We start from the raw sequence: 57671 nt of genomic DNA, 5'->3' as shown, positions 1-57671 counted from the left end.
CTTCTGACGTCCAGCCCGCGTGCCGAATCGCTCTCGACGCCGATCGCCGCCGATCTCGCCGAAAAGCTGAAGGGCCAGAATCCGGGCAGCGTCGTCGTCCGCCGCGACCTCGCCGCCAACCCGCTGCCGCATATCGATGACCTGTTCACCGGCGCGATCCGCAAACCGGCTGAAGCCCGTACTGCCGAAGAAATCGCAGCCATCAAGACCTCCGACGAACTCGTCGCCGAACTGTTTGCCGCCGATACGATCGTCATCAGCACCGGCCTGATCAACTTCAGCATCTATTCGTCGCTGAAGACCTGGATCGACAACGTCGCCCGCGCCGGCGTGACCTTCAAGTACACGGAAACCGGCCCGGTCGGCCTCGTCACCGGCAAGAAGGTCTACGTCGTGCTCACCTCCGGCGGCGTCTACTCGCAGGGACCGGCAGCTCCGCTGAACCATGCCGTACCGTACCTGAAGTCGGTTCTCGGCTTCCTCGGCATCACCGATATCGAGACCATCTATGTCGAAGGCCTCGCCTTCGGTCCGGAAGCTGCCGAAAAGGCGATCGACGCCGCCAAGTCGCGCGTCCAGGAAATCGCACTGGCCGCCTGATCGGTTCGCCAATACAGCGTGGAACGGCCGGCCTTCGCCGGCCGTTTTTCATTTGTCGATATCGCCAACAAAATCCCGCACGCTCGCCAGGATTTCGGCCGAGAGTTCCTCATCGGAGGAAATCCTGGCAAGGCCGACGCCACCCGCCATCATCGCAAAGGCCATGATCGCCTTGCGCCGCCGTTCTCCATCGTCCGCTCCCGCAGCCTTGCTTGCCAGAGCTTCGAAATTGCGCCGCAGCCCGTCCGTGGCGATCGCCCGCGCTTTCTCGCCGCTGCGGGACAGATCGGAGGTCAGCGCGGCAAAAGGGCAGCCCTCGCCGGGATTGTCGCGATGATAGGCGCTGACATAACGATCGGCGACATCGGCAGCCGACATCTCCGCCGGGTTCACCCCTTCGGCTTCCAGCCTGCGTCCCCATGAATCGAAAGCGGCCTGGACCGCCTCGGCGACGAGATCGTCGCGGGAGGCGAAGTGCTTGTAGAAGCCACCGACGGTCAGTCCGGCTTCCTTCATCAGGTCGGCGACGCCGATCCCTTCGAGCCCCTCCTCGCGCAGCCGCTTCGATGCGGTCTCGACGATCTTCTCATGCGTCTTTTGTTTTTCCAGCTGCGAACGCCCCATCGGAAGCTCCCCGAATTGCCTCTTGACTTAAATGGATTACAGTCATAATCCTTATAGATAACGATCATAATCCAGATCGTGGTCATTTCCAAGAGGAGCATGTATCATGCGTCTAAGAAACAAGGTCGCCCTGATCACCGGCGGCAACAGCGGTATCGGTCTTGCGACCGCCAGGGTGTTCATCGACGAGGGCGCCAAGGTGGTGATCACCGGCCGCAACCCGGAAACGCTTACCGCCGCCGAAAAGGCGCTTGGGGCCGGCGTGCTGGCGCTGAAGCTCGACGTCACCGATGCCGCCGGCACCGAGAAGGCGTTTGCGGAAGCTGCCGCAAAGGTCGGCAAGTTCGACATCGTCTTCGCCAATGCCGGCATCGGCGGCGCGACACCGCTCGGTGACACATCGCCGGAGCAGTTCAACCAGATCATCAGCACCAATCTGACGGCAGTGTTCTTCACCGTGCAATCGGCTCTGCCGCATCTCAACGACGGTGCTTCGGTGATCCTCAACGGCTCGGTGCATGCCGTGCTCGGCGCTCCCGGCTGGTCGGCCTATGCGGCGACGAAGGCGGCGGTGCGCGCGATGACGCGCAATATGGCCTCTGAACTCGCGCCGCGCGGCATCCGTGTTAACCAGGTCACTCCCGGCGGCACGAAGACACCGATCTGGTCGCCGATGGCACCCACAGAAGACGCGATGTCGGCACTCGAGGCTCGCATGGGCGGCCTGAGCCCGCTCGGCCGCATGAGCGAAGCCGACGAAATCGCCAAGGCGGCGCTCTACCTGGCATCGAACGATTCCGCCAATGTCACCGGCATCGAGATCACCGTCGACGGCGGCATGACGAGCGCGCCGTCCGGCGCCAAAATCTTCCGCGCCGCTTGAGCAAACCGGGCCCGGGCAATTCAAACGCCCGGGTCCCCGCCTCCCGACTTCAGTCGGTTCCGAAGCTTGCTATTTCTCCACAAAGGACGCTTTGCCGATTGTCGCGCGGTGAACAATACGAAACAGGACGATCGCTGAGTTCAGGGCGGCAAGCAGGAGCAAGACATACAGCATGGTCTGAATGCCGGAGGAAACGATCAGACGGCCGGCGATCAGCGGAAAGCCGAAGACGCCGATGAAATAGGACAGCGAGAACAAGAGAAGCGATTGCGGCATCAGCCCCTTGGGCGCCTCGTTCGCCGCCAGCCCATTGATGACGGAATAGGTCAGCCCGTAGCCCAGCCCCAGCATCGCCGCAGCGCCGAGATAGGCCAGCTGACTTGATGTCATCACCAGGAACAGCAGGATGGATGTCAGCGTCAGGCTCGTCAGCACCAGAAGCGAAGTGAATGGATCCTTCTTGACCACATATCCCGCCACGAACAGCCGGCTCAGGATGGCGGCGGACATGAAACCGATGAAGAATAGCGAATAATCGAAGCCGTGCGCCTTGGCGTAGCTTGTCTGAAAGCTGGAAAGCCCGCCGAAAATCGCGCCGCCGATGCCGACCATGGCGATGGAATAGATCGCCGGCGAAGCAATCACCTCAAGCGCCGCGGCAAATGAGATCTTGTTGACATGAGGCAAAATCTTGCCGGCATTGCTCAGCCGGAGATGCAGCCAGAAGTAAAGCGCGCCGCCGGCGAGGCTGGACAGGAAGGCAAAGGCGAAGGCCGTCTCGATCGGCATCGACCAGCCGGTGGCAATGCGGCCAATAATCGGTCCGGCGCCGATGCCCGACATCATCGATCCCGACAGCAGCGCAAAGAACCGGATCCGATGCGCGGGTTCGGTGATCGCCGCGACCAGGATCGGCCCGAGCGCGTAAAAGGTGCCCCAGCCGATGCCAAGGACGAAACCGACGGTCATCAGGCTCAGCCCGGCTGCCGGAACCATGGCGAAACCCAGCCCGGATGCCGCCAGAAACAGCCCGGAAAGCGCCACCGCCCGCGCCGAGCCGATGGCATCGGCAATGTGGCCGGACAGGATGACGAGAATGACGGTGCTGACCGTCGCCGCCGAGATGATCAGCCCGGCGAGCGCCTCGTTGCCGCCCCGCTGTCCCACCAGCATCGGGATCAGAAAGGTCACGCCATAGGCGATCGAAAGAAGAAATCCTCCGATGCACAAAACGGCAAATTCGCCGCCATCGACCTTCGTTCGCACTGCTGTATCACTCATGTCTCCACGCCCTCAGAGAAAGCTCATCCGTCGAGGCAATGGAGATCACGTTTGCATTTGCCGAACAAGCCGTTTTTATTACTCCTATAAACCATTGAAAATACATACATACGTTCAGATATGTTGTTTTTTATGCAACATCGTCAACGCCCGCCTCGCTCTGCCCCGACCGATGGTCCTGCAAGCCGCTCCGTCACGTCAGGAACGCGCGCGACCTGACGAACCATCGTCGACCACGGAATTCTGGGGCCAACGACACGCGCAAAGAGGGAAAATTTTTAGGCTGCCCGGCCAGAGAGGCTTCGTGACCGGCCAATGGCCGCCAGCCCCTGGTCTGCGAGGGCAGCAACCTGTCGAGGCTTAGCATCGGATGTAGAACATCCTGTGAAGAATCGAGCTGCCCGCGCCTGACGACTTGTATCTTGCTATAGTTTATGCAATCTGTGGATGAATATTGCCGAGTTGAATCGGGTATCGGGTGGACAAAAAGTTGGTGAGTGTACCCTGGATCTGGAAATTGGGAGCCTTCGCCGCTGCTTGCGTCGCAATCCCGCTTCTGGGACGAATTGACTGGGAAGCCTTTGTGCTAGAGCACCAAACTCTCGTTACCGGTGTCCTTACCGTCATAGCCGCGCTTGGCATGATCGTGCAAATACGTGTCAGCGATCACAGGAATGACAAGCGGCCCGAGGGTTTCCTGCTCAGGGCTCCGACCGCTCAAACCCGCCGAGACGACGAAGAAGATTATTGAGCCGCGCTAAAGCGCGTCGCGATCTTTCAGATTCGCTCTTCTCGCTTTAGCTCTTTGCTTTAAGCGTGTCGTTGCCGCAAAGCCGCTGCACATTTTTGCCCGACATGCGTTAGCTAAATTTCGCTTCGCGGGGACGGCCGACAACGCAGTTGCGGCCGCTCTTCTTTGCCGCGTAGAGCCTGCCGTCGGCTGCCGCCAGCACGGCGGTGAAATCGGCGCCGTCCTCGTCGGCGGTAGCGACGCCGATGCTGACGGTGACCGGCTTGCCATCCGGCGTCCCGACGCTGGTCTCGATCGTCCAGCGCAAGCGCTCGGCAAGCAGCAAACCTTCCTCGTGGCCGGTGCCCGGACAAACGGCAACGAATTCCTCGCCGCCGAAGCGGAAGACGCGGTCGCTCGAGCGCAATGTCGTGCCCAAACGAGCGGCGATCGCCTTCAGCACCTCGTCGCCCTGGAGATGACCGTAGCCGTCATTGACATCCTTGAAGTGATCGGCGTCGAGAATGAGGATGGTGGTGAACAGTCCCTGCCTCAGGGCCTCGCTCAGCATCAGCGGCGCTTCGAGTTCCATGCGCGTGCGATCGTAGACGCCGGTGAGCATATCGCGGCCGGTGCGCTCCAGAAGATCGTTGTAGCGCTCCCGGAATGTCAGGTCGCCGAAGACGTCGCTGATCGAGCGTGCCGATATGGCCGCTCCGCCCCGGCGGATACGATATTCATAGATTGCGAACATCGCCGCATAGAGGCAGACGGCCAGCATTTTCGCCTTCCATCCGGCCCAGAATGCTGCGATCGGCACATCCAGGAAATAGTTCAGTGCGGCGAAGAAGCCGATCTGGTCGAAAGTCAGCAGCACGAATCCCGAAATCAGGAAACGCAGAACGACGCGGCGGCGGAAGAAATCGCCGAGCTTTTCGTAAAGCAGGATGATGCCGAGCGAATCGACATAGAGCAGCGCCGTGCCCCAGACCATCAGCCAGCCCATCTCCTTGAGAAAATCGACGTCGGGCGTGCGGTCGGGCGACATCTGCAGCGGCAGGTGCAGTTGCAGCACCCAGGCGATGCCGACGGTGAGCAGGTTGCCGAGGAACAGGCCATAGATCGGCTGGCGCACCGTCGCGGCATCCTCCTGCAGGTAAAGCATCAGGATCATCATCAGTTTGCCGGAGAAGAAGACGGATGAGCCCGGCGACACATCCCCGAACGGCAGCGAGACATAGAAGACCGCCGCCAGATAGGTCTCCATGAAATGCATGACGCCGAGCGCGGTCAGGAAAACCCCAAGACCAAGCCGATGACGGAAATGCAGAAGCGTCACCATCAGCGCGAAATAAGCGACGGCTTCGATGGCGAAGAGAACGAGGTTGAGTGTCTCCATCACGATAGCTCAGCGACGGACGTCCGCCCTCGGTATTTTGCCGCCGCGGCGATTGCGACAGCGAATCCTTTGGTCGATCGTCCGAAAAAGTAAAACACGATGGCGTCCCGCAAATCCTGCAGGCGATACATTCACCCCAATCCTTTAAGATTGCGTGAGCGAGATCCCGGTCACCGGCGGTGCAGCCGGGTCACAGGATTGAAAAACAAGAATAATTGCGGCCGGTATTACGTGCTGATCGGGCGGATGCCGATTTCAGACCTGACGAAGCTTCTCGCCGTCACCAAAGAGCGACGAACCATGCTGATCGATGATCTGCTGCGCCTTGCGCACCGTGCATTCGAGCGCATCGTCGGACGAGGAAAACAGATCGGCGCGAATGAAATTACGCACCAGAACCTCGTCGCCGACCTTCTTTTCGATACGGCCGGCCAGGCGATATTGGCTGCCTTCCTTACGCGGCTCCGCATAGATCGTGCAATCACCGTAAAGCTGCGGCTCGCCGGAAGGACCTGCCGCTTCCCCAGCGGGTTTGCCGCCGCCGGAGAACATCGAAAAGATATTTGAGATGAACGAAGCCATGTTCCGCCTTTAGCACGATGGTGCTGTCATCGCCAAGTCAAATGATCAGGTTGGCGAGGATCTCGTTTTCGGTAATATCCTCGTAACCCATGCCGGCGGCTTCGAAATTTTCGATCAACCGGGCGAAATTCTCGGGCGCCTTGGTTTCGATGCCGATGAGGATCGAGCCGAAGTTGCGCGCCGATTTCTTCAGATATTCGAAGCGGGAGATATCGTCATCAGGGCCGAGCAGATTGAGGAAATCCCGGAGCGCGCCGGGACGCTGGGCAAGCCGCAGGATGAAGTATTTCTTCAGCCCTGCGTAACGCATGGCTCTTTCCTTAACGTCAGGCAGGCGCTCGAAATCGAAATTGCCGCCGGAAACGACGGCGACGATGGTCTTGCCGCGGATCGCCTGGCGGTCCATCGCGGCAATTGCCGTCAGCGACAGGGCGCCGGCCGGCTCCAGCACGACGCCCTCGACATTCAGCATTTCCTGGATGGTGACGCAGATGGCGTTCTCCGGCATCAGCTGCACCTGGCTTGCCGGAAAATCGCGAAGGGCGGCGAAATTCAGGTCGCCGATACGGGCGACGGCCGCGCCGTCGACGAAATTGTCAACCTTGGCCAGCGTCGTCACGCTGCCCGCCTCGATGCTGCGCCTGAGGCTCGGCGCCCCGGCCGGCTCGGTGAAGACGAAGGCCGACTTCGGCACGGTGCCGTCGAGATAGCCGGTAATGCCGGCGGCAAGCCCGCCGCCGCCGACCGGCAGGACGACCATGTCGGGCACCGTTCCCTCCGGCAGCTGCTGCATGATTTCAGCGGCGACCGTCGCCTGGCCCTCGATGATGTCGGCATGGTCGAAGGGCGGCACCATGACGCCGCCGACCGCTTCCACATGGTCGCGGGCGGCCTGGTAGCACTGATCGAAGAAGTCGCCGAACAGCCGGATGGTGATGAATTCGGCGCCGAACATGCGGGTCTTGTCGATCTTCTGCTGCGGCGTCGTCACCGGCATGAAGACGACGCCCGGCACGCCGAAATGGCGGCAGACATAGGCAAAGCCCTGGGCGTGATTGCCGGCCGAGGCGCAGACGAAGGTCTTGCCGGCGGCCCCCTGGCCGATCGCCTTGCGGAAGAAATTGAAAGCGCCGCGGATCTTATAGGAGCGCACCGGCGACAGATCCTCGCGCTTCAGCCAGATATCGGCGCCGTAGCGGGCCGAGAGATGATCGTTGAGCTGCAGCGGCGTTGCCGGAAAGAGGCTGCGCATCGCCTCTTCGGCGCTTTCGACATCAAGTCTCGTCACGGGCGTGATCCATTCTCATGTTGACAGCGCCGCTATCGCACAGGCCGACCGGCAAAAGAAAGCCCGCTTCGGCCATTTCCGGTTCGCCGCCGGCCCGGTTTGCGAAAGGCTTTCTTAAGTCAACCGCAAAATTGGCGGCACATGAACTGATTTTAACTGTCAATGAAATGGCCGGCTACTATATGAAGCCATGATGATCCTCAAATTCGCAAGACCGCTCGCCTGGCTGCTGCTCGCCTTCATCCTCTTCGTCACGGTTTCGCCGATCGGGCTGCGGCCGGAAACGGTCACGACGGTCGATACCGACCGCGCGGGCGCCTATGTTCTTCTCGGCCTCGCCTTTGCGCTCGCCTATCCGAAACAGTGGAAACTGGTGGCCGTGCTGCTGATCGCCGGCTCGGTCGCCATCGAATATTTGCAGTATTTTGCGCCGACACGCCATCCGCGCCTGCATGATGCAGGTATTAAGGCCGTGGGCGCCACCCTCGGGCTGCTGGCCGGCTGGGTGGTCAACAGGTGGCGCGAGAGCAAGGCGCCAAGCACCGTTCCTTTCGCAGAACGCTGATTATTCCTTCAGGTCAGAAACCACGCAACTGCACGGCCCAGAAGAACAGAGGTATCGCGGCCAGCGCTGTTCCAAGAACAAGCGCGACACTGGTCTTGAAGATCCGGATGCGCCGAACCTTCGCCCCACTCCAATCGTAAACCATCGTCTTACTCCCACAAGACAACACTTACTCAACCGCCGCGGCGCAATCCTTGCACCAAAAATGTCATTGTCAATCAATAACGCGCTTTTACACACAATATACAGCATATTCAAACAGGAATATGAACGGTGGAGCGGGCGAGCGGTATCGAACCCCGTTCCACCAAGCCGATAGATTATCGCCGAGAGCCCAGTACCTTTGAGCGGCACCGAGAACGACTGTGATCATATCAATGCAGCGCCCGCTTGATGCGCGACGGCGAGCAGGTCGCTTCCCCCGCTCGCCGTCGTCTCGCTATCACACCGCAATCATCCACGATTAGCCGTCATAATGACCCGAGAATGCCGCCTCTGCCGACTGAACGGTGACAGCCACGTTTACGCCCTTTGTCACCGTCGCGCCGGTGGCGCGAAGATCGGTCACCACTTTCAAGGGGCCCGCCTTGGGGGCCGGCAGCGGCACTACGGTGCCGGCGTCCAGATCAGCGACCCAGAGCCCGTCTTGACCTTCAACACTAATAACAACAACTGTAGCCATGTTTTGCCCTTTCTAACGATTGATGTTTAAAATCCAGCTTTCTTCAGGCCTTCACGATAAAGATCTTTATGCCATTGCTCTTTACTTGGAACGGCGGACAACCACTTGTCCACATCGAAGTCCGGATTGCCTTCACGAAACCTTCTTACGAAGATACGCGCCTTGTCCTGATGGCCCAACATGGCCCAATTTGCGGCAGACAGTCTATCCGCCAGATTGGGATCGGCCATCTGCCCGATATAGTCCAGCGAAGCTTCGAATTCGCCCAGCGCATAGTTTGCTCCCGCAGCGGTCCAGAAATAAGTATCGGGACCGAGCGGGTTCAGCTCGATTGCCCGCTCGATCTTCCGCAAGGCCATGGCGGGGAGCGAACAATGAACCAAGGTGTCGGCATAATCGGCGATCACGTCGGCATAATGTGGCGCAAGGCTTTCGGCCACTTCCATTGCTTCGGCGCTTTGATCAAATGCGCCCTGCAGCAGTTTGGCGACACCGAGCTCGCGATAGCCGTCGGCGAAATCCGAGCGCATGTCGGTGGCCTGCTTGGCGAAAGTCTCCGCCACTTGCAAAAGATCGATATCGCCCCGGGCCGTCAACAACCATTCCTTGGAGTAGGTCCGCGCCATCGAACTCAGCGCCGGAGCGAAATCGGGGCTTTCGCCGAGCGCGGCTTTCATTTCCTTGCGGGCGCGCCGCAGGTTCGGAAGCGTGAGGCGCGCCAGATGCCGCCGGCCGACGAGATACCGGTGGTAAGCGGCCGGGTTCAGGTCTTCGCGCAACGCCTCATGGCGCTCGATTTCGCCGGACACGGAGAGGGCGATCTGCCGGGCAACCACTCTTCTGTCTCTGGCGAGATCCATACGATCGAGGCTGAACCTTTCGGCCCAGACAATTTGATTCTGATCGAAAAAGATCAGTTGGGCGAACAGGGTCACTTCATCGCCCGAATTACTGATCCGGGTGTCGAGGATATAGTTGACGCGATGCCGTTCGAAGAAGGCCTTCTGCGTCTCCGCGTGGTGGCCAATTTGAACCGCCGAATACGGGGCTATGACCTCCAGGCTGTTGAAGACGCAAAATCCGATCGTGATATCTTCCACCAAGGAAGCAGCAAGAAAACCGGCTTGGGGACGAACGGATTGATTCCTCGGGGGAAGCAGCACCAGGCGGGGAATTGCAATCCGGATATCTTCGGGCTCAAAGGGAAGAGCCGCGTCGCGTTTCGCCTTTGACGACACGGAGGCCGGACGGTGGGGTTTTGCGTCACCGGCATCGGATCCGGCGCGCGCGGCGATGCCCCGCAAACTCGAATTGCGCCGCTGTTCAAAATAGGTCCGAACAGATTCGACTTCCTCTTCCGCCTTGAATATCCGGATCAGCAATTGCAGCGTTTCCGGATCCTTCGGCTCGGTCCGAAACAGGATAACCGCAGCCTTCCTCAGAAGGTCGGCTTCCTTTTGCGACTGGGCCAATCGCGACGCTGTTCTCAAAGTATTGGCGAGAAGCTCGACATGGTAATTTTCGCGCTCGGCGAGCCAGCGATGAAATTGGCGGCTATGGTTGTGAACCGGCCCCAGAAAGGGCTGGTTCATCAGCTTCACCAACTGTTTCAGCCGGGAGAACGGCTCCTCCTCTTCCTCTTTGTCGGACACCAGAATGTCGGAAGACAGAGAACCCCGCTCAAGAGTGAGCATGTTGCCCTTCGATGAAAGGATGTCGACCCCGAGATCGATCTGACGGGCCTTAATTCTCGAAATGACCTTGCGCAAAGTCGACAGTGCAACGTCCCTGTCGGCTTCTCCCCATAGAAAGCGAGCCAACGTCGTTCGATCCGCCGATCCTTGCTCGGTCGTGAACAAATAGGCAAGCAGCAAGAGGCCTTTCTCGGGAAACGCTACAACCCTCCCGTCCTCGTCGACGAGCTGCAATCGACCGAAGGTCTTCAGAACAAAAACCATTTGCCCTTTAAGCCACCATACGTCCCGGCGTTTTCATGAGAAGTGAAGTGCAGGTATTGTAATAGTAGAAGCGCAAACACTACGCCTGCCGGCACTTTCCCCAACGCCACCCAAATTCAGCAAGCTTGCGTGCCCCAGGAGTTTGCTATGATTTCCACACCAACTTGCATGAAATATTTATCGCAATCAAACTATCCTGACCTTGCGTGGCAACAATGTCAATTTGCAACTGCGTGATACGCATTCGCCATTCCAAACCGTGGCCAGGCGCGACAGGACCTTCCAGACTTTGAAGCGGATTCGCGTCACAACCCCTGAATATCGGTTGAGAATAGCCTCTCCGTTTGTTAGCAGGAAGAACCACGCGGACGTGGTGGAATCGGTAGACACAAGGGACTTAAAGCAAATTGAGTGCACCGGCGGAAACGCCGGATGTAGAACTGCTCAAAGTCGGGGAAACCTGTCAGATGGCAATCCCGAGCCAAGCCCTGCAAGGGGAAGGTGTAGAGACTAGACGGGCAGCACCTAAGGCAAAGCTAGGGTGAAGGTATAGTCCAGACCACAAACGCCGGAAGGCGGCGGCGAAAGCCGTAGCTGGTAAGAAAATCCCTCGGCCTCGGCTTTGCGGGTTCGACCCCCGCCGTCCGCACCAGCCTACGCTCTGTGAGCTTCGGCTCGGCGAGCCCAAGCTCACAGAGCGTAGGCTGTCGCGCCGTAGTTCCGTCAGGAACGAAGGCGGACTGGTTCGATAATGTTCCGGTTAGCTTGCACCATTTGTCGAAGGCACTAATGGAAAAGGCGCGGCAAGCCTTACGCCCGCCGCACCTCATCGTTCCGGCATCAAAGGATCAAGCGAGCTTGGCGGCAAGCTTGGCGACATGGGCGCCCTGGTATTTCGCGCCTTCCAGCTCGATCTCGGAAGGCTGGCGCGAGCCGTCGCCGTTGGTGATGGTGGAAGCGCCGTAGGGCGAGCCGCCCTTGACTTCCTCGGTGCCCATCTGGCCCTGGAAGGCATAGGGAAGGCCGGCAACGACCATGCCCTGATGGAGGAAGGTGGGGATGAAGCCGAGGATGGTCGATTCCTGGCCGCCGTGCTGGGTGGCCGAAGAGGTGAAGACCGAACCGATCTTGCCGACGAGCTTGCCGGCGAACCAGAGGCCGCCCGTCTGATCCCAGAAATTGCGCATCTGCGAGGCCACCGTGCCGAAGCGGGTGCCGGCGCCGACGATGATCGCGTCATAATCCGCCAGTTCGTCGACGGTGGCGATCGGAGCCGCCTGGTCGATCTTGTAGTAGGAAGCCTTGGCGACGTCTTCCGGCACCAGTTCCGGAACGCGCTTGACGGCAACCTCGGCGCCGGCCGACTTCGCGCCTTCGGCAACGGCATAGGCCATGGTTTCGATATGGCCGTAAGCCGAATAATAAAGGACGAGAACCTTCGCCATCTTCTTGTCTCCTGAGTGCACTGGTTGAATTTCGTGACCGGGACGAAGTTGTATCAGCGCCCAGGGTCGAACAAAGCCCTGCCCCCGAGAACTCAGTGTTCAACGCTCATAGACGTAAATTCACTTGCGTCTTTCATTTCAGAGGCGGCGACATCGGCCGGCTGTTTGCAAAGCCGCCGAAGGGCGCTACCTATTCACCAGCCTCACATCACGGAACATCCCATGAGCCATGCCACCGTCGTTACCGCCGCCATGCTCGCCATCGGCGACGAACTTCTTTCCGGCCGCACCAAGGATAAGAATATCGGCCACCTCGCCGATCTGCTCACCCTGTCCGGCATCGACCTCAAGGAGGTGCGCATCGTCGCCGACGAGGAGGAGGCGATCGTCGAGGCGCTGAACGCGCTTCGCAGCAAATATGATTACGTCTTCACCTCCGGCGGCATCGGACCGACGCATGACGACATCACCGCCGATGCCATTTCCAAGGCGTTCGGCGTGCCCTGCGAGTATGACGAAGCGGCGATGGTGCTGCTTGCCGATATGTACAAGCGCCGCGAGATGGAGTTCACCGAGGCGCGTCAGCGCATGGCGCGCATGCCGCGCGGTGCCGCCCATATCGCCAATCCGGTCTCGACCGCGCCGGGCTTCATCATCGGCAACGTCCATGTCATGGCCGGCGTGCCGCAGGTTTTCCAGGCGATGGTCGACAATGTGCTGCCGACGCTTCGCACCGGCACGCCGGTGCTGTCGCTTGCCATCGCCTGCCCCTACGGCGAAGGCGAGATCGGCACGCCCCTGACCACGATCCAGAAAGCCCATCCGGACACCAGCATCGGTTCCTACCCCCGCTATATCGGCCAGAAATTCTCGACCGAGATCGTCGTGCGCGGCCGCTCGCAGGCAGCAATCGATGCGGCCGGCGCCGAGGTGCATGCAATGATCGAGGCTATCCGCCAAAGGAAAGACATCGCCGAAAACCATTCCGCCGAGGCTTGAGGACAAGGCCGGAGTTGGCGGCCATCCTTGATATCGGTCAAGGAACAGGAGAACGCTCCGGCGCATTCCTTTCCTCGCGCCAGCCATTTCAGCGCAAGGAGAATTGATATGTCTTACAAAACCATTCTCGCCATCCTCGATACAACGGACAATAGCGGCGCTGTCGCCGATTTCGCTTTTGCCATGGCCGCCGAAAGCGGTGCGCATGTGATCGGCCTGCATGCCGAAACTATCTCCGCCGTGCCGCTGGTGGCGCCGATGGAAATTCCCGATCCCGTCGCCGTGCAGGCGCTGCAGGACATGGCGCATGGCGAAACGATCGCGGTGGAGCGGATCTTTCGCGCCAAAGCGGTTGCGGCGGGGGCCTCCTGCGAATGGCGCAGCTTTGCCACATCCATCGGCTACGGCGCCGCACCGCTGATCGATAGCGCGCGCAGCGCCGATCTGTTGATCGCCTCGCAGGCCGATCCGGCCAGACCTTCCGACAGCCATGTCGATGTCGAAACCTTCCTCTTCGAAACCGGCCGGCCGGTGCTGATCATCCCCTATATCCTCCGCCAGCCGAAGCCGATCAGGCGCGTGCTGATTGCCTGGAACGGCTCGAAAGAGGCGGCGCGCGCCACCTTCGACGCGCTGCCGATCCTGAAAGCGGCTGAGGAAGTGGAAATCTTTTCGGTCGATCCGGCCGACACGGCGCTGCAATCGCCGCTGACATCAGGCGCCGAGATCGCCGCCACACTGGCCCGCCATGGCGTGAAGACGACGCTTGCGACGGCCAGAAGCGTGGACAAGAACGCCTCGCATGTCATCGAGAACCGGCTTTCCGACAGCAGCATCGATCTTCTCGTCATGGGCGCCCATCCGCATTCCTGGCTCTGGCAGATGATTTTCGGAGGCACGACCAAGAGCTTGCTGCAATCGATGACGGCGCTGACGCTGCTGTCGGGTTGACCGTCTTGCCGCAATCATCGGCGCTTGCCTTTTACCGGCAAATTCCGTTAATTGCGGCGACCGATGACAGCTTCGAGCCTCGGCACAGCTCGCGATCTCGCGCAATGCAGCTCGCGATCTCGCGCAGGCAGCTCGCGGGATTTGCGTTTTGCCAATCGCCGCCTTAAGCGCGTCCGGTCGCCGGCAAACGGCGTGTTGTTTTTTCATGCCGCGGAGCAAGCCCGATGTCCCTTCCCGATAAAGCCTTTCCCGTTTCCTGGGATCAGTTCCACCGCGATGCGCGCGCCCTTGCCTGGCGGCTTGCCGGCCTCGGTCAGACCTTCAAGGCGATCGTCTGCATCACCCGCGGCGGCCTCGTCCCGGCCGCGATCATCTCGCGCGAACTGAACATCCGGCTGATCGAGACCGTCTGCGTCGCCTCCTATCATGACTATGTGAACCAGGGCGACATGATGCTGCTCAAGGGCATCGCGCCGGAACTTCAGGAAAACGGCGGCGAAGGCGTGCTCGTCGTCGACGACCTGACCGACACCGGCAAGACCGCCGTCCAGGTGCGCACCATGCTGCCACGGGCGCATTTCGCCTGCGTCTATGCCAAGCCGAAGGGCGTGCCGACCGTCGATACCTTCGTCACCGAGGTAAGCCAGGATACCTGGATCTACTTCCCCTGGGACATGGGCTTCACCTACCAGGAGCCGATCGCCAAGGGCGCAGGCTGACCACCATCGATTGGCGCGCGCGAGCTTCGTATTTACCACTTGAAATTGTTCCAGATTTTGTCAGCGGAGTCTCCTGAATTCGCTACTGGGATCTGCACATCTATTTTATCTTATCCTCACAAACTCGGCAGCTGCGAATCGCATCAAATTGCGCTTAAAGCGTGCAGCGACGATGCGGTATGAGGAAGCAAGATGACGCGGTGGGGGCGTAGAGCAGCGGCTGTGACCGTCGGGCTGGCGGCCTGTCTTTTTTCGCTCACGCCTGTCCGCGCCGAGCCTGCCTATATTCCCCTGGTCCGCGACTACGTCGAGAAGCAGATCCGGCCGATGGTGGAGACACCGCTGGTGCTGAAAGCCATTGCCGAGCAGAACGCAGAATTCGGCGATGTCAGCGAGATGGACATGCGGGTGCTCGACGAGACCTACCGCTCGGAGATCGATCGCCACCATCTGCACATGGTCAAGCTGCTGCTCGACAAATCCGTGTCGCACTATCTGAAAACCAGACAGGACGCCTCACAGGGCGCGATCGTCGAATTTTTCGTGACCGACAGTCACGGGCTGAACGTCGGGCAAAGCATCATCACCACCGACTACTGGCAGGGCGACGAGGAGAAATACCTCAAAACCTTCGCGAACGGCTCCCGCGAGATCTTCATCGACCGGGCCGAACGCAACGAGACCACCCAGATGCTCGAAACGCAGGCGAGCTTCGTCGTCCTCGACGAAGAGGAGAAGCCGATCGGCGTCGCCACCGTCACCATCGCCATCGATGCGCTCTGACGGCCGCTTGCACGCGGACGAATCGGCATGCGCATTTACGGCCGAAATGCCATCACAAGATTTGCCGCAGAGCGCTTTTTTGCCATTCCAGCACTTTCCTTAGCCGGCAACGCCCGCAAGCCATTGTAATTTCAGGGCTCCCGGGCTTTCCCCAATCTCCACAGGCGCATCCACAAGATGTTGTGGTTAGCAATCAATTAAGATCCAGCCCTTGACGGAATCACCTGTTTCAAACTTTATTGTTACTGATGTTGCGGCGGCGGCAGGACCGGAGGTAACGAGCCCGGTTTCCTTTTGAAAAATTGGACGCAGAATCAGGGTGATGGATCGGAAACGGTATCAGGCCTGACAGGATTTCTGCGCGATTTTCAGCCTCCAAAAAAGTGACGTCGGGACTGGCGATAATAAGCTGTTAATACTATATTTAGCGTTTGCAGCCACCATCACCACAAGATACAGGAAGAGCATCTCCGGATGACACCCCTGTGACAATACGGAAACGAGACTGGCTGCACGACGACAAAGTGCCGCCGGATAGGAATTTTGCGCCCCGGTCGTGGGGACCGGGCGCCAACACGAGGTCAAGACCATGCGCATCGAACGTCGTTTCACGAAGGCCGGCCAGGGCGCCTATGCGGATATCGAATTCCGCAAGGCGACGAGCGAGATCAAGAACCCCGATGGTTCGATCGTGTTCCGCCTCGAGAATATCGACGTTCCCGCGCAGTTTTCCCAGGTCGCGACCGACGTTCTGGCGCAGAAGTATTTCCGCAAGGCCGGCGTCCCCACCCGGCTGAAGAAGGTCGAGGAAAACGACGTTCCTTCCTTCCTGTGGCGCTCCGTTCCCGACGATGCGGCGCTGAAGACCCTGCCCAAGGACGAACAGACCGGCTCCGAAATCGATGCGCGCCAGGTCTTCGACCGCCTTGCCGGCACATGGACCTATTGGGGCTGGAAGGGCGGCTATTTCTCTTCGGAAGAAGATGCTGCGGCCTTCAAGGACGAGCTTGCCTATATGCTCGCCACCCAGCGCGTCGCCCCGAACTCGCCGCAGTGGTTCAACACCGGACTGCACTGGGCCTATGGCATCGACGGCCCCGGCCAGGGCCATTTCTATGTCGACCCCTTCACCGGCAAGCTGACCAAGTCGAAGTCGGCCTACGAACATCCGCAGCCGCATGCCTGCTTCATCCAGTCGGTCGAGGACGATCTCGTCAACGAAGGCGGCATCATGGACCTCTGGGTGCGTGAAGCCCGCCTGTTCAAATACGGCTCCGGCACCGGCTCCAACTTCTCGATGCTGCGCGGCGAAGGCGAAAAGCTTTCCGGCGGCGGCCGCTCCTCCGGCCTGATGAGCTTCCTGAAGATCGGCGACCGCGCCGCCGGCGCCATCAAGTCGGGCGGCACGACGCGCCGCGCCGCCAAGATGGTGGTCGTCGATATCGACCATCCCGATATCGAGGAATACATCAACTGGAAGGTCAAGGAAGAGCAGAAGGTGGCGGCCCTCGTCACCGGCTCGAAGGTTGTCGCCAAGCATCTGAAGGCGATCATGAAGGCCTGCTTCAATTGCGAAGGCGGCGATAACGGCGATTGCTTCGACCCGGCCAAGAACCCTGCCCTGAAGCGCGAAATCCGCGCCGCCAAGAAGGACCAGGTTCCGGAGAACTACGTCCAGCGCGTCATCCAGTTCGCCCGCCAGGGCTATAAGGATCTGCAATTCAAGACCTACGACACGGATTGGGACTCGGAAGCCTATCTGACGGTCTCGGGCCAGAACTCCAACAACTCGGTCTCGATCAAGGACGACTTCCTGCGCGCTGTCGAAAATGACGGCGAATGGAACCTGACCGCCCGCAAGGACGGCCGGGTGATGAAGACATTGAAGGCGCGCGATCTCTGGGAAACGATTTCCTACGCCGCCTGGGCTTCGGCCGATCCGGGCATCCACTTCAACACGACGATGAACGACTGGCACACTTCGCCGGCCGGCGGCCCGATCCGCGGCTCGAACCCGTGCTCGGAATACATGTTCCTCGACGACACGGCCTGCAACCTTGCCTCGCTGAACCTCCTGCAGTTCAAGGACAAGGCCACCAAGCGCATCAATATCGCCGATTACGAACACGCGGTTCGCCTGTGGACCGTCGTGCTCGAAGTCTCGGTGATGATGGCGCAGTTCCCGTCGAAGCGCATTGCCGAACTTTCCTATGAATACCGCACGCTCGGCCTCGGCTACGCCAATATCGGCGGCCTGCTGATGTCGTCGGGCATTCCCTACGACTCCGCCGAAGCCCGCGCCATTGCCGGTTCGCTGACCGCGATCATGACCGGCATCTGCTATGCGACCTCGGCCGAAATGGCGGCCGAACTCGGGCCGTTCCCGAACTTCGCGCCGAACCGCGACAGCATGCTCAGGGTCATCCGCAACCATCGCCGCGCCGCCCATGGCGAAACCTCGGGCTATGAGGCGCTGTCGATCAACCCGGTTGCGCTGATCCATTCGGAAAACCCGGACCAGGATCTCGTCGCCCACGCCAAATCGGCCTGGGACAAGGCGCTCGCGCTCGGCGAACAGCATGGCTACCGCAATGCCCAGGTCTCGGTCATCGCGCCCACCGGCACGATCGGCCTCGTCATGGATTGCGACACGACGGGCATTGAGCCCGACTTCGCGCTGGTCAAGTTCAAGAAGCTCGCCGGCGGCGGCTACTTCAAGATCATCAACCGCGCCGTGCCGGACGCGCTGCGCACGCTCGGCTATTCGGAAAGCCAGATCGCCGAGATCGAAGCCTATGCCGTCGGCCACGGCAACCTGAACCAGGCGCCTGCTGTCAACCCGTCGACACTGAAGGCCAAGGGCTTCACCGACGAGAAGGTGGATGCCGTCAACGCCGCACTGAAGAGCGCCTTCGACATCAAGTTCGTCTTCAACCAGTGGACGCTCGGCGCCGACTTCCTGAAGGAGACGCTGAAGGTTTCCGACGAACAGCTCGCCGACATGAGCTTCAGCCTGCTCGACCATATCGGCTTCTCGAAGAAGGACATCGAAGCCGCCAACATCCACGTCTGCGGTGCGATGACGCTGGAAGGCGCGCCCTTCCTGAAAGTCGAGCACCTGCCGGTCTTCGATTGCGCCAATCCCTGCGGCAAGATCGGCAAGCGCTACCTCTCCGTGGAAAGCCATATCCGCATGATGGCGGCGGCCCAGCCCTTCATCTCTGGCGCGATTTCCAAGACGATCAACATGCCGAACGAGGCGACGGTCGAGGATTGCAAGAACGCCTATCTGCTCTCCTGGAAGCTCGGCCTCAAGGCCAACGCGCTCTATCGTGACGGCTCGAAGCTGTCGCAGCCGCTCAATGCCTCGCTGATCGAAGACGAGGACGACGAGGATGCGCTGGAGGAACTGCTGCAGGCGCCGATCGCCGCCCAGGCCGTCACCATCACCGAGAAGATCATCGAGCGGGTGGTCGAACGGGTTTCGCGCGAACGCGAGAAGCTGCCGAACCGCCGCCAGGGCTATACCCAGAAGGCCGCTGTCGGCGGACACAAGGTGTATCTGCGCACCGGCGAATTCGGCGACGGCCGCCTCGGCGAGATCTTCATCGACATGCACAAGGAAGGCGCTGCCTTCCGCGCGATGATGAACAACTTCGCCATCGCCATCTCGCTCGGCCTGCAATATGGCGTGCCGCTCGAGGAATATGTCGAGGCCTTCACCTTCACCAAATTCGAGCCGGCCGGCATGGTCATCGGCAATGACGCGATCAAGAACGCCACGTCGATCCTCGACTACGTCTTCCGCGAACTGGCCGTCTCCTATCTCGGCCGTCACGATCTCGCGCATGTCGATACGTCGGACTTCTCCAACACCGCACTCGGCAAGGGCATCCAGGAAGGCAAGACCAACCTGCTCTCCACCGGCTGGACCCGCGGCTACAAGCCGACGCTGGTCTCCGGCACCGGCGGCGAACGCCAGGCCGGCGAACCCAAGGGTGCGGCCACCGCAGCCCCCGCCCGCGCCGCGTCCACCGGCACAGTCACCGCCTTTGCCGGCAGTGCTGCCCGCAAGCTGGAGCCGACAGCCGCCATCTCCACCTCCGAAATCGTCGCCTTCAAGCGCGACTACGAGGAGCGCGCCAAGGAATTGGCCGAAGAGATCGCCGAAGAGGTAATGGAAGAAGTCACCAGCGACGCCACCGCCCTCTTCTCCGACAAGGCCGCCGCCGACGCGGCAACGGCCAAGACGGAAGCCAAGAAGGTGGAAGCCGAACGCCGCCAGCGCTCGATCATGCAGGGCTACACCGGCAACATGTGCTCGGAGTGCCAGAATTTCACGATGGTGCGGAATGGCACCTGCGAGAAGTGCGATACGTGCGGTGCGACGAGTGGGTGCAGTTGAGCAGGCTTGCGGCTCTTCAGTGTCTGTTGAGAGTTCGAAGCTAGTTCTGGCTAAAAGCCTCTGAAATTGGCCATTTATGGCAGAAGAAATGGCCACCGTCCGGGCACTAAAAGTGCCCGGACGGTGGCCCGTTTTGCGAATTCACAGCGAATAGCCTCCCTGCATCAGCCTGCGATCTGGGGTATCGAAATGGGTTGATGCCTGCTCGAAGACCTGCTGCGGTTCTCCTGCCAGATCGGAACTCAGGACGATCTCCAGAGTTTCGTCTGCGAGGTGGAGCTCGATTTCGGACAAGACGCGTTCCACGCTCGATTGAACAACGTCACGCCGAAATCCGCGGGATGCTCAAGTTTCGCAAAGGCAGGACGAAACGACTGACCTCCCAGTGACATCCGCCTAGTTTGCGAGTGTATCGGAGGCTCTTCATGGTCCAGGAGTCGACACGAAACGAAGCTCTAGCTTATGATATGACATCGGCCTCGCGATAGAATGACGCTGAACCCATGCTGCCGAAACACCGCCTCATCCTTCTGCGCCACGCCAAATCCGCTTGGCCCGACGGTGTGGCCGACCGTGAACGGCCATTGGCGGATCGCGGGCGTAAGGCAGCACCCGTCATCGGCGCCTATATAGCGCGCGAGAAGCTGATCCCCGATCTCGCCCTCGTCTCTCCGGCCCGCCGGGCGCAGGAAACCTGGAAGCTCGCCCGCGGGACCTTTTCGAAAAAGGTCTCCGAACGCGAGGCGGTGGATATCTACGAGGTGTCGGCGGAGCGCATCCTCGATGTGATCCGGGCCGTCGAACCTGGCATCCGCACGCTGCTCATCGTCGGCCACAATCCCGGCATGGAGAATGCTGCTTCGCTTATCGTGGCGTACGGCGATGCCGATGCCATGGGGCGCATGCGGGAGAAGTTCCCGACGGCGGGACTCGCCGTCATCGAACTTGATCTCGACGGGTGGGACGAGATTGCGGCGGGCACCGGTTATCTCGAGCGGTTCGTAACCCCGCGATCCTTGGGATAATAAAGCCACTTTCCGGTTGAATTTGGCGAATGGTCGACGATCCTGATTCTGTGCGCGCCGTTTCCAAACGCGCTGCTTTCCTCCGGCCAGTACTTACCTCAAGCAGCGGATCGTCGACTCGTTGACTGCCCATTTGATGAGCATTTCAGCGACAACCTACAATGTTCGGATAAGATCGGCAGCCTTCCAGCGGCGCAGGGGATATTCGCTCGTTCGATTGTCGACAACCGCTTCGATTAGAACTATCGCGTTTACATCACGCCCCTTGGTAATCAACGCTGCAATGTTCGCCGCTTCCACCCGCCGCGCGTGATGCTTTACCTCGACCGCTGGCATAAGGGCATGTGGACCGTTCGGAATGGTCACGACAACATCGAACTGGCGGCATCGAGTTTCACGTTCTAGCCCACACCAGCTCTTGGCATGCGCCCCGGTTCAGGCGGCGACAATCATTTCGAAGTAGGCATCTTCTGAGATCATCTAAAATACCCTGGACTTGCTTCGGATCCGGCGAACTTTGACGGGAGCGTCACTAGTCGATGCCAATGCTCAAAACCCGACAATCAGGATCGGGCACCATCGCGGATCCGGGCTTGAATTCGATGCTGCGCCCGGCGATCACCTGCAACTTCTGGGCTCGGCACGTCAACTGAAATGGAGCGCGCGCCCCTTGGCGATGGCCTCCTCCAGCCGCCCACGAGACGTGCCTGCAAGGCGCTCGACTCCCATCAATCTCGCAAGCGAGAGAGCGGGGTCGGCTTCATCGAATAGTCCAGGATTAGACGTGACCAGCGCTGCAAGCTCTGCCAACGGTATGTCCGCCACCGACCGCCGGCCCTCACCGGTACCTATACGGTACGGCAACATTTCTGTGACTGTACCCCTCTTCCAAACGAAGTCCCCGCTGGACTCAGAGGTTCTGTCGAGGTGCTTCAGATGAAGGGCGATCCGCTCGCGGATCCGTGCTCCAGTCCGGAGCCAACCGTGTGCACGCGCAATCCTCTGAGCCAGAACATCTTCCCTCATCGGCGCTTCGGCTTCGATGACAGCGTCGACCATGGCTTGAAGTGTGGCGCGGTAGGAAAACTCGAAGAAGTCGTTCGGACGCGACTTAAACGCCGTCAGGTCTGCGATGCGATACGTTGAGTCATTTGAGTGCGTGGCTATGGGAACTTCCAAATGCCCGCTAGCGCCAACCTCCTCTGGCGCGGCAGCGAACAGATCTTGAACCATGATGTCATAATCAGGGTCGGCCGGAGATTCGATAGCAGCCGAACCGGCACCATAGAGCGCAATGGAATCGCCACCCGAAACCTTATCGAGTAGCTCGGTCGACCCCGTTTCAATCGGCTCGACCGCCTGCCTGCTTTGATCCAGCAACTCGTTAAGTGCGTGATGCAGACGATCGGCAGCGCCCAGTCGGTCGAACCACCAATCAGTCGACCAGACCCGGACGATATTCCACCCGAGGCCCCGCAATACTTGCTCGCGGACCTTGTCGCGATCCCGAGCCGTCGCCGAGCTGTGATAAGTTGCGCCATCGCACTCTACTCCGGCAAGGTAGGCTCCCGCCTTGTCGGGGTGCTTCACGCCTATATCAATGCGGAAGCCGGATAGGCCGACCTGCGGCACGAAATGCCAACCACGCTTGGAAAGCTCTTCGGCGACAGCCTCCTCGAACGGCGACTCCAAGCCGCCGACGGATCCGTGATCTTGTGCGGGCAGAGCGATAGCACCACGGTCCGCAAAATCCAGGAACGTCTTCAGATGATGGACACCTACGGCCTTGGTCCGTGCAGTGTCGATCTGATCTGCCCGAAAGCCCGAAAAGACTAACAGTTCCTGCCGCGCACGGGTCACCGCGACGTTCAGTCGTCGCTCGCCGCCGTCTCGGTTCAGGGCGCCGAAATCCATGCTCCTTTTCCCGGCCGCGTCCTCAGTGAAGGTGATTGAGAAGAGGATCGTATCACGCTCGTCCCCCTGCACGTTCTCAAGGTTCTTCACGATGGTCGGTTCAATCCTGTCTTCGGAGAAGAACCACTCCAACTCCGGGCTTGCACGGCGGGCCTCGTCGAGGAAATCCTGAATCAGGGACTGCTGCTGCGCGTTGAATGTAATTATCCCGAGTGTCGGCCGCTCGCCCTCTGAGAGCTTCAGCCACGAACGCATCCGCAGCACCGCCTCGTCTGCAACGGCGCGTGCTTCGACCTTGTTGGTGCGGGTCTTGCCGCGATCGTAGATGCCGTTCGGTACAGGCCTCAGGCTAACCGCCCTGTCCTCCACCGTCGGCGAAGGGAATGTGATGAGGCGGTTCTGGTAGTAGTGATGGTTCGAGAAGGCGATGAGCGACTCATTGCGGCTGCGATAGTGCCATCTCAGGTCGCGAACAGGGATCCCCGCTGTCTTAGCCTCGTCGAGGATGCTCTCGAGATCCCGTTCGTGTTCGCTGACATCTTCCTCCTCTTCGTTGCGTCCAAAGAAGTTGGTGGGCGGCAGTTGTTTGGGATCGCCTACGATGATCGTCTGGCGACCGCGGGCGATCGCGCCTACCGCATCCCAGGTGGTGATCTGCGATGCCTCGTCGAAGATCACGACATCGAACAGTGCTTGGTCTGGAGGGAGATACTGCGCGATCGACAGCGGCGACATCAACATGCATGGCGCGAGCTTTGAGAAGCTGTTGGGCATCCCGCCGATGATTTCCCGGATAGAACGGCTCGGACGTTGAAGCTCCATCTGATGCCGGAGCAGACCGAGTTCAGACTGTCTGGGAACGCCCTGCACCAGAGGAAGCCCATGCGCCAGAGAAGAAGCGACGCGCCCTGCAGCAGCCTTCCTTACCATGTCGTCGATATCCCGGAAGTCGGCCACGGCATGCTCGTGCTCGAAGCGGCGGAACTCCCGAAGAACTGGATTGGCATCGATCGCGAAAGGGAGCCACCACCGGGCGTACCCGAGATGAAACGCGGCCTCTGTTTCCGAAGAAGAGACTGCGCCATCTTCAATGCCCTTGATCAGCCCGAAGAGCCCCTTCGCTTCCGCCTCCTGGCGAACACGGCACCAAGCTACCCAGTCGCGAAGCACCTGACGGGCAGCGGCAAGATCGTTCAGCCGGCGCGGCAACGACGTGAATATCTCGTCGGGATACAACGACGTGATATCCTTGCCCGACACCGAAGCGAACTCCTTCTCTGCCTCAAGGAAGTTGGAAAAAGCCGCCAGGAAGTCTCTGGCAGTCAGGCGAACCGATGCATCAGGGGATGCCGACGCCAGGACGGGCGCGATTGCCTGGGCAATCCCCCTCACCTCTTCGGCGGCCCTGCCGAGCCGTATAAGACTATCACGCACGCGCTGCGCTCCGGACAGCCTACGCTCAACTTGCTCGACGTCCGTTTGCAGCCCTGCGAAACCCGATCGCTTACCGGAAAGGACGTTTGCCTGAATCGCGGCGGATTGTTGCTTCATTTGCTTAAGGTGCGTGAAGTCTTTCTCCGGGTCGGGTGTGCCGCCGTTCGAATAGGACTTCAGCAGCTTCCTCACGCGCCGCTTTCCAAGCCAGCTTTTTGGCCATATGGATGCGGATGCTTCGCGCCACTCGTTCTCCAACTGTTCGAGCGGGATAGAGGCGAGCGTGTCGTGTGCGAAGGGTGCCGCTAAGTTCCGTTCCGCGGCGCGGTACGCCTGGATCGCTCCGCTGAGCTCTGCAAGAGCACCCTGAAACTGGGCGAACTCTCGGTCGAACGCGATGCTGACATCCGTCCCTGCCGTCGAGCACAATGTATCCGCCAAGTGCGCGAGCCTTTGCAGACCGTCGATCGGAGCGTCGGTCTCTGCAGATAAACCGAGCTCACGCACGAAGGCCTGGTGGGCACTTTGCAATCGGATGATCTTCTCTTTCAGGGCAGATGCGGAGGACAACAACTGCTCCTGCCAGCTTGATGACCATTCCGGCCTGTCAACGAGTTCCAGGGACGGCTGCCGGTCAACGGCACCAAACACACGACCCAGATCGGCGGCGAGAGCACTCAGGTTCCGGTAAGCGGCTTCGTCGTGGGCATCGAGGGCGTCGAAAGAGAGAGTCGGCGCGTGGGCATCTGCCCCTTTGGATGCCACTCCGATTGCCTTGTAGACACTCAGCCCGTTGTTGTGGAGATGATGGAGGCCTTCCACGTAGGCGTTGAGTTGGTCGCGGCGGAACCGAAGCTTTTCGTTCACGTTGATCCATTCCTGTCCATCGGAACGGATGGACGCCTCCCAGGACCGTTTCAACTGCGAAACAAAACTCCTCCTGTCCGACTTGTTCGAATGTAGTTCAAGGCAGTGGTCGCCGAGCCCGTGTTCGCGGAGACGACGATACACGACATCGAGCGCCGCGGTTTTTTCTGCGACGAAAAGCACGGTCTTGCCGACCGCGAGGCAGTTCGCGATCATGTTTGCGATCGTTTGGCTCTTCCCTGTTCCGGGAGGGCCGACCACCACGAAATCCCTCCCCTCGGCAGCGGCGATGCTAGCGGCGATCTGTGAGGAATCGGCTGGAAGGAGGCATATGATGTCCTTGGGCTGGAAGCGGCGGTCGATCTCGCGCTCGGCGGCGAAAGGGTCGTCCGATGTGAACACCTGGTCGGGCGTGTCGATAAGGTGCTTTACGACCCTGTTGTGGCGAAGGGCGTCCGTACGCTCGACAAGATCCTTCCACATCAGGAACTTTGCAAACGAGAACGTCGACAGAGCAACTTCGTCCACCACCTCCATTCCCGGCACATCTCTGACGGCTTGCCGCATGCTCGCCAGGAGTCGTGGAACATCAACGCCGTTCTCATCCAGCGGCAAAGCTCCAGCGAACTGCGGCAGGCGCAAGTCGAAGTCCCGTTCAAGGAACTGCAGAAGGGTGGCATTGAACCGGGGCTCGTCCTCGTGGAAGCGTAGGCCAAATCGGGAGGAGGCGCTCTTCCTCTCCAGTTTGACGGGAACCAGAAGCAAAGGAGCGCGGTAGCTCCGTTCGTCCTCCGGTTTCTTCTTCCAACGCAGGAAGCCCACCGCGAGGAAGAGAGTATTTGCTCCACCCTCGGCGAAGTCGTTCTTGACCTGACGATGGAGCTCGATCAGCCGCTTTTCCAGCTCCTTTACATGGAGCTTCGATGGCAGTTCGTCGCGCAGAAGGGCCTCGGTCGCGAATTGGCGCTGCAGATCTTCACCGCGGGTCTCTCGGAAGAGCGCTTCATCACGTTCACCGACAGGATTCTGATCCGGTAGAGAAATGAGCCGGATCAAAGATCCAGAGGCTAGGCGATCCTCCAGAAAGGAGACATCGCTGCATAAAAATGGGATTGTCTTCTGACTGTCCGGGAAGTTCAGGAGGCGATTGCGCAAAGTCAGGTCGAGCAGCTTTTTCTGCCAGCGATCTATGCGGCCTGCCGCAGTCGTGGGCTTCTCTTCGGCCACGTCCGCTGGGAGGGCGTCGAATGCCGGCATTGCAGGGAGCGGCAACGCGCTCGGATGATCATCGTCTGGCACGTCCGCAGAACGCTGAAGGGGTTGATGCGACGCAAGAGGCGTTACACCGCCGCTCCGGGCGCGTCGAACATCGATCGCCGCCACGAAAGAATGGCGCTGGCTCTCGTCGAGACGAGCCTCGACCATTTGTCGGGCATGGTCTAGAATCATGGCGGGGCGATGGGTGAGCCCCGTGGTTTCGAACACTACCAGCTCGCGCACCCCGAGCGCCTTGCGAATCTCCATGAGATCCGTCTCGATTGCATTCGCCAGCGTCCTCTGGGTCAACCACACGCCGACAGCCGCGTGGCCGTTGAACGTGAGGATGATGGCGTGCAGACCCGATGCCTCCAGTGCCGATGCGAGCAGGAGCGTGAGATCCAAGCAGTTCGCGAGCCGCTGTTCGAGAATGTCTGTCGGCCGTCGAATCTTCTGCCCCCTCTGCTCAAAGCTGGCCGGAGCTTCGGCATAGTGCAGCCCGAGTGCGGAAATTGCAGAGTACACAGAGGCAGCGAGCATGAATGTTCTTTTCGGGTCGCCGCTCTGGTAACCGTCCAAGCCTGAAGGATGTCCATGTGCTGCGAGCTGGTCTGCGGCAGACCTCAGAATTCTGGCCACGGCAGGATCGTTCGGCATGACGAAGGCTGGGAGGAGTTGAGCCATATCATTGACACCGCCCCACTCGTCACGCGCAAGGAGGCGCACCGGAACGTGGATCTCGGAAAGCAGGGATCCGCGCGATGTCAGCGTGAGGGTGATCTCGCCGCGCTCGGCCTCATTCAATCCGGCGAGGTACGACGAATCGAGATCTACCTTTCGGTCGGTCAGAGAGATTTCGTCTCCTGCAAGGATCCGATCGATCATCCACGTCTTGGCGCGCACGAATGGGGGATTGGCTACGAGACGAAGTTGGCATTCCTCAAGGTTGTCGTTTGTCGCGTTCGCGACTTTGACTGACCTTAGGACGGGAATGGCATTCTGAAATGATGCGTATGTAAAACTTGGCGCAATATCAGAGACAATCGCCACATTGGCATGAACAATATTCAGCATGATGTAATCCCCACCCTTCACGGCCAGAGAACTACTACTTTCGAGAGTGTTTCAAGTACATTCTAATGGAAACGCACAAAAATCACCCTGAAGCCCACATTGCGTCTAGAAGGGCAGGAAGTCGAACAGGCGCTTGCTCAACCTCGCCGCCCAAGACGGCTTCACGGTGCCGGCCGCCAATGGCGGGCCGAACGATGGCGCCAATGGCGATTGATAGAACCGGTTGAGCATCGCGTCACAGACGTAATGCCCCCAGTTCGTCAGATGCTCCGTCTCTTTCGCGCCGAGGAAATGGAGATAGGTGCCGACCTCCGAGGGAACGACCGAGGACGGCGGCAGCATGTAGGACACGTAGGGCTTAAGCTCGGCGTCCTTGCTGTCGATCGACCAATAGACGCCGCGGGTTCTGGCGCGCAGAGCCGATTTCGCGAGATCGTCGAGGCCAAGCTGATCGGCCTGTTTTGCAGCCTTGAAGCCACCGATCAGGTCTCGCCGCCGCAACGACCGCACCTGGTTGTCGGTCGTATCGAGAACGCGCTTGAGCTGGGAGAGATAGTTCCAGTAGCCGCGGGTCGAGGATCGCCAGGGCGCGCCGGCATCGCTGACAAGCAGGCAATCGCAGCGTTTCAGCGCCGGCTCGATGCCGTGATTGTCATAGACGCCACCATCGCTCAATATTGCCCTGCCCGGAGCAACCGGGTCGCCAACACTGTCGTCGAGCTTTTCCCTCTTCCAGGAAAACTGCGACAGGTCCAATCGCAGCGGCGACAGCACCGGCGGGAATGCCGCCGAAGCGGCAACCGCGGTCGCGAGCGAAAGTGTCGGATGAAACGACAACCCGATCCTGTAATCCGCGAGATAGCGGTTCGACATCCGGAAAAGCGAACCGGTGCTGAGATTGCTGGCGCAAAATACGAACCAGGGCGAGCTTGGAAGATCTTTCAGGCTTGGCGATTTTCCATCGAAAAGATGCCGCTCATAGAGTTTCGCGGCTTCCTCCGCCGCGCTGGAGAAGGGATTGAACACGCCCTTCAGGAAGCTCGGCCCATCCGCAAAGACCTGGCTGAAGGCGAGGATGCGATCCAAATACTCGGCTTTGAAATTGACGGCGATCCCGTTCTGAAAGACAAGCCGCGGCCACGCATAAACCAAAAGGCCGGAGGCAATCGATCCCCCCGACACCGACGAGATCATATCGAGTTTCGCCAGAAGGCCGGCCTCGTTGAGCCTGAAAAGAGATCCCGCATGGAAAAGCATGGCCCGATAGCCACCGCCCGAAAGGCAGAGGCCGAGTTTATAACGCTCCGCCGCCTTCTCGGGTTCGTCGGATCCGGAAAAGACGGCATTCGATGGGGCATGCTCGTCTTCCGACATGCTCGGCCTCACTCAGCAATATGAGTTTTCACCGATCTCTTCCTTCAGGCAAGCTGCCGAACTTTGCGGTCGCTGCCTGCAGACCGGCACCGCTTACTCGTCATACCTCCGGGAGTTGGCATCGCATTTATGCCATTTCCAGTCCATTCCGGCTTCGCCCTCATGGCCATAGCACCAGTCGAGGTGATTGAGCAGCGGACCGAGTTCGTCGCGCCTTTTGCACGCCCGCTGTGTCTCGATGCCGTACCGATCTGTGCTGCCGCGGCAGATGTCGTCCAGCCCTATCCACTGGTCAATCAACCGATCCGGCGCCTTGGCTCCCTTATCCGTGGCGAGCACCTTTCCTGTCTCGGACTCGATCTGCAGGGAGGCGGTGTTCCACACGTAAGAGAATTCGGCCATCCCGGCAGACGTCTTACCCGTGTCCTTGTTTCGGGCAAACCACTCGACAATTCCCGACATTTCGCATTTTCCGGCACAGCTCGCCGTCACGGAGCCGGGTTTGACGCTGTAGATGCGCTCCGGCCAGCGTTGGGCGAAGGCTGCCTTTTCTTTCAGGACGGCGTCTTTGTCGACCGAGTTTCCGAAGAAGGAGACCTCGTCGGCATAGACGCCCTTCATAAAGGCCAGCGCCGAGGCACTGTCTTTCGACCACTCGTCATTGTATCGGTTGACGAAATCAACCGCCTCCGTGGTCAAGTCGCCGGGTTCGGAGGCCGCCGCCTCCTCGGAAGCGCTGGGGTCCGACGGCATGTCGGCGGGTGTTGCGCTCTCCTGCGGTGCGGCGCCTGGCGGGGGCGGCGCGCTTTCCTGCACCAAGGACATATCCTCGGGCGTATTGATGTTCCAGTCTCGCATTTCCGCAGCGGTGAGATACCGTATATCGGTGCTGTCGATCGACAGGCTGAGCTGCAGCAGATTGGGGCTTACCCCCATGTCGGTGAGGTAGCCGATGATCTCGCTGGTCATTGCTTGTATCGTCGAGACCGCTAACTTGTTGTCCACCGTGGCGTCGTCGGACAGGGAAGCCCGATGCACGCCGATCGAGCCCGGCTCGGCGAACCTTTCGACGCCACCGACGAAGGCGAAGGCGCAAGCCGATGCACATTCCATGGCTCTGATCTGGAGCGTTCTTGCATTCAGTGCGCGGATGGCGCGGCCGAACTTGATCGCGGTGGCCACGTTTCCGCCGGGCGAGTCAAAGCTGATGTAGTCCGCTTGGTACTGCCTGTATTCTTCGACAAGCTCCGTCGGATCGTCGGATTCAAACACGCCCGTTATCACCAGACCACGGCCTGCCGCGCCGCCGTCCACACGTTGATAGGAAATCGCTGCATGCCCCTCTCCGGCCATGGCGACGAACGCCAGCAGCAGCGATATCAACGAGACGGATTTGCGCATTCTTACCCAGCCTTCGAGCACGTATTTCTCCTGTCGTCATTCGCAGCATGGCTTGGCAGCTCTGTATAGCCGGATGATGAAATCACCTGCCCGTGAAGCCCGACCTCATCGGCGACCGCCGACGCCGATTACAGTCCGAAGAACAATAGCTTCGCAGAGAATGTTGATACCTCCCCCAGCAGTATCCGATCAATGCACAAGGGGCGATCTTCTGGCAAGCGGCACAATCAGAAGTGATGAACACGGTAAACGCCGGTTCCTCGACGAAAAGGCTTCCGGTTCACAAGGCATCATAGACCCCTGCAATGAATATCGGCTATGTCACCTGCATCGACGCATTTGACCAGCGAGGCAGTTCGTGACTTCGACCTATGACAATCACGCCCTCGATCTGAGGAGTGATGCCGATTTTTTCGCCCTTCTTACCGGCAGCTACCAGCGCATCGTCGGCCGCCGTCTTGTCGAGGAGGGTCGAGGGCCGGACTGGCTCTACAACCATGCGCCTTTCGTGGTCCTCGCTCACAACACCGCGCCCGATCCGTGCTTCATCTACGCCAACCGCACCGCGCAGAATTGCTTCGAATATAGCTGGGAGGAATTTACTGCGTTGCCGTCGCGGCTTTCGGCCGAGCAGCCCGATCGCGCCGAGCGCCAGCGGCTGCTCGACGCCGTTGCGCGCGATGGTTTTGTCGACAATGCGCGCGGTGTCAGGATCGCGAAATCGGGGCGCCGTTTCTGGATCGAGGATGTGACCGTCTGGCAGCTCATCGATGAAGCGGGCAAGCGGTGGGGCCAGGCGGCGATATTCGCTTCATGGCGGGACGCGTAGTTTCGCCGTCCAGGGCGAGGGAGCGGCAAACGTAGCTTGGTGCTCCCTCATTCCTGTCCTCGGACTTGATCCGAGGGATGCCACAGGAATCCAGTGCGCTCAAGTCCTTGAGCGCGGGAGACCGCTTTGTCACTGAGAGTCATTCACGGCGCCGACGCGCCGTGGCTGGATTCCTGTGACGAGCACAGGAATGAGGGAGATCGGAGAGGCCGACTCTGCCTGAGCGTTTCTATCGCAATGACGTTACGGCTTCACCCGGTCCGGATGCGCCGCCTGAAACGCCGGCAGTTCGGCGCATTTGGCGTCGATATCGGCGATGCGCCCGAGAGCTGTGATATCTACTCCCCAACGGCGGGCGTTGTAGACCTGTGGAACCAGACATAGGTCGGCCATCGTCGGCCGATCGCCAAAGCTGAATGCTCCATCAAACTCACCGATCATCGCTTCCAGTTTGCGCAGTCCGTCGGCGATGAAATGCTTCATCCATTGCTCGCGGGCATCGGCCCTTTCCGTCAGCGTCATGAGATGCGAGACGACATGCAGGTTGCAGATCGGATGGATGTCCATGGCGACCGCATATGCAAGGGCGCGCACTTTTTGGCGATCGGCACTATCGGATGGCAGCAATCCGCATTCCGGCCTGGTCTCGGCGAGATATTCGATAATGGCCAGCGACTGCGTCAGTGTTTTCCCATCGATGACCAGCGTCGGCACGAGCCCCTGCGGGTTGAGCGCGAGATAATCCGGCGTCCTGTGCCCGCCCTCCAGCAGGTTGATCGGCACCGCCTTATAGTCGACACCCAGGAGATTGAGCGCAATGCGGACGCGGTAGCTCGCCGATGATCTCCAGTAGTCGTAGAGAACGACCTCCTTCATCGCGGCGCGGCTCCCTGGTATTTTCCAACCGTCTGCTCGATCGCCCCGAAGATCGAATGGCCGGCCTGATCCTTCATCTCGATGCGAACTCGATCCCCGAACCGCATGAAGGGCGTTTTCGCCGATCCGGTCCCGATGGCCTCGATCATTCGGAGTTCGGCAATGCAGGAATAGCCGTCTCCGCCCTCCTCCACCGGCTTACCCGGGCCGCCGTCCAGCTTGTTGGAAACCGTTCCCGAGCCGATGATCGTTCCGGCCACGAGATTGCGGGTTTTGGCGGCATGGGCGATCAGCTGGCCGAAATCGAAGGTCATGTCGATGCCGGCATTCGCCTTGCCGAATGCCGTGCCGTTCAAGCTCACCAGCAGCGGCAGATGCAGCTTGCCGCCGTCCCAGGCGGCCCCTAACTCATCCGGCGTCACCGCGACGGGAGAAAATGCCGATGCTGGTTTCGACTGGAAGAAACCAAATCCCTTGGCGAGTTCATCCGGGATCAGACCGCGCAGCGACACGTCGTTGACGAGCATCACCAGGCGGATGGCGCTGCGCGCGGCCTCAGGACCGGAACCCATCGCCACGTCGCCGGTGACGACGGCAACCTCGCCCTCCATGTCGATCCCGTAGGTCTCATCGGCCGCCAGGATCGGATCGCGCGGCGCGAGGAAACCGTCCGAACCGCCTTGATACATCAGCGGATCGGTCCAGAAGCTCGTCGGCATCTCGGCGCCGCGTGCCTTGCGCACGAGTTCGACATGATTGACGTAGGCCGAGCCGTCGGCCCATTGGTAGGCGCGCGGCAAAGGCGATGCGGCGTCATGTTCGTGAAAGCGGATCGTCGGCTGGGCGCCGGTCTCGATGCCTTCGGCCACCGCCGCCAGTCTCGGAGCCACATGCTCCCAGTCATCGAGCGCCGCCTGCAGGGTGCGGGCGATGTGGCCGACCTCGGAGCAGCGGGTGAGATCACGGGAAACGACGACGAGCCGGCCGTCCCTGGTGGAGTCCTTGAATGTCGCAAGCTTCATGTCTGAATTCCAGTGCCGGAGGATGCCATCACTTGATGCCGGGGGTGCCGTCGAATTTGCGTTCCAGGCCGTCCCAGCACTCGAGGTAGTCATCCTGCAGCGTTTCGAGCTCGGCTGCATATTTCGTCAGTTGCTGCGGGTAGCGGGTCTCGAACATGAAGGCCATGGTGTTATCGAGCTTCACGGGCTTGAGCTCGGCATTGGATGCCTTTTCGAAGGCAATCGCATCCGGCCCGTGCGCAAGCATCATGTTGTGCAGGCTCATGCCACCAGGCACGAAGCCCTCCTCCTTGGCGTCGTACTGGCCGTGGATCAGGCCCATGAACTCGCTCATGATGTTGCGGTGATACCAGGGCGGGCGGAAGGTGTGCTCGGCCACCAGCCAGCGCGGCGGAAAGATGACGAAATCGACATTGGCCGTGCCGGCATCTTCGGTCGGGGCGGTCAGCACCGAAAAGATCGACGGATCGGGATGGTCGAAGCTGATCGCGCCGACTGGGGAAAATGTCCTGAGGTCGTATTTATAAGGCGCATAGTTGCCGTGCCAGGCCACCACATCGAGGGGCGAGTGGCCGATCTCAGTGACGTAGAACTTTCCGCACCACTTCACATGCACGCGGCAGGGCGTTTCCTTGTCCTCGAAAGCGGCGACGGGGGTTTTGAAGTCACGCGGGTTCGCCAGGCAGTTCGCACCGATCGGCCCGCGGTCCGGCAGTGTGAATTTCGCGCCGTAATTCTCGCATATATAGCCGCGCCAGACCGTCTGCTCACCGTTACGCATGATCTTGAACATCATGCCGCGCGGGATGAGGCATATTTCCAGGGGCTCGACATCCATGATGCCCATTTCGGTGAACACCCTGATGGCGCCGAGCTGCGGCACGATCAGCAGTTCGCCGTCGGCGTTGAAGAAGTAGTCGTCGACCATGTCTTCGTTGAAGACGTAAACATGCGCCGACATGCCGACCTGGGTCGTGACATCGCCTGCCGTCGTCATTGTCCGCACACCCTGAAGAAACGTCAGTTTCTCCGTTGGCGCGGGGACAGGATTCCAGCGAAGCTGACCCAAGGGAAGCGAATGCTCGTCGAGGCAGGGCGCCGTCTTCCAGAGCGGATAGGATGCGTTGGAAAAACGGCGTGTATGACGCACACTCGGGCGAATACGATACAGCCAGGATCTTTCGTTCGTCCCGCGCGGCGCGGTGAAAGGCGAGCCGGAAAGCTGCTCGGCATAAAGGCCGTAGTTGCATTTCTGGGGGCTGTTCTGGCCCTGCGGCAGGGCGCCCGGAAGCGACTCCGTTTCGAAGTCGTTGCCGAAGCCCGGCATGTATTTCAGCTTGTTTGCAATCGCGGCTTCACCCTCTGAAGCCTGGATCGATGTCTGGTCCATTGCTCAACTCCTCCCCGAAACTCCCGCGCCGCGCGCACTTCCGGGCGCGCGGGATCGTCCGGAGTTTACTCCGCTGCAGTACCGATGACACCACGCTTGATCTGATCGGCTTCGATCGACTCGAACAGCGCGCGGAAATTGCCTTCGCCGAAGCCCTCGTCGCCCTTGCGCTGGATGAATTCGAAGAAGATCGGGCCGATCACGGTTTTCGAGAAGATCTGGAGCAGGATCTTCGTCATGCCGCCATTCACGACGCCTTCGCCATCGATGAGGATGCCGTGCTTCTTCATGCGTTCGATGGGCTCGCTATGGCCGTTCACCCGTTCATAGGACATGTCGTAGTAGGTCTCCGGAGGACCCGGCATGAAGCGCAGACCGTTATCGGCAAGCCGGTCGGTGGCGTCGTAGATATCCTCCGTGCCGACGGCGATATGCTGGATGCCCTCGCCCCTGTATTTCTTCAGATATTCCTCGATCTGGCTCGTGTCGTCCTTGGATTCATTCAGCGGAATGCGGATCTTGCCGCAGGGCGAGGTGATGGCGCGGCTCACCAGACCGGTGATGCGCCCATCAATATCAAAGAAGTGGATCTGCTTGAAATTGAACAGGTTGCGGTAAAAATCCCACCACTTGTCCATATTGCCGCGGAAGACGTTATGCGTGAGGTGATCGAGATAATAGAAGCCGATCCCCTCTGGGCGCGGGTTGCGCTCGCCGAGCCAATCGAACTCGGCATCGTAGGCCGAGCCCTTTGCCCCGTAGGTTTCGACGAAATAAAGCAGCGAGCCGCCGATGCCGACGATCGCCGGTACGTCGAGCACCTTGTCGTCGCCTTCATAGGGAACAGCGCCTTTCGACACGGCGTGCTCGAAAGCGTATCTGGCATCGACAACGCGCCAGGCCATCGATGCGGCGCAGGGACCGTGCTTTTCGACGAAGCGAGCGGCATGACTGCCCGGTTCGGCGTTCACGACATAGTTGATATCGCCCTGGCGCCAGACGGTGATGTTCTTCGTCTTGTGCCTGGCGACCGCCACGTAGCCCATGCGTGTGAAAAGTTCACCGAGTTTCTCGGGTTCGGGATGAGCGAATTCCACGAATTCGAACCCATCGGTGCCAGCCGGATTGTCGGCGGTGATTTCCGACGGCGGCGCATCATGCGGAAACGGGCCCATTTTCCTTCCTCCAGAGGAGATTGCATTTTCTATGCAAACTATGGCCCAAAACGCATGCAAAGTTCTTGCATTCTTCATGTCCAAGGAAAAGACTACGCACGGTCCGTGAGTGTTTTGGAGATTTTGCGCAATGGATGAACCGCTTGACAAATTGGATCTGCGCCTGCTGCAGGAACTGCAAAGGGATGGCCGGCTGACGAACAACGAATTGGGCGAGCGGATCGCGCTTTCGCCGTCGCAATGCTCGCGCCGGCGGACGAGGCTGGAAGCCGAGGGCTATATCCGCAGCTACCGCGCTCACCTCGATCGGGAAAAACTCGGGCTTGATATGCTGGTGGTCATTTCCGTGACGCTTGCCACCCACAACAGAGACAATGCCCGCCGATTTTCGCAATTGATCAATGGGCTGCCCGAAGTTCTGGAGGCTTACGCTCTCACCGGCGAAATGGACTATCACTTGACGGTCGCGACGCGCGGCCTCGCCGACCTTTCAAAGTTCGTCAGCGACGTGCTGCTGCCGCACGAGTCGGTGCAGCACGTGAAAACGTCGATCGTACTCGACACGCTGAAGACATTCGAAGGCTTTCCGGTGCTCATGCCGGGTCATGGGCATTGCGACCCACGATGATTCCGGCGGCATCGGCGGGCATCTCGGTTAGAGCGGCAGTTCGGTCGAGAATTTCAGCTCGCGCAGCACGAAGCTCGAGACGACAGTGCGCACATGCGGATTGCGCATGAGGTAGCGGGTCATGAAGGCTTCATAGCTTTCCACGTCCCTCGCCCGGATCTTCAGCATATAATCGAAGGCGCCTGACAAGGCGTAACACTCCATGATCTCCGGCTGGGCCAGCACAACGGAAGCGAAAGAGGCGACCGCCTGCTCGTGGTGATCCTCGAGCGTCACATGGGCGATCACGCAGAGTTTGAGATCGAGTTTTCCCGGATCGAGCAGCGTCACCCGTTTGCGGATGACGCCGTCAGCTTCCAGTTCCTGGATCTTCCGCCAGGCCGAACTCTGCGACATGCCGGCCTTTTCCGCCAGCTCCGCCAGCGACAGGCTGCCATCGGCCTGGACGAGCTTCAGAAGGGTGCGCTGGAAATTCCCAGGTTCTTTCATTTTCAGCATCACATTCGGAAATATTTGCCATCACTATGGCAATAGCCGGCACGAAAGAAAAGAAAATCCTCTCGATATGGCGGATAATCGGAGAAACAGAGCCATGACTGGGAGGATCAGCAGATGGTCAAGGAAAGCAGCTACACCGCCAAACTGCCCGGCCCGGACGGCCTCTATGATTATACCCCGGAGGAAGATGCAATCTGGGGCGAACTCTATCGGCGGCAAATGAAGATTCTGGCCGATACGGCCTGCCGCGAATATCTCGACGGGGTCAAACTGCTAGGCCTCCGGCCGGACAAGGTGCCTCAGCTTCTCGATGTGAACAGACGCCTGAACGAGACCACCGGCTTCGGCGTCGAAGGCGTGCCGGCGCTCATTCCGCCCTCCCGCTTTTATGAGCTTCTGTCGCAAGGCAAATTCCCGCTCGCCACCTTCCTGCGCCGCCGCGAGCATATCGACTATATCGAGGAACCGGATCTGTTCCACGAGGTCTTCGGCCACTGCCCGCTCTTGACCAACCAAAGCTATGCCAATTTCGTCCGCCATTTCGGCGAAACCGCCGTTCGCCTCGGCAAAGGCTATTCCTGGCACCTGTTCCGGATCTTCTGGTTCACCGTCGAATTCGGCCTGATCAACACGCCTGAGGGCCGCCGCTGCTTCGGCGCCGGCATCGTCTCCTCGCCAAGCGAAGCCAAGGCGGCCATGGAGGGCACGGCCTGCGAATTTCGCCCGTTCGATCTGATGAGCGTGCTGCGAACCCCCTATCGCATCGATATCCTCCAGCCGATCTACTATGTCATCGACAGCTTCGCCGATCTGGAGGCGATCGTGGAGCAGGATATCGAGGGGGCGATCCTCAAGGCGAAATCTCTCGGTGATTTCGCCCCTGCTTTCGAAGCCAAAGCGTCATGATCCGCTGACGAAAGGCGGCGACGCCAGCCGCAACGCTCACTTCGCAGCGGCGGCACTTCGATTGACGAAGTCCACCAGCACACCCGGCTTGACCATCTCGGCCAGCTCTTCGGCGTCCCAGTTGGTCAGCCGCACGCAACCATGCGATCCGACCTTGTCGATAAGCTTCGGCTCGGGTGTCCCGTGGATTCCGTAGGTCGGCTCGGTCAGGTCGATCCAGACGGTGCCGACCGGGCCGTTCGGCCCTTTCGGGATGGTCAGGACACGATCGTTGTTTCCCTGCTTGAAATTCAGCTTCGGGTCATATCGGTAGACCGGCATTTTCGCGACGCCCTTGACCTTGTGCTTTCCCGACGGCGCCGGATTGTCCTGGCTTCCGATCGTCGCGGGATAGACGACAAGAAGCGCTCCGTCCTCGGCATAGGCCAGCACCTGCCCCGCCTTCCGATCAGCCTCGATCCTCTTGACCTTGCCTTGCCTCGCAACACCGGGGTTCACCACCCACACCGTATCGCCGGGCGCAAATTGCGAAGCCGGGTTGAGCGCGTTGACGAGATCGATACCCATGTGGAAGCGCTCGGACAGTTTTTCCGCAACGCTGGTATAGCCCAGGCTCTGCATTTTCGCCTTCTCGCCGTAATCTTCGGGGATCCTGTCAACGAGGCCCTTGGCGTCCTCTGCCGAGACGACGTAGCTCTCAACAACAGGGGCATTATCTTCCAGGCGGGAGGCAACGTCCGGATCCACCCTGCCATCGACGGGAAGCTTGTTCATCGCCTCGAAACCGGCCACCGCCTTGTTGACGTTCTCGCCGGAGAGGCCATCGATCACGCCGGGAGATGCACCGGCACGGTCGAGCAGGACCTGAAGGCGGACGACCGCCGGGTCCGGATCTGCGGGCGCAGACTTTTCTATCCCGATGGAGGTAATCGAAGCCGCGTTGATGATATCAGGCTTGAGCTCACGCGCGGCGGCACCGCCAACGGAAATCGTGAAAGCGAGCAGCGACATCGGCAGAGCTTTTTTCATGGACGACAAATGGCTGGCGGCCCAACTTGTTCCACTGGGCAAGAGTGCCCCGGTCACGGCGTCTTTGCGCGCCTCCTGGCTTCGCGCGATCGTGCCGTTCGGCGAGCGGGCCTCAGTTCCTCGATCGTCGGCTGCCACCATGCAATGTCCCCACCCGGAGACCTCTTCGCGGGCCGGGTGCGGACGAGTTCTTCGAGCGTCGGCTGCCGCCAATATCCCCAGACGTGATCCTCGGTCACATCGGGATAGAAGTCGGCAGCGACGTCCGCGGCCACCAGTTCTCCTGATATCTCGGTAAAGACGACGATCCCATAGGTGATGGCAACCGGCCGCCCGATCGGCGGCAGGTCGTGGCTGAGAAGCGGGTAACGGCGGCGCTTTCGTTCCGCGGAGCGGAGCCTGCTGCGGATGTCCTGTTCGCTCCCCTTGCGCTCCTCGGCCCGCCGCCGTCTCTCCTCCGGCTCATTTCTGCGGGCGGCCGCTTCGATATCGGGCCAGCGGCGCCTCAGATCCTCATAGGATCGGAAGGGAACGTGCCATATCCTGAGATCGCCGTCCCAGCGGGAGAATGGCACCTCGCGCAGTTCGTCGACGACGGTCTTCGAATAGGGCGTTCGGATACGAAAGCCTGCCTTGCCGCGCTGAAGATATGGACTGTCGATCGGATCGAAGACGAAGGCGTCGCGTCCCTTCGCATCCGCATGGGTGTCGGCCTCGGCCTCCAGCTCGGCAAGCCATCGGCCGATGCGGCGGGACGCCGTCCGGCCGGGAACGAACCAGGCCTTACGGTCGTCGTTCCAGCGGGCTCGGGGAAAGCGCCTTCGGAACTGTTCGACGGTCATCCTGTCGTAAGGGAAGGCAATGTCGGCGCCGGGCTTTGCGCCGTCCTCGCCGGGCGACGCCTCGTTGTGATCAGCCGGGGATTTCGTTTCGATCATGGAAGGAGAACGCTCTCGCGACGGAAACGGTTTCCGCTGCGGCAGCCGATGCGATCACTGAGGCCACAGCCGCGATAAGTTCGCAGGGCAAAGGCCTCTCAGTGAATGGTTCTCTGCGAATTCTCCGGATGCGAGATGTTCTGGAGCGTGGCCATAAGCTTTTCGAATTCGCTCAGAACACGATTGAACTCGACGTCCTGCATGTTGACGATTTCGGATATCGTCGAGGAAACGGATGCGATGAGCCTGTCGATCCAGACGCAGCGGTCGGCCGGCACATTGCCGAGAACCTCCTGCCGATGCGTCTTCAGCTCGCGGAGGATGCGAATGATCAGCACTCCCCGCTCGGTCCTGCTCAAGAACCGCAGCCTTGTCTGCGCCCGTTGAATTTCGGTTATCAGTGTCGTCGCCATCCCCTGCTCTCCGACCCAATGGAACCGAATATCACAACCGCAGCGTTTGTAATACGGACTTTGGTCTGACCGCGACTCAGCCCGGTGTCAGACATCGGCTAAGTCAATTATTCCCGGCGATGACGACCGGTGTTTCGCAGCTGCGCCGCGGCCCATCCCATGGTTGATACGTGTTGTCTTCCGGTCGATACGACCTGTAGCGAGCGGCGCACCAGGCTGCCGCCTGAGCATTCACTTTCGTGCCGGCGTCCCCGTCGAACTCGGCGAAATCCGCCCCATAGGGCGAAGAGCAGGCGCGGATTTCGCCGCTATAGGATCGATAGCGGTTGGTCGAGGGATCGAAGGAGCGATAGTGCTGCGTGCACCAGGCAAGGTGCTCGGCCGAAAACTTCGGCTGCGGTGTCTGAAGTGCGGTTGCCAGGCTGGCGGACTCCGGCTTCGCCTTTGCCGTCACGATGGCCGGCGGCTCGGTGACATAGCTGGAATAGACAGGCGCAATCCGTTGATAATCCTGCTGCCGCGGATCGACTTTCACCGGCTCCGTCGTCCAGAGATCGGGGCCGGCAAGATCCCCGAGGCCATGGGGCTCGGAATCCGCCACGACGTGCGAGGCAACGGATGCGGCGGCGATGCAGGCCCCGACCGAGCTGACGATGCCGAAGACTGCGGACGCAAGGGCGTTCATTTTCCCGGCCCCTGTTGTTGGGCCGGGGGAAGCCAGACGCGACCGGCGCTGCTATGCTGGCCGGCGGTGGCGACGAGCGCGGCGAGAATGCCGGCGATGGCCAGCAGGATGGCGATCACGGGCACGGCAAGACCAGCGGATTTCTGTTCGGAATAGATCATTTTCCTCTCCTCGGCGGCTGTCTTGGTTTTCATGATGATCTTTGATTTAGCCGCACGACGCCGTTGCCGGCCGTCGTGCGGCTGGTATCAAACTCTGAGCGATGATCTCAGGAAGAAACCGCGGCATGGGCCGCGTGGAGGATCACGTCACTTGATGACCTGGATCACCTTGCGTGACGACGGTTCGACGATGACGCGTTGATCATTGACCACCGCATAGGCATAGGTCGGATCATCCGGAATAGGCGTTACGACAACCGTTTCCGGCAGCGGTTGGCCGACAACGATCTTTTCCTTCACGACCACGCGGGCGGACGGTGCCGGAGCCTCGCGGACATAGGTGACGACCTTTTGCGGCGGCGGATCGATTGCCGTGCCGACGACTGCGCCGGCTACGCCGCCGACAGCAGCGCCAACAGGCCCGCCGACGATCGCGCCGGTGACCGCCCCACCCGCCGCACCATTGACGGTCGAGGACTGGGCGAATGCGACGCCGGACATCAGCGTCACGGCTGCCGCGCTTACAATAAGCCTAGAGAGCATTTTCTCCTCCTTGTGTTTGAGACGCGGCCTTGGCGACCGCTGTCAAACCAACTGGTTACAGACAAGGTCGTTCCACGCCCCAGACCTCAGTCCGACGGACCCCGGCCTTTGGTCCTAAACGCATGTCAATGTCATTTGCCGGCGCTATTTCAGCATCGAAAGACCCTGCACAAGCAGGCGCAGGCAGGAGACGGAACGCGATGGCACGATCCAACCGCCGCGAAGCGGGACGCAGGCGCCTAGCGATGCGTCTGCCGCTGATGCGGACGCTGATCATGGAAGCGCGCGACCCGTGGCAGCTCGAGCTCTTCGAGGCCTACCAGATGGCAGTCGAAGCGCGCGACGCTCTTCGAAGGCGGCGGCCCAATTCGCATATGGTGCGGGAATATGATGAGACCTGTTGCGAAATCGAGCAGCACGTCATCCGTGCGATGGGCGAACTTTCTATCGGGGCTGCGCCGCCTCAGCGCAAATCCGGCGAGCCGTCAGACATCGGCGGATAGACGTTTTTCGACACTCCATCTGGAAAGCATGCGAGGAGCCTCTTGCGGCCTCCCGAAGAGATAGCCCTGCCCCGTTTCGCATCCGAGCCGATGCAGCGCTTCGGCCTCCAGCTCGGTCTCGACACCTTCGGCGACCACCTGCAGGTTCAAGCCGTGCGCAAGTGAAATGATCGCCCGCACGATTTCCAGCACTGCCGGATTTCCGTACATTCGCCGGACGAAGGACTGGTCGATCTTGAGCTTGTCGAGAGGAAGATCGACAAGATAGCTCATCGACGAGTAGCCGGTGCCGAAGTCGTCCAAGGCAATGACGATTCCCGTTTGGCGAAGCGCGCGCATTTTCGCGATCACGCCGCCGCCCTGGTCGAGGAAGGCGGATTCGGTCAACTCGAGGCACAGCCTGGAAGACGGAAGCCCGCTGCTGGACAAGGCCTCCCTCACATCGGCCTCGATGTCGGACTGCTCGAACTGAAGTGCCGAGACGTTGACGGCGACCCCGAATTCCCCGGGCCAGGCGGCCGCCTCGGTGCAAGCCTCGAACAGCGTCCAACGGCCGATATCACAGATCAGACCAGAGGATTCGGCGATCGGGATGAACTCGGCCGGAGATATCAAACCAAACTCGGGATGATTCCATCGGATCAAGGCTTCCGCGCCGACAAGGCGCCCGCTCGTAAAATCGATCTGCGGCTGGAACAGCAGGAAGAACTGCCGGTTTTGAAGCGCGTCGCGCATGTCCCGCTCCAGCCGGCGCGAGCGAGACTGGCGAACGGCGGTAGACGGATCGAAAGAACACCATCGCCGGCCTTGCGCGGCCTTCGCGGCATCGAGCGCCGATTCGGCGGCATTGAGGATAGCGCCGGGGGCTGCATCGCCGGAGCGGGCTATCCCGAGATGGACCGAGATCGGTATGGCCGCACCGCTGAGATGTACGGGCTCTTCGAACAGCGCCAAAAGACCATCGGCGAAATTATCGATCGGTGTTGCATCCGTCGCGGAAATGGCGACGCCGAAATGATCGCCGTCCAGTTTTGCCAGCAAATCACCGGCGAATGCACGCCCGAGCCTCGCCGCCACGGCTTGCAGGAGTTCGTCGCCGACGTCGCGGCCCAGCGTGGCGCAAAGCGACGAGAAACGCTCGATATCCAGCACCGCGACGAGGGCCCCGCCCCGGAGGGCCGCCAGCCGAGACGCGAACTCCCGGCGATTGAGCAGTCCGGTGAGTTCGTCCAGTTCGGACAGCCTCTTGAGCCGCTCTTCATAGTCATAACGTGCGGTGATGTCTCGTATGATGAGGCAACCCGCAAACCGCGACCGCGCCACGGCCGGACGCGCATCCGGCTGTTCGATCGGCGAAATCGTGACGGACGCTTCGTAATGGGTAGCCTGCGAAGCTCCGGTGCCGGCGAAGTCGACGAGAGCGGTGTGCACCTTGCCCGGTTCGGAATCGTGCTTACAAACCAGGTTGCGTACGATGTCGATGATGGCGGCATCGGTGCTGCCAAGAAGCGAAGCGCCGATCCCGGCTTGCAATAGGGCCTTCGCGGATTCGCTCGCCTCGACGATCCTCAGGTTGCTATCGAATGCAACGACACCGTCCGAACTGTCGGCGATGATCCGTCGCATCAGGCGCCGGGTGTTTCGGGCCTCGGTATTGGCGATGGCGACAAGCATTCGGCCGAGGTCGACGCGTTCGTTGAACGCGAGCATCCATGCGAAGAGCAGCGTCGACCACGGCCCGGCCGTTCCGACAAGGATCCCGTCCCGCGACTGCAGCACAAATGCGCCTATTTCGCCGATGACAACGATGAGCAGTCCGACTGCCATCATCGTGATCATGCCGGCCGAACGGCTGCGGATCACGCCGACAATCAGCAAGATCGCAAACACGAGTTCCAGCGGAGCCTGATCGACCATCCTGAGGAAGCGGTTCTGGACCAGCGTCTCCGCCGCAAGCACATGAATGAGCGGGCCCGATATAGCGCCGTAAACGGGAACGGCGAAAATATCTTTGAGCTCCGCCGCAGATGCTCCGACCACGACCGAGCGATCTCTGATCGCGTCGGCCGGCACGGTCCCGTTCAGTACGTCCGACAACGAGAATGTCGGGACGGTGTCGGGCCTTATCGAGAAATCGACCAGCAGCGAACCGGAACTGCTGGCGATCCCGCCGAGGGCCGATGCGGCGGACTGGGTGGGGCTCCCATCGAGCTGGCTTCCCAGATCGAAACGACGGACGATGCCGTCCGCATCCATCGCGACATTGGCGAAGGCGGGCCATGCATTCTGAAGGAGCTGCGGGATCGGCCTCGTCACCGCCGTCTCGGACGACGACGCCTTCTCCTGCTGCCGGAACACCGGCAAAAGCACCCCTCCTCCGGATCTCGCGAGCGCCGCGGCAAGACGCTCGTCCTCCTCAGTGCTGGAGAACGCGCTAAAATCGACGTCGAGGAAGACGTCCTTGACGCCGGAGGCGACCAGCTTGTCGAGCAGTGTCGCGTAGATGCTCCGTGGCCATGGCCAGGTTCCAACGGCGTCGAGGGAATGTTTGTCGATCGCAACGAAGACAATATTGCCGGTGGCGGCACGAGGCGCCCATTGGAAACGCTTGGCGAAAAGGCTGTTGTCGATCCCCTGCAGGACGCCGACGCGGGACCCGAATATCGGCAGCGCCAGCATCACGGCGATCAGCAAAAACCGAACCGTGATCGTGCTGATGCCGTTGGAGAGATAATCTCCAGCCGCCTTCCTATCTCTCACTTATCCTTGCCCTTACCGTGATCGCCGGAATTGCCGTTACCGTTGCCACCGCCGTTGTTATCGCCCTTGCCGCTGTTTCCGTTTCCATTGCCGCCGCCGTTGCCATTCCCGTTGTTACCGCTGTCATTGGAATGACCGTTGCCATTGCCGTTTCCGCCGCTGTTGCCGCCGGAGTTGCCGTTGCCGTTACCGCCGGAGTTGCCGTTGCCATTCCCGTTATTGCCGTTACTCCCGGTGTTTGCGCTATCATCATTATCGCTGCTCGTGCCGGAACTGGTGCTGTTGCTTGTCGCCGAAGAGCTGTTCTTCGTCTCGGCCGCTTCGTCGGTATCGCCGGCCAGTGTCGTGGTGCCGACAGCCGGGATCTGGGCAACTGACGGAGCAACGGACATGATCTCGGGCTTGGATAGCCGACCCCCCACCGTCATGCCGGCCTTATTGTCGACGGTTGCGCTCTGCCCCGGCGCCACATTCGATCGCTGGCCGCTGGCGAAGCCGGTGACCTCGACCAGGCCGCGATCCACCGAGACGGATGCTTTCGCTTTACCGACCGTCACGTGAAAGATCGTTCCTTTCACAACGGCCGCGAGGTAGGGCGTCTGTACGGCCGTATGCGGCTGGCTTCGCTTCTCGATTTCAAGGTCCAGCGAGCCGACCTGCTGGTAGATCTGCGTCTTCATGGCAGCAGATTCGTTGGTGGCGATGGCGGCAAGCGTATTTGGCTGGAAGGTGATGCTCTCCACCCCTCTGGCAAGCTGAACTCGCCCGCGCGGGCCCGTCGAGACCCATGCCCTGTTAGGGACCGACTCGCCGGCGCGCAGATCCAGCCAGTTCGTCCTGTCGACGGTATACTTCACTTGATCCGTCGCCTTGACGACCCGCCAGTCGTCGGCAATCGCAGAGGCGGCTGTCGGCAGCAGGATCAGTGCTGCGATCAGAATTCGAAATATTGTCGACATGAATGCTATTCCCTCGGCCTTGGCGCGAGTGAAGCACATTCCAATTAAGAATGATTATAAAACTGTATGATGATTGTAGGAATTGCGCGATTGGCGCATCGGCTTTCACCCAAGGCGGTTACGCAGCGCGGCCGGAAACCATCGGCGAGGAGCGCCATCTCCGCCGCATAGGGCTCGAAGAGGATCGGCACGAGAAGGGCCTGGCAAAGGCCGGCGACACCTTCGTCAAATGGGGCGCCGGCGAAGGCAGCGACGGCATTGTCTTCGATGTCGGCAGAAATTGTCACTCGCAAATCTCCAGAGATCCCGGCCAGTCAGCCCTGAAATATGACGGAGACCGCCGACGTCCACAGGGGTCGGACCTAGGTCCCAGCCTCGTCGGACCGAAGTCCCGAGGGTGGAACGCGCATCGGACCATGCCGTTTCAAGGGGGCGAAGGAGATCCTGATATGACCCAGAGCAACAGATCCAGAGTGAATGGCGCCTGCAACCTATGCGTCATCGCCCTTGTCGTCGTGCTTGCCGCCCTTCTCTACGTCTTCGGCGCAGCCATGTCAGGCGATACGCTCCAGTTGACCAAAAGCATAAGAGGCGCGGAAATCTTCGATACCAGGGATCTACCCTGATGCTGTCTGGAAAAATTTCGAGGAAGCGATAGGTTAGTCGGCAAGACTCTTACCGGTATCAAAATGAATTGGCTTCGCCGCTGGAATGCCCGCTCACTCGCCTCCCAATTCTTCATCGCGGGCGGGCTCATATCGATCGCCGCCATGTTCCTGGTCGGCATTCTCGTGACCCATCTTATAGAGGAGGCGGTCATCCATAATTCCGGCGCTGCGACGGCGCTCTATGTGGACAGCGTCGTCGCGCCGCTGCTTCCCGACATGCAGACGGCGTCATTGCTGGACGAAGGCAGCGCCCAGGCGCTGGACGAGACGCTCGGTCAGGGAGCGCTCGGCAGGCGCCTTGTTTCGTTCAAGCTGTGGCGAAGCGACGGCACCATCCTCTATTCGAACGAGAAGGAGCTGGTGGGCAGGACGTTTCCGGTCAACGACAAGCTCCGGCAAGCCTTCGCAGGGTCCCTCGTCGCCCGCTACGAGATCGCCAACGATCCGGAAAGCGACAAGGAGCGCGCGCTCGGCAAGCCGCTGATGGAAATCTACAATCCGGTGCTCCAGCCATGGTCCGGACAGGCGGTCGCCGTCATCGAATTCTACGAGACGGCGGAAGGACTGAGCGACAGTCTGGCCCATGCCAAGCTCCGCAGCTGGGCCGCCGTCGCCGCTCTGACGGCAATCTTTTTCCTCGTTCTCTCCATCCTGGTGTTCCGGGTGAGCCGCACGATAGAAGCGCAACGCAGGGATCTGAAAGAACGGGTCGACGACCTGTCTGCGCTGCTGGCGGAAAACCGCGGGCTTCAACGGCGGCTGCAACGTGCCTCGCAGCGGGCGGCGGCGCTGAACGAAACATATCTGCGCAGCATCGGCGCCGATCTGCACGATGGTCCGGCCCAGCACATTGCCTATGCCTCATTGCGGCTGGACAGCGATATGTTGATCAATGCGTCGACCCATCCCGAGGCGCGCGAAAAGGAGCTCGCGTGGATACGCTCGAGCCTTGCCGAAGCGATGACCGAGATCCGCAATATCTGCAGCGGCCTGGTGCTCCCGCAGATCGAGAAGTCCTCGATCACCGAGATCGTCACGCGGGTGGTCGAAGCGCATCAGCACAAGACCGAAACCCGTGTGGAAACCCTCATCGACGATGATGGACCTGAACTCGCTCCTGCCGTAAAGATCTGTATTTACCGCTTCGTTCAAGAAGCCTTGAACAATGCCTATCGTCACGGCGGCGGCATTCAGCAGGCCGTCAGAGCCGTCTCGCACAATGGTCACGTTCATGTCGAGGTCAGCGATCGCGGCGATGGCTTCGACCCGAGCGAGGTGACGCCGTCGAGCCTCGGCCTGGTGGGACTTCGCGAACGCGTCGACAGCCTGGGAGGGGCATTCGACGTCAAGACGGGCGAAGGAGGGACGACGGTGACCATGACATTCGAGCCTATGGAAGTGGGAGACTAGAGATGACATCCATCACCATCGGGGTCATTGACGACCACCCGCTTTTTCGCGAAGGCGTAACGCGCAGCCTGTCGGAAATTACCGGCTTTTCCGTCGTCGGCGAAGGCGCCAGCAGCGATGATGCGGCAATGATCGCTGCGACCAGCCGCCCCGACGTCATGCTGCTCGATGTCTCGATGCCCGGCGGCGGACTGTCGGCGATCGGCGAAGTGCTGACGCGCAGCCCGACGACAAAGGTGCTGATGTTGACGGTATCCGAGGAAGTGGACACGCTGCTTGGGGCCTTGCAGCGGGGCGCGATGGGCTATGTTCTCAAAGGTGTCGGCTCGCGCGGCCTCGCCGAAGCCATCCAGACAGTGCTGAGCGGATCACGCTATATCTCGCCGACGATGTCGACGAAAGTCATGGAGAGTTCGCTGAATGGCGGCGCGCCTGACAAAAACAGTCTGACGGCACGGGAACGCGAGGTTATGGATCTCGTCTCGCAAGGCTTGTCGAACAAGCATATCGGCTTGCGTCTCAACCTGCAGGAAAAAACCGTGAAGCACCATATGACGCAGATTCTGAGCAAGCTCGGCGTCTCGAACAGGACGGAAGCGGCTCTCCAGTGGCGCGAACGGCGCTAAAGCTCTTCGTTTGATCCCCACTTATCCCGGAACCGCTCACATGTCCGGGCGACGCGCATTTGGAACAGGATATCGTCGGCACCATCGACTGTATGGCTGACGTTTCAGCGAAGATAGCGGCTTAGGCGGCGGACATCGTTTGGCGTCGCTTGCCTGCTGATGATCGTCCGGCCCTTTCCGTCCTTCATGACGTAGCGGCCACTCCGCAAGGTTTCGGTAATGCCGTTCGTGTGCCGGACGTCGATCGAGCCGTCGGAAGCTTCGGTCGCGCTTGCCACTGACCCTGCTGAGGACCCCGTGGAAGAGGAAGAGGATCCGCTGCTGCTGCCGGAATTCCCATTTCCCGAACTGCTACTGCCGCTGCCGCCACTGTTGCCATTGCCATTGCCGCCACCGTTGCCGCCGCTGTTGCCGTTGCCGCCGCCGTTCCCTCCCCCATTGCCGTTACCGCCACCATTTCCATTGCCGTTATTGCCGTCTTTTGCCTGCGCACATCCTGCCGCCAAAACAGGAAGGGGGCCGTCGAGATTCAAGGTCAGCGGTGACGCGACAGCGAAGAGGGCAACGGCCGCGCCGCCGCTCAATCTCAGAAAATCGCGTTTCGAAAAAGTCATGCCATAACCTCGTTCACCCGTTCTGCGCCGTTACCCCTGCAATATAGACGCCGGACAATTTTCGCTGTTCCGACGGCAGAATGCAACGGGACCTAGGTACTAGCTCAGGCAGGACTTTGGTCCGGCCTGCCGATTGCCGGGGCCAGCGCCAGCGCGGCGTGCCGTTCGGAAGATTCGCCTCTCCTCGTCGACAGCCTGCCGCATGGAGCGATGACGCATTTTTCTGGAACTTCTTTCCTTGTCGCCGATTTGATTGTCCAAGAGCAACGAGAGGAAACGGCAATGGCAAACCCGAACGAATCCCCCGCCGTCCAGTCCCTGCGAAAAGAGCAGGCAGAGCAGCGGAAGCGGGGGCAAAGAGGCGATCTCACTCAAGCAATCGAGGATACGTTTCCGGCCTCCGACCCGGTGTCGGCCACCCATACCTCAATTCCTGCCGGCCGCAGCGACATCGAGGCGGCTGAGCGGGTGCAGCGGGAGCCCGACCCCACCAAGCTGGACGAGGAGTTTCCGCTCGTCGATCGAGCCCTGAGTTCCTCCTCCGAAGGATTGGGTGAGGATCGCAAGGACATGCGCGCACTTCGCAAAGACGCCGGCCGGATCGCGGAGTCGGCTTCGGAGCTGGCCTCCGGAACAGCCCGCCTGGCAAAGGCGGAAGCGCGCAGCTTCGCCCAGGAGATCGAGGACAGAATACGCCGGCAGCCGCTGACCTCAGTCGCGATCGTTGCCGGCATCGCCTTCGTCTTCGGTGCGACGCGCTGAGGAGCATCTTCCGAGCGTCCCCGTGAAAATCGCGACCTACAACGTCAACGGGATCAATGGACGACTGGCCATCCTGTTGCGCTGGCTGAAGGAGGACGCCCCCGATGTGGTCTGCCTCCAGGAACTAAAGACCGACGATGGCGGGTTTCCGCGAAAGGAGATCGAGCGGGCCGGCTACGGCGCTGTCTGGCACGGACAGAAATCCTGGAACGGGGTGGCCATCCTGGCGAAGGGCAAGACGCCGATCCTGACGCGGCTCGGCCTTCCCGGCGATCCTGACGATACCCACAGCCGCTATATCGAAGCCGTCATCGACGGCATCGTGATCGGATGCCTGTATCTGCCGAACGGCAATCCGTTCCCGAGTGCCAAGTTCGATTACAAGCTCCGCTGGTTCCGCCGCCTGCACGGCTACGCCGCCGAACTTCTCGAACTCGAGGTGCCTGCGATCCTGGCCGGCGACTTCAACGTCATGCCGACGGAGATCGACGTCTACAAGCCGGAGCGCTGGCAGGACGACGCCCTTTTCCGGCCTGAGGTCCGCAAGGCCTATGCCGAACTCGTCGCCCAGGGTTGGACCGACGGCGTCAGACATCTGCATCCGGGAGAACGCGTCTACACTTTCTGGAAATATTGGCGAAACAGCTTCGAGCGTGACGCGGGGCTGCGGATCGACCACTTCCTGCTCAGCCCGGCCATCGCCCCATGGCTTCGATCGGCAACCGTCCGGAGAAAGCCGCGAGCCTGGGAGCATACGAGCGACCACGCGCCCGTCATGATCGAACTCGACGTTCCGAAGCTGCAGCCGAGCGCTGAGCCGGATGCTGAGGCGTAACAGGAACAGGAACGAGGGAACCTCGCCATATCGCCGGGAGTTTCCTGTCAAAGGGAAGCGCCCCAATGGATGAGAGCAAGAACTACCTGAACACCGACGAAATCCAGGCCGATGACCAGTTGTCGCCGAAGCCTCTCGAAGGAAAGGATCCGCCAAGGCGGGTGCGGAAAAGCGAGGAAGCCATCGCCGAAGGCTCTGACAATACTGAGCACATCCAGGTTGCGCCGCCGGTTACCAATCCGGATTGATCTCGAGCCCGCGGGTTGCGGTCTCAGTCATCGGCGGTGAGACCATAGATGCGGCCGGTCAGCCAAGCCGGCCAATCGCGCTCGAAGAAGGATCTGGCGCTTTCATCGAAGGGGCGGTTTGCACGCCTCGACGGCCTGATCTGATCGCCCTCGAGCCGAACGACGATCTGCTCGTCCCGATCGGCGTCGCGTTCTCTGCGGAAACGATATTCCTCCAGCGGACCTGCGCTCGCCAGCGGCAGGGATTCGCCCGCCGCATCGCATATCGCGCGTGCCCCACGGCTGCCGCCGCCGTCACGAATGAAGACGTCGAGCGCGCTGAGTACGGCTTCGGAGGCGAGCGCCATGTGCCGCCATTGCACGCCCCGGACCGCCTCGGCTGCGCGACCATAGGCGACGCCGTCGGCGCGAATGTCGGCATTCAGCTGCCGCGCTTCGATCAAAGCCCGGGCGACGCTCGATTGATCGCAGATGATCCCGGCCTTCTCGCTCATCCGCGCCTGTACCTCCGAGCGGATTGCTTTGACGGTGAGCGAGCTTTCGGCTCGAAGGGCAGAAAGAAGATCGGCGATGCCCGCCTCTGCGATTCCTGACATATCGCCCGTGGCGGCCCGCTTCGCCCTGCCGCTCGCGCTGATGTGCTCGGCCGCCCGGGTTCCGAACACCTGCCCGGCATTGAGTGCCGCACCACCCGGCCTCGTCACGCCATGCGTGCCGGCCGCTTCGCCGACCGCGTAGCAGCCTGCGAGATTGCTGCGGCCCCAGGTGTCGACCATGATGCCGCCGTTCATGTGCTGGTTGTTGACGGCAAATTCCAGCGGGTCGGCGGCAATGTCGATCTTGTAGCGGCGGTAGAGCTCGATCGCCAGCGCGTTCATGTGCTTCAACCGATCGATTGGCATCTCCTGGCCGGCACCGGCCTTGCCGAGATAGAGGCGGACGTCTTCATCCAGTCTTTCCAGGCTGAACGGCAGGTCGCCCGGCACCGGCAGCGGATTGCGATTGAAGTCCATGAAGACCCGCCGCCCAGCGGCGGTTTCGCTTGATATGGCGAGATCCACCAGGCTCGAGCCGAAATCGAGCATGCGCGTCGCGTGAAATGGCCATTGATAGCCTTTGCGAAAGACGTTCGAGGCCAATTCCTGGGTGCTGCGGTAATACCGCTTGAGGAAGTGGTGTTCGATACCATCGGCATCGACCGAATAGATATGCGGGATTGCCTGGACGTAAGTGCCCGACAGATTCCACGGGAAACCTTCCCTGCGCGTTCCAATGCCGAACTGGCTTTCCGTGAGGTTTACCAGTTCGACGCCGGCCTCGAGCGCCAGTCCGAGAGAGCCGAAACAGCCGTTGGGATAGACGCTGTCACGGTAAAGCTCGCCCGGCCCGCCGGCCGCGAGCACGATCACATCGGTCGCGTACAGCGCGATGCCCAGCGGGTTCTCTTCGGTCCGATCGCCGGCGCGCATGGCGAGTATGCCGACCACATGGCGGTCTGCCCCCTCGCCTTCCGTGAGGATCTTCACCGCCGTCGTCTGGTTGTAGAACGGCACGGCGAGCCGGATCGCCTCTTCGGCGAGCACCTTGACCATCAGGCGTGAGGTGCGCGGACCGCAGCTTGTGGCGCGGCCGACCTCGTCGTGGTCGGTCTGGTATCTCAGCGTTCCCCCGAGTGGATCCTGCGGCAGCGGCAGACCGAGAAACTGCAGCGACGCCATCATCCGAGACGAACCGACCGCCTCGACGTAGGCCGTGTCCTCATCCATCGCGCCGCCGCTGCGGATGGCGCGCGCCATCGCCTTGTAATTGTCGCCCTGATCGGCGGTGTTGGCCGTGTGCAGGGTCTGCTTGTCGGATCCCGAGCAGGCCGAGGTTCCGCCCCAGGCGCTTTGGCTGATGATGACGACGTCGTCGCCGCGCCGCTTCATTTCCACCGCCGCACGCAGACCTGCGGCACCCGATCCGACGACGACGCAACCGGCGCGATAGACCGGCACCTCGATGCCGGCAAGCCGAACCGCTTCCGAAGGGCCAGCTTCGGGAGGAAGCTTGGGCATGTCGACATCGGTCAGTGCGTCAAGAATTTCCTGCGGGACAGCTGTGGTCATCGACGTTCAGCCCAGCGGGATGTCGACCCAGCGCTTCAGCCGGGAGGACTCCATGCATGCGTCGACGATCTGGCAGATGTGATGACCCGTATCGAATGTCGGCCACATCGGCCTGTTTGCGACGATCGAGCGGATCACCTCGGCCGCCTCGATGATCTTGCTTTCGTTGTAACCTATGCCGAAATTCGGCAGAGGAAGGAAAGCTCGGAAGGTGGGATTTTCTGGCCCCACATCGATCTCCCGGAAGCCACGCCGCCCCGTGCGGTCGTCGTTGGAGTAGAAACGCAGCCGGTTTATCTCGTCATAGTTATAGGCGATGCTGCCTTTGGTTCCATAGACTTCGTAGGTCTGCATGAATTTGCGGCCGGTCGCGACACGGCTGAAATCGACGATCCCACCGGCGCCGTTGGCAAAGCGGCAAAGCAGGTTCGTGGCGTCGGGGTTGGTGATATCAGCCCAGGCCTCGTTGCCCGTCAGTTTCACCTCCTCGCCGTAGGCAAGGCCTTCGACGACGGGCCGGCGCGGTGTGACGATGAGATTGTCGGCGATCAGCGAACTGATGCGGCCGACCAGGAAATCCATAAAGCTGAAGATATGCGAACCGGTATCGCCGACGATTCCGGTCGGTGCCAGCTTGCCGTCGGCGCGCCACATGAAAGGGGCTGTGGGATCGCCATACATATCGACGTGCTGGCAGCCGCGAAACAGCTTGATCTCGCCGATTTCGCCGGATTCTATAATGTCTTTCGCGAGATCATGGACCGGATTGCGGGGAAAGGCATGTCCGACACGGGTAATCACACCCTTGTCGCTGGCGATCTCGGCCAGTTCCCGCGCTTCCTCGGCAGTGTTGGCCAGCGGCTTCTCGCAATAGACATGTTTGCCTGCCAGCAGGGCCGCCTTGGCCACAGGATAATGCAGATGATCGGGCAGGCAGATATCGATCAGATCGACCTCGGGATCGGCGACTGCCAGCTTCCAATCCTGATAGATCCTGGCACCGGGCGCCCTGTTGCCGATATCCGCGGCGGCGTCAGGGTTGCCGTCGACAAGCGCCACGATCCGCGCCGTTCCGTCCGACACGCCGAAGAAATGCGGAAAGGTCTGATAGGCCATCGTGTGGACCTTTCCCATCCAGCCCGAGGCGCCAAGCACTGCAACTCTCACTTTAGACATTGTCTTGCTCCCTAGCGGATGTTGGCACGGGCCCGGGGCCTCGCATCATTGCGTTCATAGGCGAAGATCGCCGCCGGCAGTGCGGGCAGCCCCCGAATGAGATCCGATCCCTTTTCGCCGACCATGATCGTCGGCGCGTTGGTATTGCAGGAGGGCACGCGCGGCATGATGGAGGAATCGCAGACCCGGAGGCCTTCGAGGCCATGGACCTTGAGATCCAGTCCGACAACCGCGTCGGGCCCCGTTCCCATCTTGCAGGTGCCCACAGGATGGTGGTCGGTTTTGGCATTGGCGCAGCCATAGTCGAACAGCTGCTCGTCGGTCGCAACCTTCGGTCCGGGAAGCCTTTCGGCCATGACATAGGGTTTCAACGCCGCCTGCTGCATGATCTCGCGGGCGATCTTGAGCCCCTCCAGGGACATCTTCCGGTCGTGCGGATCGGACCAGTAGTTGGGATCGATCAAGGGTGCCGCAGCCGGGTCAGACGATCCCAGGCGGACCGTCCCGCGGGAGCGCGGATGCAGATAGGCGGAATTGAGCGTCACGCCCGCGTTTTTCAGCCGCTCGACGCCGGCCTCGATGCCCGATCCCAAGCCGAGATGGAACTGGATATCGGGAGACCGTGCATCGGGATCGGCATACCAGAAGCCGCCGGTCTCGAAGAGCGACGACGCGACCGGACCGGTGCGGAACAGGACATATTGAAGCCCCGCCCAAAGCGTGCGGTGCAGCTTGGCGACGCCATCATAGGTGTGATCGCCGGTGCATTCGGCGATGACGAACAGATCCAGGTGATCCTGCAGGTTGCCGCCGACACCAGGCAGATCGTGGAGCACCTTGACGCCCACCGATCTGAGATGATCGGCCGGCCCGATGCCGGACTGCAGAAGAAGCTTCGGCGATCCGATGGCGCCCGATGAGATCAGGACTTCGCGTTCGGCGCGCACGACCTCCAAGCCGCGCGCGCTGGCGATCTCGACGCCTGTCGCACGGCCTCCCTCGACGACGATCCGCGCAACGCGCGCCCCCGTGCGGACCGTCAGATTCTTCCGGTCCCTGATCGGCGAGAGATAGGCGAGCGATGCCGAGGAGCGGCGGCGATTGCGCTGCGTCAGCTGATAAAATCCGACGCCCGCCTGCTGGCGACCGTTGAAATCGTGATTATAGGGAATGCCGAGTTCCTGCCCTGCGCGGATATAGGCATCGCAGATCGGCAGCGCTGCCGCCGGCATCGAGACCCCCAGCGGACCGCCGTAGGAATGGTAGTCGTCGGCAAAGCGCTGATTGTCCTCGGCGCGCTTGAAATACGGCAGGATCGAACGGTAGTCCCAGCCTTCGCAGCCGTCTTCACTGGCCCAGAGGTCATAATCCGCAGCATTTCCGCGCGTATAGAGCTGAGCGTTGATCGACGAGCCGCCACCGATGACCTTCGCCTGGGTATAACGCAGCACCCGGCCGTTCATGTGCTTCTGGGGAACGGTTTGCCATCCCCAGCTGGCCACGCCTTTGGTCATCTTGGCGAAGCCGGCCGGCATGTGAAACAGCGGATTCCAGTCGCCCCCGCCCGCTTCGAGCAGGAGGACGCTGACATCAGGATCCTCACTCAGCCGGCTCGCCAAGACGCAGCCTGCCGGACCAGCGCCGGTGATGATGTAATCGAATGCCATTTTACTGTCCTATTTGGGTCCGGCGCACGCCAATGGATCCGTTGAGCAAGTCTTTCGATGCGATGTGGTCCGCGACCCTCAGCGCCTGGCTGGCAACGGTCAGCGCGGGATTGACCGCGGCCGATGTCGGCAGGAAACCGGCGTCGACGACGAAGAGGTTCTCGTGATCATAGGACCGGCAGTAGGGATCGAGCGGCGCTGTCGCGGGGTCGTTGCCGATGCGGACCGTTCCGCATTGATGGGAGGGCGTGCGTTTGTCGAAGGGCCGCGACAGCACGATCGGAAATCCGATCGACTTCAGGATCGCCTTCAGCCTGGCGACGAGCGCCAGATGCGCATCCCAGTTGGTTCGCTGCCATCGGAGAACGATACGGTCTCCATCGACCATGACGCGGCTTTCGGGATTGGGAACATCCTCGCTCATCGCATAGAAGTCGATCGCATGGCTCGTGATGAAGCGTAACAGCCATTCCGGCGCCTGCGGCAGAGAGCCCTTGAGAACCTTTTCGGAGATGCGGCCGAGGAGCTGCACGTTGCCGAGGGGTGGACCTCCCTCCCCGTCGGAGAGATAGAAGTCGTTGAAGGCAAACGTCTTCTGGTAGATGGCGGTGTTCCGGAAGCGTGGCGAAACGCCGATGACGGCGGAGGCATTGTGGTTCATGAAGTTGCGACCCACCTGATCGGAGGAATTCGCCAGCCCCCTGGGGAAGCGGTCATTTTTCGAACGCAGCAAAAGCACCGACGACTGGACGGCGCCAGCCGAAAGGATGACAATCTCAGGCGAAACCGTCAGCGTCTGCCCATTCTTGACATAGGCGACGCGATCGATCCGGTTCCCCGCCCCCGTGTCGAGCCTGATCACTCGCGCATTGGTTTCGAGCCTGACGTTTTCATGTTTCAGCGCCAGCGCAAGCGCTGCCGTCTCGGCGTCCATCTTGCCGTCGCGTGCGTTCGGATGCGCGTCCCAGGGTGTGCGCGCCTTGGAGAGCCAGGTGTCGAGGTCGAGGCCAAGCGGCAGCGAGGACGGATGCAGGCCTTTCTGCTTGAGGCGCGCCCTGATATCGGCGATCGGCGCCTCGTCGGGCACGGGCGGGTAGGCATAATCGGCCGAGTGGTATGGTTCGGTGGGATCTTCGCCCAGGCTGCCGCGAACCTGATAAAGCAGTTCCGCTTTCGAGTACCACGGCTCCAGTTCCTCATAGGGAAACGGCCAGGCCGGCGACACACCCTCGCGGTGCCGGATGACGTCGAAGTCTTGCTTGCGGTAGCGCGACAAGACGGCGCCGTAGAATTTCGAATTGCCGCCGACATTGTAATAATTGCCGGGATTGAAGCCCTTGCCGTCTGCCTCGTACCAGATTTCCTTCGGTCGAAAATGTCCCCGCTGGAAGATGGCGCGCTGGTCGCGATTGACCGGAAGATCGGCGATATGATCGCCGGCTTCGAGGATCAATATCCGCGCGCCCGATACAGCCAGGCCGGCCGCAACCGTGGAGCCGCCGACGCCGGAACCGATGATGACGATGTCTGGTGAACCGCTCATATCAGCACCTGACCGTCACACGATCCGCGCCTGGCTCTCGGGATCGAAGAACACGGCCTTGTCGAGATTGAAGGCGAGGCGTGTGCTTTGTCCGGGCGTGATGCCGGCATCGGCGCGCAGGCGGGCGACGACGGATTTGCCGCCGAGCTTGGTGACGGCGAAGGTGTCGGAGCCGGCCGGTTCGACCACCTCGATCAGGCAGTCGCCCTCGGTGAGCATGCGCGCCTTGCGGTCGGCGCCGTCCGGATCGGTCAGCGCCTCGGGGCGGATGCCGAAGATCACCGGCTTGCCGGTATAGCGGGTCAGACCATTATTGCCTGCCATGACAGGCAGCTTGAGCGGGGCGGCATTCGGCCGCTCCAGCGAGACCTCCAGCCCGCCCGCGCCGTTCTCGACGGTGGCGTTGAGCAGGTTCATCGCCGGCGATCCCATGAAGTCGGCGACGAAGAGATTGGCGGG

53 protein-coding genes (1 of these 53 running past the window's edge) are annotated in these 57671 nt (G+C 60.7%); 19 read left to right on the top strand and 34 right to left on the bottom strand.

The window, feature by feature from the left end; genetic code table 11:
• Nucleotides 1-600: the 3' portion of an FMN-dependent NADH-azoreductase gene (locus CO666_RS20430; protein ID WP_097614027.1), read on the top strand. Its footprint begins 15 nt before the window's first position; the window shows 600 of its 615 coding nt (coding positions 16-615); the start codon falls outside the window, past its left edge; the stop codon is at nt 598-600.
• Between the two features lie 48 nt (nt 601-648).
• On the opposite strand, the gene CO666_RS20425 is transcribed toward CO666_RS20430, so the two are convergent.
• Nucleotides 649-1224: a TetR/AcrR family transcriptional regulator gene (locus CO666_RS20425; protein ID WP_097614026.1), complete on the bottom strand. Its 576-nt coding sequence runs from the start codon at nt 1222-1224 to the stop codon at nt 649-651.
• Between the two features lie 106 nt (nt 1225-1330).
• Between CO666_RS20425 and CO666_RS20420 the strand changes: the two genes are divergently transcribed.
• Nucleotides 1331-2107, top strand: coding sequence for an SDR family oxidoreductase (locus tag CO666_RS20420; protein ID WP_097614025.1), 777 nt, complete (start codon nt 1331-1333; stop codon nt 2105-2107).
• A gap of 69 nt (nt 2108-2176) precedes the next feature.
• Here the strand turns inward: CO666_RS20420 and CO666_RS20415 are convergent, their stop codons facing one another.
• From CO666_RS20415 to ilvA, 4 genes are all read right to left on the bottom strand, one after another.
• Entirely contained in the window at nt 2177-3388 is a 1212-nt protein-coding gene (locus CO666_RS20415; RefSeq protein ID WP_097614024.1) for an MFS transporter, read from the bottom strand.
• An 860-nt stretch (nt 3389-4248) separates the two neighbouring features.
• Nucleotides 4249-5520, bottom strand: a complete 1272-nt coding sequence (locus CO666_RS20405) for a GGDEF domain-containing protein (RefSeq protein ID WP_097614022.1) — start codon at nt 5518-5520, stop codon at nt 4249-4251.
• A 252-nt stretch (nt 5521-5772) separates the two neighbouring features.
• Nucleotides 5773-6099: an HlyU family transcriptional regulator gene (locus CO666_RS20400; protein ID WP_097614021.1), complete on the bottom strand. Its 327-nt coding sequence runs from the start codon at nt 6097-6099 to the stop codon at nt 5773-5775.
• A 37-nt stretch (nt 6100-6136) separates the two neighbouring features.
• Nucleotides 6137-7387 carry a threonine ammonia-lyase gene (gene ilvA, locus CO666_RS20395; RefSeq protein WP_097614020.1) on the bottom strand — a complete coding sequence of 417 codons (1251 nt, stop codon included), beginning with the start codon at nt 7385-7387 and terminating at the stop codon, nt 6137-6139.
• Nucleotides 7388-7577: 190 nt separating this feature from the next.
• On the opposite strand from ilvA, the gene CO666_RS20390 reads away from it, so the two are divergent.
• Nucleotides 7578-7952, top strand: coding sequence for a VanZ family protein (locus tag CO666_RS20390; protein WP_097614019.1), 375 nt, complete (start codon nt 7578-7580; stop codon nt 7950-7952).
• 13 nt (nt 7953-7965) lie between these two features.
• On the opposite strand, the gene CO666_RS34905 is transcribed toward CO666_RS20390, so the two are convergent.
• The 4 genes from CO666_RS34905 to wrbA form a co-directional block, all read right to left on the bottom strand.
• Nucleotides 7966-8097 carry a hypothetical protein gene (locus CO666_RS34905; protein WP_010067628.1) on the bottom strand — a complete coding sequence of 44 codons (132 nt, stop codon included), beginning with the start codon at nt 8095-8097 and terminating at the stop codon, nt 7966-7968.
• 318 nt (nt 8098-8415) lie between these two features.
• Nucleotides 8416-8634, bottom strand: coding sequence for a hypothetical protein (locus CO666_RS20385; RefSeq protein WP_097614018.1), 219 nt, complete (start codon nt 8632-8634; stop codon nt 8416-8418).
• Nucleotides 8635-8660: 26 nt separating this feature from the next.
• A complete protein-coding gene (locus tag CO666_RS20380) occupies nt 8661-10592 on the bottom strand; it encodes a hypothetical protein (protein ID WP_097614017.1) in 1932 nt (643 codons plus the stop codon).
• Nucleotides 10593-11440: 848 nt separating this feature from the next.
• Entirely contained in the window at nt 11441-12037 is a 597-nt protein-coding gene (wrbA, locus tag CO666_RS20375; protein ID WP_097614016.1) for an NAD(P)H:quinone oxidoreductase type IV, read from the bottom strand.
• Nucleotides 12038-12259: 222 nt separating this feature from the next.
• Between wrbA and CO666_RS20370 the strand changes: the two genes are divergently transcribed.
• From CO666_RS20370 to CO666_RS20350, 5 genes are all read left to right on the top strand, one after another.
• Nucleotides 12260-13036 carry a competence/damage-inducible protein A gene (locus CO666_RS20370; protein WP_097614015.1) on the top strand — a complete coding sequence of 259 codons (777 nt, stop codon included), beginning with the start codon at nt 12260-12262 and terminating at the stop codon, nt 13034-13036.
• A 108-nt stretch (nt 13037-13144) separates the two neighbouring features.
• Nucleotides 13145-13987: a universal stress protein gene (locus tag CO666_RS20365; RefSeq protein WP_097614014.1), complete on the top strand. Its 843-nt coding sequence runs from the start codon at nt 13145-13147 to the stop codon at nt 13985-13987.
• A 224-nt stretch (nt 13988-14211) separates the two neighbouring features.
• Nucleotides 14212-14706 carry a xanthine phosphoribosyltransferase gene (gpt, locus tag CO666_RS20360; RefSeq protein ID WP_097614013.1) on the top strand — a complete coding sequence of 165 codons (495 nt, stop codon included), beginning with the start codon at nt 14212-14214 and terminating at the stop codon, nt 14704-14706.
• Between the two features lie 192 nt (nt 14707-14898).
• Nucleotides 14899-15489, top strand: coding sequence for a hypothetical protein (locus CO666_RS20355; protein WP_097614012.1), 591 nt, complete (start codon nt 14899-14901; stop codon nt 15487-15489).
• Between the two features lie 589 nt (nt 15490-16078).
• Nucleotides 16079-19894, top strand: coding sequence for a vitamin B12-dependent ribonucleotide reductase (locus tag CO666_RS20350; protein WP_097614011.1), 3816 nt, complete (start codon nt 16079-16081; stop codon nt 19892-19894).
• A 141-nt stretch (nt 19895-20035) separates the two neighbouring features.
• Here CO666_RS20350 and CO666_RS34215 read toward each other — a convergent pair whose 3' ends face one another.
• Entirely contained in the window at nt 20036-20188 is a 153-nt protein-coding gene (locus tag CO666_RS34215) for a CYTH domain-containing protein (RefSeq protein WP_179869730.1), read from the bottom strand.
• A gap of 209 nt (nt 20189-20397) precedes the next feature.
• Here CO666_RS34215 and CO666_RS20345 point away from each other — a divergent pair, with 209 nt between their 5' ends.
• A complete protein-coding gene (locus CO666_RS20345) occupies nt 20398-20919 on the top strand; it encodes a SixA phosphatase family protein (RefSeq protein ID WP_097614010.1) in 522 nt (173 codons plus the stop codon).
• Between the two features lie 156 nt (nt 20920-21075).
• Here CO666_RS20345 and CO666_RS33715 read toward each other — a convergent pair whose 3' ends face one another.
• The 4 genes from CO666_RS33715 to CO666_RS20330 form a co-directional block, all read right to left on the bottom strand.
• A complete protein-coding gene (locus CO666_RS33715) occupies nt 21076-21285 on the bottom strand; it encodes a hypothetical protein (RefSeq protein WP_143540335.1) in 210 nt (69 codons plus the stop codon).
• Nucleotides 21286-21564: 279 nt separating this feature from the next.
• Nucleotides 21565-27465 (bottom strand): DUF3320 domain-containing protein, encoded by a 5901-nt coding sequence (locus CO666_RS20340; RefSeq protein WP_097614087.1) that lies wholly within the window; start codon nt 27463-27465, stop codon nt 21565-21567.
• A gap of 105 nt (nt 27466-27570) precedes the next feature.
• Nucleotides 27571-28839, bottom strand: a complete 1269-nt coding sequence (locus tag CO666_RS20335; protein ID WP_097614009.1) for a patatin-like phospholipase family protein — start codon at nt 28837-28839, stop codon at nt 27571-27573.
• Between the two features lie 93 nt (nt 28840-28932).
• Nucleotides 28933-30261: a COG3904 family protein gene (locus CO666_RS20330; RefSeq protein ID WP_097614008.1), complete on the bottom strand. Its 1329-nt coding sequence runs from the start codon at nt 30259-30261 to the stop codon at nt 28933-28935.
• A gap of 337 nt (nt 30262-30598) precedes the next feature.
• Here CO666_RS20330 and CO666_RS20325 point away from each other — a divergent pair, with 337 nt between their 5' ends.
• Nucleotides 30599-31069 (top strand): MEKHLA domain-containing protein, encoded by a 471-nt coding sequence (locus CO666_RS20325; RefSeq protein ID WP_097614007.1) that lies wholly within the window; start codon nt 30599-30601, stop codon nt 31067-31069.
• Nucleotides 31070-31312: 243 nt separating this feature from the next.
• On the opposite strand, the gene maiA is transcribed toward CO666_RS20325, so the two are convergent.
• From maiA to hppD, 4 genes are all read right to left on the bottom strand, one after another.
• Nucleotides 31313-31945, bottom strand: coding sequence for a maleylacetoacetate isomerase (gene maiA / locus CO666_RS20320; protein ID WP_097614006.1), 633 nt, complete (start codon nt 31943-31945; stop codon nt 31313-31315).
• A complete protein-coding gene (locus tag CO666_RS20315) occupies nt 31942-32967 on the bottom strand; it encodes a fumarylacetoacetate hydrolase family protein (RefSeq protein ID WP_097614005.1) in 1026 nt (341 codons plus the stop codon). The genes maiA and CO666_RS20315 overlap by 4 nt, the downstream gene beginning before the upstream one ends.
• 28 nt (nt 32968-32995) lie before the next feature.
• Entirely contained in the window at nt 32996-34357 is a 1362-nt protein-coding gene (gene hmgA / locus CO666_RS20310; protein ID WP_097614004.1) for a homogentisate 1,2-dioxygenase, read from the bottom strand.
• A 65-nt stretch (nt 34358-34422) separates the two neighbouring features.
• Nucleotides 34423-35532, bottom strand: a complete 1110-nt coding sequence (gene hppD / locus CO666_RS20305) for a 4-hydroxyphenylpyruvate dioxygenase (RefSeq protein ID WP_097614003.1) — start codon at nt 35530-35532, stop codon at nt 34423-34425.
• A 130-nt stretch (nt 35533-35662) separates the two neighbouring features.
• Here hppD and CO666_RS20300 point away from each other — a divergent pair, with 130 nt between their 5' ends.
• Nucleotides 35663-36160, top strand: a complete 498-nt coding sequence (locus CO666_RS20300) for an Lrp/AsnC family transcriptional regulator (RefSeq protein WP_097614002.1) — start codon at nt 35663-35665, stop codon at nt 36158-36160.
• A 27-nt stretch (nt 36161-36187) separates the two neighbouring features.
• On the opposite strand, the gene CO666_RS20295 is transcribed toward CO666_RS20300, so the two are convergent.
• Nucleotides 36188-36649 (bottom strand): Lrp/AsnC family transcriptional regulator, encoded by a 462-nt coding sequence (locus CO666_RS20295; protein ID WP_097614086.1) that lies wholly within the window; start codon nt 36647-36649, stop codon nt 36188-36190.
• A gap of 123 nt (nt 36650-36772) precedes the next feature.
• Between CO666_RS20295 and CO666_RS20290 the strand changes: the two genes are divergently transcribed.
• A complete protein-coding gene (locus CO666_RS20290; protein WP_097614001.1) occupies nt 36773-37564 on the top strand; it encodes a phenylalanine 4-monooxygenase in 792 nt (263 codons plus the stop codon).
• A gap of 36 nt (nt 37565-37600) precedes the next feature.
• Here CO666_RS20290 and CO666_RS20285 read toward each other — a convergent pair whose 3' ends face one another.
• The 6 genes from CO666_RS20285 to CO666_RS20265 all read right to left on the bottom strand — a co-directional run bounded on the left by CO666_RS20285 (nt 37601) and on the right by CO666_RS20265 (nt 41333).
• Nucleotides 37601-38602 (bottom strand): L,D-transpeptidase family protein, encoded by a 1002-nt coding sequence (locus CO666_RS20285; protein ID WP_179869734.1) that lies wholly within the window; start codon nt 38600-38602, stop codon nt 37601-37603.
• 44 nt (nt 38603-38646) lie between these two features.
• On the bottom strand, nt 38647-39531 hold the full coding sequence (locus CO666_RS20280; protein ID WP_097613999.1) for a hypothetical protein: 885 nt from the start codon (nt 39529-39531) through the stop codon (nt 38647-38649).
• A gap of 98 nt (nt 39532-39629) precedes the next feature.
• Nucleotides 39630-39944, bottom strand: coding sequence for a hypothetical protein (locus tag CO666_RS20275; protein WP_097613998.1), 315 nt, complete (start codon nt 39942-39944; stop codon nt 39630-39632).
• 103 nt (nt 39945-40047) lie between these two features.
• The gene (locus CO666_RS20270) at nt 40048-40629 is read right to left on the bottom strand and encodes a BA14K family protein (protein WP_097613997.1); all 582 of its coding nucleotides are present in this window, start codon (nt 40627-40629) and stop codon (nt 40048-40050) included.
• Nucleotides 40626-40823: a hypothetical protein gene (locus CO666_RS33710; RefSeq protein ID WP_126911790.1), complete on the bottom strand. Its 198-nt coding sequence runs from the start codon at nt 40821-40823 to the stop codon at nt 40626-40628. The genes CO666_RS20270 and CO666_RS33710 overlap by 4 nt, the downstream gene beginning before the upstream one ends.
• Before the next feature lie 114 nt (nt 40824-40937).
• Nucleotides 40938-41333: a DUF1236 domain-containing protein gene (locus CO666_RS20265; RefSeq protein ID WP_097613996.1), complete on the bottom strand. Its 396-nt coding sequence runs from the start codon at nt 41331-41333 to the stop codon at nt 40938-40940.
• Between the two features lie 200 nt (nt 41334-41533).
• Here CO666_RS20265 and CO666_RS20260 point away from each other — a divergent pair, with 200 nt between their 5' ends.
• Nucleotides 41534-41836, top strand: coding sequence for a hypothetical protein (locus CO666_RS20260; protein WP_097613995.1), 303 nt, complete (start codon nt 41534-41536; stop codon nt 41834-41836).
• Here CO666_RS20260 and CO666_RS20255 read toward each other — a convergent pair.
• Genes CO666_RS20255 through CO666_RS20245 form a run of 3 tightly spaced genes read right to left on the bottom strand, consistent with a single transcriptional unit; the run spans nt 41819 to nt 45842 of the window.
• The gene (locus tag CO666_RS20255) at nt 41819-44596 is read right to left on the bottom strand and encodes an EAL domain-containing protein (protein ID WP_097613994.1); all 2778 of its coding nucleotides are present in this window, start codon (nt 44594-44596) and stop codon (nt 41819-41821) included. The two genes, CO666_RS20260 and CO666_RS20255, sit on opposite strands and share 18 nt — an antisense overlap.
• Nucleotides 44593-45555: a FecR family protein gene (locus CO666_RS20250; RefSeq protein WP_097613993.1), complete on the bottom strand. Its 963-nt coding sequence runs from the start codon at nt 45553-45555 to the stop codon at nt 44593-44595. Before CO666_RS20250 ends, CO666_RS20255 begins: the two co-directional genes overlap by 4 nt.
• Nucleotides 45556-45599: 44 nt before the next feature.
• Nucleotides 45600-45842 carry a hypothetical protein gene (locus CO666_RS20245; RefSeq protein ID WP_425352423.1) on the bottom strand — a complete coding sequence of 81 codons (243 nt, stop codon included), beginning with the start codon at nt 45840-45842 and terminating at the stop codon, nt 45600-45602.
• A 162-nt stretch (nt 45843-46004) separates the two neighbouring features.
• Here CO666_RS20245 and CO666_RS34210 point away from each other — a divergent pair, with 162 nt between their 5' ends.
• The 3 genes from CO666_RS34210 to CO666_RS20235 all read left to right on the top strand — a co-directional run bounded on the left by CO666_RS34210 (nt 46005) and on the right by CO666_RS20235 (nt 48259).
• A complete protein-coding gene (locus tag CO666_RS34210; RefSeq protein WP_179869729.1) occupies nt 46005-46181 on the top strand; it encodes a hypothetical protein in 177 nt (58 codons plus the stop codon).
• Nucleotides 46182-46244: 63 nt separating this feature from the next.
• Nucleotides 46245-47633, top strand: coding sequence for a sensor histidine kinase (locus tag CO666_RS20240; protein ID WP_097613992.1), 1389 nt, complete (start codon nt 46245-46247; stop codon nt 47631-47633).
• A gap of 2 nt (nt 47634-47635) precedes the next feature.
• Nucleotides 47636-48259 (top strand): response regulator, encoded by a 624-nt coding sequence (locus tag CO666_RS20235; protein WP_097613991.1) that lies wholly within the window; start codon nt 47636-47638, stop codon nt 48257-48259.
• A 104-nt stretch (nt 48260-48363) separates the two neighbouring features.
• Here the strand turns inward: CO666_RS20235 and CO666_RS20230 are convergent, their stop codons facing one another.
• A complete protein-coding gene (locus CO666_RS20230) occupies nt 48364-48873 on the bottom strand; it encodes a hypothetical protein (RefSeq protein ID WP_097613990.1) in 510 nt (169 codons plus the stop codon).
• A gap of 282 nt (nt 48874-49155) precedes the next feature.
• Between CO666_RS20230 and CO666_RS20225 the strand changes: the two genes are divergently transcribed.
• The 3 genes from CO666_RS20225 to CO666_RS20215 all read left to right on the top strand — a co-directional run bounded on the left by CO666_RS20225 (nt 49156) and on the right by CO666_RS20215 (nt 50718).
• Complete coding sequence (locus CO666_RS20225) at nt 49156-49635, top strand: hypothetical protein (protein ID WP_097613989.1); 480 nt, start codon at nt 49156-49158, stop codon at nt 49633-49635.
• 22 nt (nt 49636-49657) lie between these two features.
• Nucleotides 49658-50470, top strand: a complete 813-nt coding sequence (gene xth / locus CO666_RS20220) for an exodeoxyribonuclease III (protein WP_097613988.1) — start codon at nt 49658-49660, stop codon at nt 50468-50470.
• Nucleotides 50471-50535: 65 nt separating this feature from the next.
• A complete protein-coding gene (locus CO666_RS20215; protein ID WP_097613987.1) occupies nt 50536-50718 on the top strand; it encodes a hypothetical protein in 183 nt (60 codons plus the stop codon).
• Between the two features lie 23 nt (nt 50719-50741).
• Here the strand turns inward: CO666_RS20215 and CO666_RS20210 are convergent, their stop codons facing one another.
• From CO666_RS20210 to CO666_RS20190, 5 genes are all read right to left on the bottom strand, one after another.
• Nucleotides 50742-52826, bottom strand: coding sequence for an FAD-dependent oxidoreductase (locus CO666_RS20210; RefSeq protein WP_097613986.1), 2085 nt, complete (start codon nt 52824-52826; stop codon nt 50742-50744).
• Nucleotides 52827-52832: 6 nt separating this feature from the next.
• Nucleotides 52833-54002 (bottom strand): Gfo/Idh/MocA family protein, encoded by a 1170-nt coding sequence (locus CO666_RS20205; protein ID WP_097613985.1) that lies wholly within the window; start codon nt 54000-54002, stop codon nt 52833-52835.
• A gap of 11 nt (nt 54003-54013) precedes the next feature.
• Nucleotides 54014-55669, bottom strand: a complete 1656-nt coding sequence (locus tag CO666_RS20200) for a GMC family oxidoreductase (RefSeq protein WP_097613984.1) — start codon at nt 55667-55669, stop codon at nt 54014-54016.
• A 1-nt stretch (nt 55670) separates the two neighbouring features.
• The gene (locus tag CO666_RS20195; RefSeq protein WP_097613983.1) at nt 55671-57212 is read right to left on the bottom strand and encodes a GMC oxidoreductase; all 1542 of its coding nucleotides are present in this window, start codon (nt 57210-57212) and stop codon (nt 55671-55673) included.
• A gap of 15 nt (nt 57213-57227) precedes the next feature.
• On the bottom strand, nt 57228-57671 hold a 444-nt coding region (locus tag CO666_RS20190; protein WP_143540333.1), incomplete at its 5' end, for a TOBE domain-containing protein.

Origin of the sequence: Rhizobium chutanense (assembly GCF_002531935.1) — a bacterium.
GTDB lineage: Bacteria > Pseudomonadota > Alphaproteobacteria > Rhizobiales > Rhizobiaceae > Rhizobium > Rhizobium chutanense.
This window is presented reverse-complemented; position numbering and strand designations above follow the sequence as displayed.

Bases quoted from the DNA above. Each gene is read 5' to 3' on its own strand.
- CO666_RS20270 (WP_097613997.1), bottom strand. From the start codon at position 40,629: ATGAACGCCCTTGCGTCCGCAGTCTTCGGCATCGTCAGCTCGGTCGGG.
- maiA (WP_097614006.1), bottom strand. From the start codon at position 31,945: ATGAAGGAGGTCGTTCTCTACGACTACTGGAGATCATCGGCGAGCTAC.
- CO666_RS20420 (WP_097614025.1), top strand. From the start codon at position 1,331: ATGCGTCTAAGAAACAAGGTCGCCCTGATCACCGGCGGCAACAGCGGT.
- CO666_RS20195 (WP_097613983.1), bottom strand. From the start codon at position 57,212: ATGAGCGGTTCACCAGACATCGTCATCATCGGTTCCGGCGTCGGCGGC.
- CO666_RS20230 (WP_097613990.1), bottom strand. From the start codon at position 48,873: ATGACTTTTTCGAAACGCGATTTTCTGAGATTGAGCGGCGGCGCGGCC.
- CO666_RS20315 (WP_097614005.1), bottom strand. From the start codon at position 32,967: ATGAAGCTTGCGACATTCAAGGACTCCACCAGGGACGGCCGGCTCGTC.
- CO666_RS20225 (WP_097613989.1), top strand. From the start codon at position 49,156: ATGGCAAACCCGAACGAATCCCCCGCCGTCCAGTCCCTGCGAAAAGAG.
- CO666_RS20390 (WP_097614019.1), top strand. From the start codon at position 7,578: ATGATGATCCTCAAATTCGCAAGACCGCTCGCCTGGCTGCTGCTCGCC.
- CO666_RS20340 (WP_097614087.1), bottom strand. From the start codon at position 27,465: ATGCTGAATATTGTTCATGCCAATGTGGCGATTGTCTCTGATATTGCG.
- CO666_RS20350 (WP_097614011.1), top strand. From the start codon at position 16,079: ATGCGCATCGAACGTCGTTTCACGAAGGCCGGCCAGGGCGCCTATGCG.
- CO666_RS20425 (WP_097614026.1), bottom strand. From the start codon at position 1,224: ATGGGGCGTTCGCAGCTGGAAAAACAAAAGACGCATGAGAAGATCGTC.
- CO666_RS20275 (WP_097613998.1), bottom strand. From the start codon at position 39,944: ATGGCGACGACACTGATAACCGAAATTCAACGGGCGCAGACAAGGCTG.
- hppD (WP_097614003.1), bottom strand. From the start codon at position 35,532: ATGGGCCCGTTTCCGCATGATGCGCCGCCGTCGGAAATCACCGCCGAC.
- CO666_RS20235 (WP_097613991.1), top strand. From the start codon at position 47,636: ATGACATCCATCACCATCGGGGTCATTGACGACCACCCGCTTTTTCGC.
- CO666_RS34210 (WP_179869729.1), top strand. From the start codon at position 46,005: ATGACCCAGAGCAACAGATCCAGAGTGAATGGCGCCTGCAACCTATGC.
- CO666_RS20215 (WP_097613987.1), top strand. From the start codon at position 50,536: ATGGATGAGAGCAAGAACTACCTGAACACCGACGAAATCCAGGCCGAT.
- CO666_RS20210 (WP_097613986.1), bottom strand. From the start codon at position 52,826: ATGACCACAGCTGTCCCGCAGGAAATTCTTGACGCACTGACCGATGTC.
- CO666_RS20240 (WP_097613992.1), top strand. From the start codon at position 46,245: ATGAATTGGCTTCGCCGCTGGAATGCCCGCTCACTCGCCTCCCAATTC.
- CO666_RS20355 (WP_097614012.1), top strand. From the start codon at position 14,899: ATGACGCGGTGGGGGCGTAGAGCAGCGGCTGTGACCGTCGGGCTGGCG.
- CO666_RS20400 (WP_097614021.1), bottom strand. From the start codon at position 6,099: ATGGCTTCGTTCATCTCAAATATCTTTTCGATGTTCTCCGGCGGCGGC.
- CO666_RS20380 (WP_097614017.1), bottom strand. From the start codon at position 10,592: ATGGTTTTTGTTCTGAAGACCTTCGGTCGATTGCAGCTCGTCGACGAG.
- CO666_RS20345 (WP_097614010.1), top strand. From the start codon at position 20,398: ATGCTGCCGAAACACCGCCTCATCCTTCTGCGCCACGCCAAATCCGCT.
- CO666_RS20265 (WP_097613996.1), bottom strand. From the start codon at position 41,333: ATGCTCTCTAGGCTTATTGTAAGCGCGGCAGCCGTGACGCTGATGTCC.
- CO666_RS20300 (WP_097614002.1), top strand. From the start codon at position 35,663: ATGGATGAACCGCTTGACAAATTGGATCTGCGCCTGCTGCAGGAACTG.
- CO666_RS20335 (WP_097614009.1), bottom strand. From the start codon at position 28,839: ATGTCGGAAGACGAGCATGCCCCATCGAATGCCGTCTTTTCCGGATCC.
- wrbA (WP_097614016.1), bottom strand. From the start codon at position 12,037: ATGGCGAAGGTTCTCGTCCTTTATTATTCGGCTTACGGCCATATCGAA.
- CO666_RS20295 (WP_097614086.1), bottom strand. From the start codon at position 36,649: ATGAAAGAACCTGGGAATTTCCAGCGCACCCTTCTGAAGCTCGTCCAG.
- CO666_RS20205 (WP_097613985.1), bottom strand. From the start codon at position 54,002: ATGTCTAAAGTGAGAGTTGCAGTGCTTGGCGCCTCGGGCTGGATGGGA.
- CO666_RS20415 (WP_097614024.1), bottom strand. From the start codon at position 3,388: ATGAGTGATACAGCAGTGCGAACGAAGGTCGATGGCGGCGAATTTGCC.
- hmgA (WP_097614004.1), bottom strand. From the start codon at position 34,357: ATGGACCAGACATCGATCCAGGCTTCAGAGGGTGAAGCCGCGATTGCA.
- CO666_RS20365 (WP_097614014.1), top strand. From the start codon at position 13,145: ATGTCTTACAAAACCATTCTCGCCATCCTCGATACAACGGACAATAGC.
- CO666_RS20260 (WP_097613995.1), top strand. From the start codon at position 41,534: ATGGCACGATCCAACCGCCGCGAAGCGGGACGCAGGCGCCTAGCGATG.
- CO666_RS33710 (WP_126911790.1), bottom strand. From the start codon at position 40,823: ATGAAAACCAAGACAGCCGCCGAGGAGAGGAAAATGATCTATTCCGAA.
- gpt (WP_097614013.1), top strand. From the start codon at position 14,212: ATGTCCCTTCCCGATAAAGCCTTTCCCGTTTCCTGGGATCAGTTCCAC.
- CO666_RS20250 (WP_097613993.1), bottom strand. From the start codon at position 45,555: ATGTCGACAATATTTCGAATTCTGATCGCAGCACTGATCCTGCTGCCG.
- CO666_RS20280 (WP_097613999.1), bottom strand. From the start codon at position 39,531: ATGATCGAAACGAAATCCCCGGCTGATCACAACGAGGCGTCGCCCGGC.
- CO666_RS20370 (WP_097614015.1), top strand. From the start codon at position 12,260: ATGAGCCATGCCACCGTCGTTACCGCCGCCATGCTCGCCATCGGCGAC.
- CO666_RS20385 (WP_097614018.1), bottom strand. From the start codon at position 8,634: ATGGCTACAGTTGTTGTTATTAGTGTTGAAGGTCAAGACGGGCTCTGG.
- CO666_RS20290 (WP_097614001.1), top strand. From the start codon at position 36,773: ATGGTCAAGGAAAGCAGCTACACCGCCAAACTGCCCGGCCCGGACGGC.
- CO666_RS34905 (WP_010067628.1), bottom strand. From the start codon at position 8,097: ATGGTTTACGATTGGAGTGGGGCGAAGGTTCGGCGCATCCGGATCTTC.
- CO666_RS20200 (WP_097613984.1), bottom strand. From the start codon at position 55,669: ATGGCATTCGATTACATCATCACCGGCGCTGGTCCGGCAGGCTGCGTC.